Raw genomic sequence first — 54,982 nt, forward strand, 5'->3', positions numbered from 1 at the left:
CTCCGGGTCGAGGCCGAAGTTGCGCACCACGTTCGGATGCACCTGGCCCGAGCCGGCCACTTCCAGCCACTTGCCCTTCAGCGGGCCGCTGGCGAAAGCGATGTCGATTTCGGCGCTCGGTTCGGTGAACGGGAAGAACGACGGACGGAAGCGCAGTTCGAGCTCGTCGGTCTCGAAGAAGCGGTGGCAAAAATCGGTGAAGACGACCTTCAGGTCCTTGAAGCTGACGTTCTCGCCGATCCACAGGCCTTCGCACTGGTGGAACATCGGCGAGTGCGTCGCGTCGCTGTCGACGCGGTAGGTGCGGCCCGGCGCGATGACGCGGATCTCGGGCATGTGCTCCTTGCCGGCGTGCAGCTTCGCGTGGCGGCGCGCATAGCGCACCTGCATCGGCGAGGTGTGCGTGCGCAGGTTCAGCCAGCGGCCCTCGGCATCCTTCATGTCGACGTAGAAGGTGTCCTGCATCGAGCGCGCCGGGTGGTTCTCCGGGCTGTTCAGCGCGGTGAAGTTGTACCAGTCGGTCTCGATCTCGGGGCCGTCGGCGACGTCGAAGCCCATCGAGCCGAAGATCGCCTCGATGCGCTCGATCGTGCGCGTGACCGGGTGCAGGCCGCCGATGCCACGCTGGCGGCCCGGCAGCGTGACGTCGAGCGCCTCGGCCTTGAGCTGCGCCTCGAGCTCCGCCTGGCCGAGCGCGTCGCGCCGCGCTTGCAGCAGCGCCTCGACCTGCTGCTTGGCCGAGTTGATCTGCGCACCGCGCGCCTTCTTCTCCTCGACCGACAGCGCACCCAGCGCCTTGAGCTGCTCGGTGATGCGGCCGGACTTGCCGAGGTAGCGCGCCTTGGCGTTCTCGAGTTCGGCGGGCGTCGTCGCTGTCGCGAAGTCGGCCTTCGCATCGTCGACGAGGGGAGCGAGATCGTTCATCGCGTCGGGACCTGGAGATCTTTCAACACAAGAAAAAAGGCCGCACCAGAGGTCGGCCTTCGAAGCTGAACCCGCCACCGGAGCACCTGGGCGCTCCGGCAGCGCAGCGGATCAAGCGAGCTGGGCCTTCACCTTCTCGACGATGCTGCCGAAACCGGCAGGATCGTTGACGGCCATGTCGGCAAGGACCTTGCGGTCGATGTCGATGTTGGCCTTCTTCAGGCCGGCCACGAACTTGCTGTAGGTGAGTCCCAGGCCCCGGCTCGCCGCGTTGATACGGGCGATCCAGAGCTGGCGGAAGACACGCTTCTTGGTACGGCGGTCACGGTAGGCGTATTGCCCAGCCCGCATCACCGCTTCCTTGGCGATGCGGAACACGTTCTTGCGGCGGCCGCGGAAACCCTTGGCCAGTACCAGAATCTTCTTGTGACGTGCGCGGGCGGTGACACCACGTTTGACGCGAGGCATTTCTCTTCTCCTTCAGCAGTGGGTCAGAGACCGGCGAATGGCAGCATCTGCGCCATGTGGCCCATGTTGGTCTCGTGCACGGTCACGGCGCCACGCAGGTGGCGCTTGTTCTTCGTGGACTTCTTGGTGAGGATGTGGCGCTTGAACGCCTGGCCCCGCTTGACGGTGCCACCCGGGCGCACGCGGAATCGCTTCTTCGCGCTGCTCTTGGTCTTCATCTTGGGCATGACTGCTCCTTGTGTGTTGCTGCTGACAGGCGCCGGTGAAAACTCCACCGTCTTGTTGGCCTGCAGCCGCTTCTGACAGCACCCCGGCGACCAGACCGAGGCACTGAACTCTTCAAATCTTCACTTCCGCTTCGGCGCCAGCACCATGATCATCTGGCGACCTTCGAGCTTGGGCATGTGCTCGACGACCGAGACATCCGCCAGTTCGTCGCGGATGCGCTCGAGCAGCCGCATGCCGATGTCCTGGTGGGTGATCTCGCGGCCGCGGTAGCGCAGCGTGACCTTGCCCTTGTCGCCGTCTTCCTCGATGAAGCGGCGCAGGTTGCGCATCTTGATCTGGTAATCGCCCTCGTCCGTTCCCGGACGGAACTTCACTTCCTTGACTTCGACGATCTTCTGCTTCGACTTGGCTTCCGCCGCGCGCTTCTGCTCCTGGTACTTGAACTTGCCGTAGTCCATCAGGCGGCACACCGGCGGGTCTGCCTGGGCAACGATCTCCACCAGATCGACGTCCATCTCGCCGGCCATGCGCAGCGCTTCCTGGATGGCAACGATGCCCAGCGGTTCGTTCTCCGGGCCGTTCAGACGGACTTCGGGAGCCATGATCTCGCGGTTGAGCCGGTGCTTGCGCTCGGCGTTCGGAGTACGGCGGTCAGCAAAAGTAGCGATGGTTGGTACCTTTCGGCGGACTCCAAGGCAGAGAAGCCCAATAAAACAAACAGCGCGCCCGGCTCACCGGCGCAGCGCCACCGTGGTGGTCACTGCTTTCGGGTGATGTCTCCGACGATCCTCTCGATGAAGTCGCCTAGGGGCATCACGCCGAGATCCTGGTTGCCTCGTGCGCGCACCGCAACGGCCCCGTTTGCCTTCTCCTTGTCACCAACGACGAGGATGTACGGGACCTTCTGCATGGAATGCTCGCGGATTTTATAGGTTATTTTCTCGTTCCGCAAATCGCTGCCAACTCTAAGTCCTTGTTTTTGCAGCGTTTTGACCACCTCCAGCGCGTAGTCGCTCTGGGCGTCGGTGATGTTGAGCACGCTGACCTGCCGCGGCGCCAGCCAGGCCGGCAGCGCGCCGGCGTGCTGCTCGATGAGGATTCCGATGAAACGCTCCAGGCTGCCGACGATCGCCCGGTGCAGCATCACCGGATGACGGCGCGAGCCATCTTCGGCGACGTACTCCGCGCCCAGCCGCTCGGCCATCGAGAAATCGACCTGCATCGTGCCGCACTGCCACTGCCGGCCGATCGCGTCCTTCAGCGTGTACTCGATCTTCGGCCCGTAGAAGGCACCGTCGCCCGGGGCGATGACGAACTCGACGCCCGAGCGGCGCAGGCTTTCCATCAGCGCGTACTCCGCCTTGTCCCAGACCTCGTCCGAGCCGATGCGTGCCGCCGGCCGCGTGGCGACCTTGTAGATGATCTCGGTGAAGCCGAAGTCGGCATAGACCTTCTGCAGCAGCGCCGTGTAGGCCACGCACTCTTCGAGGATCATGTCCTCGGTGCAGAAGATGTGGCCGTCGTCCTGCGTGAATCCGCGCACGCGCATGATGCCGTGCAGGCCGCCGGTCGGCTCGTTGCGGTGGCACTGGCCGAACTCGCCGTAGCGCAGCGGCAGGTCGCGGTAGCTCTTGATGCCCTGCTTGAAGATCAGGATGTGGCCGGGGCAGTTCATCGGCTTGAGCGCGTAGTCGCGCTTCTCCGACTCGGTCGTGAACATGTTCTCGCGGTATTTGTCCCAGTGGCCGGTCTTCTCCCACAGCGCCTTGTCGAGCAGTTGCGGGCCCTTGACCTCCTGGTAGCCGTTGTCGCGGTAGACGCGGCGCATGTACTGCTCGACCTCCTGCCACAGCGCCCAGCCCTTGGGGTGCCAGAACACCGTGCCGGGCGAATGCTCGTCGAGGTGGAACAGGTCGAGTTCGCGGCCGAGCTTGCGGTGGTCGCGCTTCTCGGCCTCCTCGAGCATCGTCAGGTGCTTCTGCAGGTCGTCCTTGCTCGCCCACGCCGTGCCGTAGATGCGCTGCAGCATCTCGTTGCGGTGGTCGCCGCGCCAGTAGGCACCGGCCACCTTCATCAGCTTGAAGTGCTTCAGGCGCCCCGTCGACGGCACGTGCGGGCCGCGGCACAGGTCCTCGAAGGCGCCTTCGCGGTACAGCGACACGTCCTCGCCCTGCGGGATGCTCGAGATGATCTCGGCCTTGTAGTGCTCGCCCAGCGCCTTGAAGTAGGCCACCGCCTCGTCGCGCGGCAGCACGCGGCGCTCGACCTTCTCGTCCTTCTTCGCCAGTTCGGTCATCTTGGCTTCGATGGCCGCCAGGTCCTCCGGCGTGAAGGGGCGCTTGTAGGCGAAGTCGTAGAAGAAGCCGTTCTCGATCACCGGGCCGATCGTCACCTGCGCCTCGGGGAACAGCTCCTTCACGGCGTAGGCGAGCAGGTGAGCCGTCGAGTGGCGGATCACCTCGAGGCCGTCGGCATCCTTGTCGGTCAGGATGGCCAGCGGCGCATCCGCGTCGATGCGGAAGCTGGTGTCGACCACACGGGCGGCATCGCCCTGCCCCACACGGCCGGCGAGCGCCGCCTTGGCCAGGCCGGGGCCGATGGACGCGGCCACCTCGGCAACCGTCACCGGGCCGGGAAACTCGCGACGCGAACCGTCGGGCAACTGAATCGAGACCATCACTGACTCCAAAAGCAAAAAGGCGCGGACCGTGCCGCGCCTCGAATCAACAGGGAAGAGAAGGAAGGGTCGACGCGCGCAGCTTCGCTAGACCCGAAAGGTCCAGCTCGTAGTCCGCGGTGTCATAACCGTCATGCCTTTCTCGCCCTTGCTGGTTGGAGCCGTGATTGTATTTCAGTAGCGGTGGAGCTGATTGTTCTCGATGCGCACCCGGTCGCCGATCCGCAGGTCGCCCGGCTGGGCGTAGTCGAAGGTTCGCATCTGCCCGCTCTGGGTGAGGATGGCGATGCGATAGAAACTTTGCGCGCCACGCTGGTTCTTCTCGATCTGGTTGCCGATGATCGCGCCGCCCACCGCACCCACCGCGGTGCCGGCATCGCGGCCCGAGCCGCTGCCGATCTGCCGGCCGACGACGGCGCCGATCACGCCGCCGAGCAGGGCACCGCCGCCGGACGTCTGGCTCTCGGCGCGCACCAGGTCGACGCTTTGCACTTGACCGTATTCGACGCGGTAGCCGGAGGCGGACGGGGTGGGCGGCGCAGGCTGCGTGGCGGGGTGAACGGCGCAGCCGGTGGCGACCAGCGTCGCGAGCAGCGCGGCACCCAGTGTGACGGCTCGTTGCATGTGCTTCTCCAGGGGTTGGCAGTCCCTCCTCAACGCCGCAGCACGCGGCGGGAAGCACAACGGGCGAGCAAAGAAGTGTTGCTCGCCCGTCAGGCCGTGCCGGCCCGCCTCACTGCACCGGATCGGGCTCCGTGTCGTCCGGCCCCGGCGGGGCGAAGCTCGCCGCGTCCAGCGGCTCGCGATCCTCTGGCGCAGTGGCCGTGAGCAGCGCCAGCCAGCGCTTCATGCCGCCGACACTGGCGCTGGCGCTGTCGGGCACCGACTCGGTCGCCTCCAGCGCGTCGCCGCCGCCACCTCCACCGCAGGCGCCCAGCACCAGCACCGCGGCAGCACATCCCATCAGGGTGCGAATGTTCATCGTGTGCTCCTTACTGCGCGCCGGGCATCGGCGTGTTGAGGTACGGGAAGCCCGCGAGCAGCGGCACCACCGCCTGGTCGACGGCATCGTGCAGCTTGAACGCGGTCTCCTTCAGCGGCACGGCCGAGGGCTTGCACGCGGCGCCGAAGCCGAAGGCGTTGGTGTCGCCGTTGGCCATGCAAAGCCCGCCCATCACCGCCACCAGCGAGATGTCGACGATGTCGTCCTTCGGCCGGCGGCCATTCGGGAAGCCGGCGAAGTCGTTGCCGCCCGACAGCACGCTGCCGACGATGCCCAGCCGGTTCTGCTGCGCGAAGGGCACTGGCGCGATGCCGGTGTTCAGCCGCAGTTGCTCGGAGGCGACCACGCCGGCCGGCTGATTCACGCCGGGAATGCCGGTGAGAAAGGTGGTGACCAGGTCGGTGCGCGGGAAGTTGGTCGGCGCGGTGTTTGGCAGCGCGAGCGCGATCTCCAACAGCGCCGGCAGCGTCGGGTTGGTCACGTAGTCGGCGAACTGGCCGTCGTCCTTCGGCTTGGAGCCGTTGAAGCGGTCCTTGTCGGGCAGGCCGATGACCACTTCGTTGACCAGCGGCATGCCCAGGCGCGAGACCTGCGTCCAGGCGCCGCCGCTGATCGCGGTGGTCTGGTGGCCGGCCTTGGGCGTCGGGTCAAGCAGCGAGCCCTGGCGCAGGCTGGCGGTGGTCCACGCGCCGATCACCGGTTCGCTGGCCTGGGTCAGGCAGCTCTTGTGCACTTCCAGCGCCAGCGAGGTCACGTTGGCATCGTCAATCGTGTTCGGCGCGGCGTTGATCAGCGTCGGGTCGGTGATCACCGCCACCGGCGCATTGACCAGGTCAAAGATCGTGCCGAGGTTGACCGCGAAGGCCTCCTTGCGCTGACCGACGAACATCTTCGCCGGCATGCTGCAGCCGGGGATGTTGACGTTGTAGATGTGCTTGGCCGCATAGCCGGCGTAGTCCGGAATCGTCTTGGTGCCGATGTTGTCGACCGGCTTGTCGAAGGTCTTGCCGCCGCCGCTGGCGTTGCTGATCGCCGAGCGCGAGCCCGTGCGGCGGTCGCCGCGCACGACGTCGACGCTGTAGGTTTCGGTGACGTTCAGCGCTGCCGAGCGCAGGCCGCTGACCTGCCCGGCCTGCGTCAGCGGGATCGCGACGTTCTTGCCGCCCACCGGCAGCGCGATCGAGTTCAGCTTGTTCTGGAAGCGGAACTGGAAGCTGATGTCCTCCTTCGCATCGCCGTTGTTGTCGACGTGGATCTCGTACAGCGCGTTCGGGTCCATCTTGAAGTAGTTGGGCCCGCCGTACGGCGCCTGCAGCGGCTGGTAGTTGGCGATCAGCGTGACGTAGCCGTCGCGGCCCGCCTCGTAGCTCATGAACATGTAGAGGTCGGTGCCGTCCACCTTGGGCGCCGTCGTGATGAACGGCGCTTCGCGGTGGCTGGACGCCAGTGCCGTGGCGGAGATGCCGGCGGCAACGAACGCGGCGGCCAGCGGCAGCGCGCGCAGGGAGAAGTGCTTCGCAGAGGTCATGGTCTCTTCCTTGGGGTCGTGGATGCTCCGGCCCCATTGATCGGGACCGATCTCTCGACGCCACACGTGCGGCCGCTTGCGGTGTCTGGCGGGCTTTACGCGGGCGGGGAAGAAACGGATGCAGCGTCCGCTGCTTCAGGCGCCCTGACGCGTCGCGCGGATGCGCGCGGCGAACTCCTCGCGCAGCTGGCGGCGCACCTTGGCCGCCTCGCTGCGGCGCTGTTGGTCGGGCGTGACGGGCACCAGCGGCGGCACGACGGCCGGCTGGCGCGCGTCGTCCAGCGCCACCATGGTGAAGAAGCAGCTGTTGGCGTGGCGAACGGTCTGGCGCCGTATGTCTTCGGTCACCACCTTGATGCCCACCTCCATCGAGGTGCGGCCTGTGTAGTTCACGCTGGCCAGGAAGCTGACCAGTTCCCCGACGTGGATCGGCTCGCGGAACATCACCTGGTCGACCGACAGCGTCACCACGTAGCGCCCGGCGTAGCGGCTGGCGCAGGCATAGGCCACCTGGTCGAGCAGCTTGAGGATGGTGCCGCCGTGCACGTTGCCGCTGAAGTTCGCCATGTCGGGCGTCATCAGCACGGTCATCATCAGTTCGTGGTTGGGCAGGTTCATGACAGGCTCCAGGGTCTAGACAAGCGGCTGCACTTCGATGCGCGACGGATCCTCGAGCCAGCGGGCAAACTCCTCGGCCAGGCGCTCGCTTTCCTGCACCGCACGCGTCCACGCCCGCACGCGTGCTGCGAGATCGTCGCCGTAGCGCTTGAAGTCGTTGCGGTCGGGCAGCTTCGCGTCGGGCAGCGTGGCGACCCATTCGGCGCGCGGCGACAGCACGATCACGTTGTCGAGGTGCGCCGTCGCGCGGTGGCGGTGGCGCAGCGCCTTGTCGAGCCAGCCGGGGATCACGGTCTTCTGGAAGTGGGGGTAGAGCACCAGGCCTTCGCCCATCGAGGCGTAGTCCAGGTGCAGGTGGTAGTCGGTGATACCGCCGTCCCAGTAGGCGCCTTTCGGGCCACCGGGGACGTCATGCACCGCCTGCAGCCAGAACGGGATCGAACAGCTCGCCAGGATGCTCGGCTGCAGGTTGCGCGCCTCCAGCGGCACGACGTGGGTGCGGAAGTCGCGCAGGTGCAGCGGCAGCGGCTCGCGCGGGTCGGAGAAGATCACCCGCTCCAGCCAGCCGCCCATGGCCTTGCGGCTCACCGCGTTGGTGGCGAACGCGCCGAGGTAACCCAGCGGCGTGCGCAGCCGGCCCTCGCGGCCGAGCAGGTGGCGGCCGCGGCTGGTGAACACGTGCAGGCGAAAGCGCGGGTGACCGAGCACCTCGGCCTCGCGCGTGCCGAAGCGCTCGGTCAGTTTGGCGCCGAACACCTGGCTGACATGCGCGGCCTTCGGCGCCTTGCCCGGCGCGTGCTCGTAGGTCTGGGCGATGTAGTCCTCGGCCATCTGCGCGAAGGCCTGCCGCGGCTGCGGCAGGCAGGCGGTGGCCATGCGCCAGGCGCCGATCGAGGCGCCGAGCAGGTGCACCGCCGGGCCGGGGCCGGCGAGCCAGTCACCGAACAGGAAGCGGTCGAGCGGGCTCAGCACCAGGCCCTTGGGGCCGCCGGCCGCGGCGGGGATCGCGCGCACGTCACCCGGCCGCAGACCGTGGTCGCGAAGGTGGCGCAGCGCGCGCGGGCCGGCGTGGATCTGCAGGGCTTGCATGGGCTCGCACTGTAGCGAAGCGGCCGCTACGATCGCTGCCATGGCACACGAGCACCACGATCACGATCATCAGCACGGACACGATCACGAACACAGCGAACTCGGCGAGATGGACCTGCGCGTACGGGCGCTGGAGACGGTGCTCGCCGCCAAGGGCTACATCGATCCGGCCGCGCTCGATGTGTTGATCGACACCTACCAGACGAAGATCGGCCCGCGCAACGGTGCGCGCGTCGTCGCCCGTGCCTGGGCCGATCCGGCCTTCCGCGACTGGCTGCAGCGCGACGCCAACGCAGCGATCGCATCGCTCGGCTACACCGGCCGCCAGGGCGAGCACATGGTGGCGGTGATGAACACACCCGAGGAGCACCACATGGTCGTCTGCACCCTGTGCAGTTGCTACCCCTGGCCGGTGCTCGGCCTGCCGCCCACCTGGTACAAGAGCGCGCCCTACCGCTCGCGCGCGGTGAAGGATCCGCGCGGTGTGCTGGCCGACTTCGGCGTCACGCTGCCCGAGGCCACGGGCATCCGCGTCTGGGATTCGACCGCCGAGGTGCGCTACCTGGTCATCCCGATGCGCCCGCCCGGCAGCGACGGCCTGACGGAGGAACAGCTCGCCGCGCTGGTGACACGCGACTCGATGATCGGCACCGGCCTGGCCAGGTCGCCCGCGGAGGCAGCATGAGCTACACCACGCACGCCGACCTCGGCGGCCGCGACGGCTTCGGCCCCGTCACGCCCGAGCCCGAAGGCGAGCTCTGGCACGAAGCCTGGGAGCCGCGCGCACTGGCATTGACGCTGGCGATGGGCGCCACCGGTTCGTGGAACATCGACCAGAGCCGCAGTGCCCGCGAGACGCTGCCCGACTATCCGCAACTCAGCTACTACCGCATCTGGCTGGCCGCGCTGCAGCGGCTGATGGTGGAGCGCGGCATGGTCACCGACCACGAGATTGCCGAGGCTCGTGCTCAGGTGGAGCCGAAGCGGCTCACCCGCGTGCTGTGGGCGGACATCGTCCCCACCGTGCTCGCCAAGGGCTCGGCCACCGAGCGCCCTGCGCTCACGCCGGCGCGCTTCACGATCGGCGACCGCGTGCGCACGCGCAGCGGACATGTCGAGCACCACACCCGCCTGCCCGGCTATGCACGAGGCCGCGTCGGCACGGTCGAGCGCGTGCACGGCACGCATGTCTTCGCCGACGCAAATGCGCAGGGCCTGGGCGAGCAGCCGCAATGGCTCTACACCGTGGCCTTCGATGGCCGCGAGCTGTGGGGCGATGACGCGCAAGACGGCCTCGTCGTCTCGGTCGATGCCTGGGACAGTTACCTGGAACCCGCATGACGAACCCAGCCTTCCTGCCCGGCCAGCCGCTGGCCGGCGACGAACCGGTGTTCCGCGAACCCTGGGAAGCGCATGCCTTCGCGATGGCGGTGAGCCTGCACCAGCGCGGCCTGTTCACCTGGGCGGAGTGGGCGGCTGCGCTGGCCGCGCAGATCGAGCGCGCGCAGGCCGGCGGTGATGCCGATCTCGGCGACACCTACTACCACCATTGGCTGGCCACGCTGGAGGCGCTGGTCGCCGAGAAGGGCGCCAGCAGCGCCGACGAGCTCACCCGCTATCGCGACGCCTGGGACCACGCCGCCGACCGCACGCCGCACGGCCAGCCGATCGAACTGCAGCCGCGCGACTTCGGCGCCGCCTGAGAACTCCCAGGGCCGGGCTGCGCCCAGCCCGCCCCCCGCGGGGGTCAAGGAAACTTGGGGCGGCCCGGCGTTTCCTTGAGAGCGCGCCCTACTTCGGCGACTGCAGCTTCGCGAACGCCGCCGCCATCGCCGACGGGCCAGCCGCTGCCGATGCACCTCCGCGCGGCGCCCCCGGCCGCTCGCCGCGCCCGGCCGGGCGGAAAGCGTTGTCTCCGCGTTCGCCCTTGGCTACCGGCTTCGCGTCGAGCTTCATCGTCAGCGAGATGCGCTTGCGTGCCAGGTCCACCTCCAGCACCTTGACCTTGACGATGTCGCCGGTCTTGACGACCTCGCGCGCATCGTTGACGAACTTGTTGGCCAGCTGGCTGACGTGCACGAGCCCGTCCTGGTGCACGCCCAGATCCACGAACGCGCCGAACTGCGCCACGTTGCTGACCGTGCCCTCCAGCGTCATGCCGGGCTGCAGGTCCTTGATGTCTTCCACGCCGTCGTTGAAGCGCGCCACCTTGAAGTCGGGGCGCGGGTCGCGGCCGGGCTTCTCGAGCTCGGCGAGGATGTCCTTGATCGTGATGGCGCCGAACCTGTCGTCGGCAAAGGCCTCGGGCTTGAGCGTGCGGATCACGTCGCTGCGGCCCATCACCTCGGCGATCGGCTTGGCCACCTGGGCCAGCAAACGTTCGACCACCGGGTAGGTCTCGGGGTGCACGCTCGACTGGTCGAGCGGGTTGTCGCCGTCGCGGATGCGCAGGAAGCCGGCGCACTGCTCGAAGGTCTTGGCGCCGAGGCCGCTGACGTCGAGCAGTTGCTGGCGGTTGCGGAAGGCGCCGTTCGCGTCACGCCAGCGCACGATGCTTGAGGCCACCGCACCGCTCAGACCCGACACACGCGACAGCAGCGGCGCCGACGCGGTGTTCAAGTCCACGCCCACCGAGTTCACACAGTCCTCGACCACCGCGTCCAGGCTCTTCGCCAGCTCGCTCTGGTTGACGTCGTGCTGGTACTGGCCGACGCCGATGCTCTTCGGGTCGATCTTCACCAGCTCGGCCAGCGGATCCTGCAGCCGCCGCGCGATGCTCACCGCGCCGCGCAGGCTGACGTCGAGCTCCGGCAGTTCCTTGCTGGCGAACTCGCTGGCCGAGTAGACCGAGGCGCCGGCTTCGCTGACGACGATCTTCTCGAGCTTCATGTCCGGCGCCATGGACTGGATGCGCTTGATCAGGTCGGCGGCCAGCTTGTCGGTCTCGCGGCTGGCGGTGCCGTTGCCGATGGCGATCAGGTTCACGCCGTGCGTGGCGACCAGGCGGCCGAGCGTGTGCAGCGAACCTTCCCAGTCCTTGCGTGGCTCATGCGGGTAGACGGTGTTGGTGTCGAGCACCTTGCCGGTGGCGTCGACGATGGCCACCTTGCAGCCGGTGCGGATGCCGGGGTCCAGGCCCATCACCACACGCTGGCCGGCCGGCGCGGCGAGCAGCAGGTCGCGCAGGTTCTCGGCGAAGACCTTGATCGCAACCTTCTCGGCCTCTTCGCGCAGGCGCGAGAACAGGTCGCGCTCCAGGCTCAGGCTGAGCTTGACCTTCCAGGTCCAGGCGATGGTCTTGCGGATCAGCTCGTCGCCCGGCCGCTTGCCGTGGCGCCAGCCGAGGTGCACGGCGATGCGGCCTTCGGCCAGCGTCGGCTGTCCGGGCACGACCTCTTCTTCGAGCACCAGCTTGGCGTCGAGGAACTCCTGCGTGCGGCCGCGGAACACCGCCAGCGCGCGGTGCGAGGGCACGGTGCGGATGGTCTCGGCGTAGTCGAAGTAGTCGCGAAACTTGGCCACGTCGGCGTTGTTCGGATCCTTGCCGTCCATCAGCTTGCTCTGGAACAGGCCCTCGGCCCACAACCACTCGCGCAGCTTGCCGACCAGCACCGCGTCTTCCGCCCAGCGCTCGGAGAGCAGGTCGCGGACGCCGTCGAGCACCGCATGCACATCGGCAAAGCCGCCGTCGACATTGATGAAGGCCGCCGCCTCGGCCAGCGGCTCCAGCGACGGGTCGGCGAACAGTTTGTCGGCCAGCGGCTCCAGGCCTGCCTCGCGGGCGATCATGCCCTTGGTGCGGCGCTTCGGCTTGTACGGCAGGTAGAGGTCTTCCAGCTCCTGCTTGGTCGGCGCCGCGTCGATGGCAGCGCGCAGCTCGGGCGTCAGCTTGCCCTGCTCGTCGATGCTCTTGAGCACCGCCGTGCGGCGCTCTTCCAGCTCGCGCAGGTAACCGAGGCGCGACTCCAGCTCGCGCAGCTGGATGTCGTCCAGGCCGTCGGTGGCCTCCTTGCGGTAGCGGGCGATGAAGGGCACCGTGGCGCCGCCGTCGAGCAGTTCGACGGCCGTGTTCACCTGGGCCGGCCGAACCTTCAGCTCGGCCGCGATCTGCAGAAGAATCTTGTCCAAATCCGGGGGGCCCGCAGGGGGCGGTTTCGCGAAGCGGCGCAGTGTGCCACAGGGGTGTTTGCGACTCGTTACCCCGGCGCTGTGCTAGCGAGCCGAGCCGCCGCGCCCTGCCCGGCGATTCGTCCACTGGCCAGGCTGGCGGTGAGCAGGTAGCCGCCGGTGGGCGCTTCCCAGTCGAGCATCTCGCCGGCGCAGAAGACGCCGGGCAGCGCCTTCAGCATCAGATGCGCGTCGAGCGCATCGAGGCGCACGCCGCCGGCCGTGCTGATCGCCTCGTCGATCGGGCGCGCGGCCACCAGCGGGATCGGCAGCGCCTTGATCGCCGCGGCCAGTGCGGCCGCATCGGCGAACACCTCGCGCGGCAACAGTTCGTGCAGCAGCGCGGCCTTGGCGCCGTCGATGCCGAGCCGGCTCTTCAGGTGGGTGGACATCGAGCGCGAACCGCGCGGCCGTGCGACCTCGGCATGCACGAACTCGGCGGGGCGCTCGGGCAGCAGGTCGACTTCCGCGATGGCGCGGCCCGTCGCTGCGATCGTTTCGCGCAGAAACGGCGAGGCCGCGTAGACGAGGCTGCCCTCGATGCCGCTTTCGGTGAGCACGAACTCGCCACGCTGCTCGAAGCGCCGGCCGTCAGGCGCGGCACAGCGCAGCGCCACGTTCTTCAGCGGCGCGCCGGCAAAGCGCTCGCGCAAATGTTCGCTCCAGCCCGCCACGTCGAAGCCGCAGTTCGACGCCCGCAATGGCGCGAGGTCGATGCCGCGCTCGGCCAGCAGCGGCACCCAGGCACCGTCGGAGCCGAGCCGCGACCAGCTCGCACCGCCGAGGGCGAGCACGACGCAGCGGGCGTGCACGAGCCGTTCGCCCGCGGGCGTGGCGAAACGCAGGGCATGTACACCGCTGCGCGACTCGCCCCAGCCGAGCCAGCGATGCCGCATGTGCAAGCGCACGCCACTGGCGCGCAAACGGTGCAGCCAGGCACGCAGCAGCGGCGCAGCCTTCATGTCGGTCGGGAAGACACGCCCGGAGCTGCCGACGAAGGTGTCGACGCCGAGCGCCTTCGCCCAGTCGCGCAAGGCCTGCGGGCCGAACTCATGCAGCCAGGGGGCAAGCTGCTCGGATGCCTGCCCGTAGCGGCCGAGAAAGGGCTCGATCGGCTCGCTGTGCGTCAGGTTCAGCCCGCCCTTGCCGGCCAGCAGGAACTTGCGGCCGACCGAGGGCATGCCGTCGAAGAGGTCGACCTGCACACCGGCGCCGGCCAGCACCTCGGCCGCCATCAGGCCGGCCGGACCGCCGCCGATGATGGCGACGGCAAGTGCTTCGGTGGTCGGCGAATCGGTCATCGGGTGGTGGCGTCTCAGGGCGGCGCAGTGTGACACAGCGCCTGCTGTCAGATGCCCGCCGTGCCGGCGACCAAGCCGCATGACGATCCGCCTGCGCTTCCTCCTGCCTGCCCTCCTGCTCGCCGCCCTGCCGGCTGCCTTTGCCCAGGCACAGAGCTGCACGGCGCGCAGCGGCGACAGCATTGCGCCGGTGATCGAGCTCTATACCTCGGAGGGCTGCAGTTCCTGCCCGCCGGCGGACCGCTGGCTGTCGTCGCTGCCGCTCGAGTCGGCGATGGTGCCGCTGGCCTTCCATGTCGACTACTGGGATTCGCTCGGCTGGCCGGACCGCTTCGCCTCGCCGGCGTTCACGCGCCGCCAGAACGAACAGCGCGCGGTCAACGGCGCGCGGGTCAACTACACGCCGCAGGTGGTGGTGCAAGGCCGCGACCGGCCCGACTGGCCACGCCTCGCGCTGCCGCTGGCCATCGGCACGGCGCCGCTGGTCGACATCACGCTGCAGGGCGACGGACGGGGCTTCGAGGCCACCGTGCGGCCGCGCCCAGGCGCACCCGAGCGCCTCGCCGCCTTCTGGGCGGTCACCGAGAGTGGCCACCGCAGCCGCGTGACGGCGGGCGAGAACGCCGGCGAGAAGCTGGCGCACGACCATGTGGTGCGCCAGCTGCACCGTGTGCCGCCGTGGACCGGCGCCGAGATCCGCCTGAGCTTCGCGCCGTCGCTGCCCGCCGATGCGGCGCATCCGCGCGCCCTGAGCCTGGTCGTGCTCGACGCGGCCAGCGGCCGGCCGCTGCAGGCGCTACGGCTGCGCTGCTGAATCGGCCGGCTGCTCCGGCCGAGGCCAGACGAGCTCGAAGAACTCGAGCACCAGTTCGCTCGTCTCGCCGATCTCGAAGCCCTCGCGCTCGGCCTGTTCCGACCATTGCTGGCGGTGCGCCACCAGCCACCAGCGCAGCGTCAGGTCACCCTCGCCGGCGTTGAAGGCGAACTCGTCGTCGATCTGATTGAAGTGGCGCAGCTCGACGTGGGTGTTGCGAACGATCGCCCGCGGGTGGCCGGCGCCGTCGAGCACCACGACATGCTCGCCCGGTGCGGGCAGCGCCTCGAGATCCTTCTCGAACTCTCGCCTGAGCGTGGCGTGGGCGCGCTTGACGCCGTTGCCCACCAGCAGCGCGAGCTCGTCGGCCAGGGCGCGCGTCGGGCCGAGGGCCGTGGCCGAGAAGCCCTCGACCTTCACGCCGCACTCGCGCTGGTAGGCCAGCCAGAAGGCTTCGATCTCGTCGCTGCGGCCGGGCGCGGGGGGGTCGTCCGGTCGTGCCATCAGTCGCTCTCGCGCAGCGCCTTGCGCAGGCCTTCGGCGATCTCGGGCTTGAGCGCGAACGGGTCGGTCGGGTTGCGGCCGAGCATGACGTCCTCCAGCCGCACCTGCACGCTGGCCAGCGACTTCGGGTGGCTGTAGATGTAGAAACGGCCCTCCTTGACCGCGTCCATCACGAACTGCGCCACCTGCGCCGCCGTGACCTTGCCGCTGGTCACCGCCTTGTCGCTCATCGCCTGCGCGATCAGCTGGCTCTTCGTCGGCCTGCCCAGCGACGCCTTCATGTCGGCGGGCCGGTTGCGTTCGCTCTGGTGGATGCCGGTGGGCACGAAGAACGGGCACAGCACCGAGGCGCCGATCTGGTCGGTGACCAGCCGCAGGTCCTGGTAGAGCGTTTCGCTCATCGCCACCACCGCATGCTTGGTGACGTTGTAGACGCCCATGTTGGGCGCGTTGAGCAGCCCGGCCATCGACGCGGTGTTGACGATGTGGCCCTCATAGGCCGGATCGGCCTTCGCCGCCTCGAGCATCATCGGCGTGAACACGCGCACGCCGTGCGCCACGCCCATCAGGTTGACGCCGACGACCCACTCCCAGTCCTTCAGCGTGTGCTCCCAGATCAGCCCGCCGGCGCCCACGCCGGCGTTGTTGAAGACCAGATGCGGCGCACCGAAGCGCCCGCGCACCGCCTCGCCCATGGATTCCACCTCGGCCGCCTTGGCCACGTCGAGCCGGAAGCCGAGCACCTGCGCGCCCGACGTGACGATCGCGCGGATCTCCTCCACCGCGCGGTCCAGCGCGTCCTGCTGCACGTCGGCCATGACGAGGTTCATGCCCTCGCGCGCGGCGATGCGCGACAGCTCGAGGCCGAAACCGGAGCCCGCACCGGTGATGACCGCGGTGCGGCCCTGGATGGTCTTCATGTCTTCGCTTCCTTTCGAATCTGGAACCCGAGGCGCGGGAAATGCACGTGCAGCGTGCCGGCGCGCTCATCGCGCCGCTCGATCACCACCTCGTCGTCGCTCAGGCCGACCAGCACGCCGACCACCGGGTCACGGCCGTAGTCGGTGGGTGTCACGGTGACCGACTCGCCGACCTCGAAGCCGAGGCCGGGCTCGACCTGCACGGGCTCGTGCGTGCTCGTCGAGGCGGCCCGTGCGATCGCATCGGCGCTCTTCATGATCGTCGGCGTGCCGTGGCCGACCGCGATCACCCGTTCATACCAGGCACGCAGCCGCTCGCAAGGCTGCAGGATGCCCAGCATCGGCGGCGCGAGGTGGATGAACCACAGGCAATGCGCCACCGAGAAGTCGGCGATGCTGGGCTGCGCGCCGCAGAGGAAGGCGCGGCCGTCGGCGAGCTGATCCTCGAGCCGGCCGAGGTAGGCCTTCAGCGCCACCGTCGCATCGGCGGCGGTCTGCCTCGTCATGCCGGCGGTGAACGGCGCACGGTCGGCCGCGAAGGCCTTCAGCCCTTCGGGCGGCACGCCGGCCATCACGTGCGTCAGCCCCTGCGGCTGCAGCGTGTAGGGAATGACCGCCCAGAACAGCGTGAAGTCGGCCCACTGCGCGAGCGTCTGCGTGATGCCGGCGACGCCTGCCGGGTACAAGGGCGGCTGCGGCTGCGCACGATCGAGCACGCGGGCGATCAGTGACGTGTCGCACCAGATGTCGGCGCCGCGCTGCATGAAGGGCGTGCGCCGGTAGCCACCGGTCAGCGCCAGCACGTCGGGCTTGGGCATCACGCTCGGGACGTGCACCGAATGCCAGGCCATGCCTTTGGCGCCGAGGATCAGGCGCACCTTCTCGGAGAACGGCGAGTTGGCGTAGTGGTGCAGGATGAAGGGTTTCATGAAGCTCGCTCGTTGGTTCAGGTCGGCATGGCCCGCGCGATCAGCGCATCGAAGGCCACGGTACCGGGCAGCGTTCCGAAGGCCTGGCCCCCCTCGCCGCCCAGGCGCGAGCGGCAGAAGGCCTCGAAAACGAAGTCCGGCGCGTGGCGGCGCAGCAGCGAGGCCTGCACGGCCAGCGCCACGTCCTGCGCCAGGCGGCGCGCCTCGATCTCGTCGCTGGCGCCGTCGATGCGCGTGGGCAGCGCGTCGGCGAAGCGGTCGAAGGCGGCGTGGGCGCCGCGCGCCGGCGCCAGTTCGGCGGCCAGCGCCTCGGCGACCGAGCCCGCCTTGCCGCCACCACGCAGCGCGCGCAGCAGGTCCAGCGCCATGATGTTGCCGGCGCCCTCCCAGATCGAGTTCAGCGGCATCTCGCGGTAGATGCGTGCCATCACGCCCTCGCCCGCTTCCTCGACGTAGCCGTTGCCGCCGAGGCACTCCATCGCCTCCTGCGCCAGCATGCTGCCGCGCTTGCAGATCCAGAACTTGGCCACCGGTGTCAGCACGCGGCGCATCAGCGCCTCGAAGGGATCGTCCTGGCGGTCGATGGCACGCGCCAGGCGCAAGGCCAGCGCGGTGGCGGCTTCGGACTCGAGCGCCATGTCGGCCAGCACGTTCTTCATCAGCGGCTGCTCGATCAGGCGCTTGCCGAAGGCCGAACGCTGAGCCGTGTGGTTGAGCGCGAGGGACAGCGCCTGGCGCATCAACCCTGCTGTGCCGAGCGCGCAATCCAGCCGCGTCAGCGTGCCCATCTCGAGGATCTGCGCGACGCCACGCCCCACGTCACCGACACGCCAGGCGCTGGCGGCGTGGAACTCGACCTCCGAGCTGGCGTTGGCGTGGTTGCCCAGCTTGTCCTTCAGCCGCTGGATGCGGATAGCGTTGAGCGAGCCGTCCGGCAGCACCCGCGGCAGGAAGAAGCACGACAGGCCACCCTCCTCCTGCGCGAGCACGAGGAAGGCGTCGCACATCGGTGCCGAGAAGAACCACTTGTGGCCGGTCAGCTCGGCGCGCACGCCCCAGGGCGTGTTCTCCGCGATCACGGCGCGTGTCGTGTTGGCACGCACGTCCGAGCCGCCCTGCTTCTCGGTCATGCCCATGCCCATGGTCAGGCCGGGCTTGTCGGCAAACGGCACGAGGCGCGGGTCGTAGGCGGTGCTGGCCAGCTTGCCGAACCAGTCGCCGAACACGGCGGCGTTGCTGCGCAGCGCCGGCGTGACCGCATAGGTCATCGAGATCGGGCAGAGGATCGACGGCTCGAGTTCGGTGAACTGCATGAAGGCCGCCGCGCGCTCGATGTGCGCGCCGGCGCCGAGCGACCAGGGCGTGCCGTGCAGGCCGGCGCCGACCGCCTCGCTCATCAACGCGTGGTAGCTGGGGTGGAACTCGACCTGGTCGATGCGCCTGCCGAAGCGGTCGTGGCTGAGCAGGCGCGGCGGGTGGGTGTTGGCGAGACGCGCATGGGTCTGCCACTCCTGGCTGCCCCAGCGCTGGCCTTGTTCGATGCTCCTGGCTTCGTCTCGTCCGGGGAGGTGGAAGGCGAGTGCGTCGCGCAACGGGCGATTGTTCGTGTAGAGGTTGTAGTCGGCCAGCGGGCTGGGCTGGTTGAAGACGTCGTGGGTGCTCGTCATGTCTCCTCCCTCCAGGTTCGGAGCGTCGCGGCGAGTGGGGTTCGGCTGGGGCTCATGCGGTGGCGGTCGGCGCTGCGCGCCGACTTCACTGCGATGCTCGGACCAAAGGGCGGGCCGCCCAACTCACTGCGTTCGCTGCGCTCACTCCGTTCAGACAAGCGGCGGCCAGTCAGTTCACGAAGCGCGCTGCGCGCGCCGCCCCCTGACCCTGCGCTTCTCGTCGCCACCCAAATCGCCCCACCCGAACCCCACTCGCCGCGAAGACCACCACCGGTTCCTGCAAAGGCGCGTGCGGGCAGGCTGGAGCGCGCCTCTGCGGCGCTGAGCAGCGCAGGGGGTGTGGCCCGCGCGCGCCGCGCGCTTCGTGAACTGACTGGCCGCCGTCTGTCTGAGCGCAGCGAACGCAGTGAGCGAAGCGAGTTGGGCGGCAGGGCCATGGCCCCGAGCAGCGCAAGGGAGTCGGCCCATCGGGCCGACCGCCGAAGCGAAGCGCGGAAGCCTGCCCGCACGCGCCTTTGCCGCTCGATCGCACGCACGATGAGACTCAGATCAACTTCACCAACTGCTTGCCGAAGTTCTTCCCCTTCAACAGTCCGAGGAACGCCTCCGGTGCCTCCTCGATGCGAGCAGCAACCGACTCCCGATACTTCAGCTTGCCGGTGGCCACCAGCCCACCCAGCTCCTTCAGCGCCTCCGGCCACACCTCCATGTGCTCGCTGACGATGAAGCCCTCCAGCCGTAGCCGCTGCGTGAGGATCAGCGAAGGATTGGACAGCGGCACCGCCCCGCCGTCGTAGCCGCTGATCATTCCGCACAGCGCCATGCGACCGAAGGCGTTCATGCGGCGCAGCACCGCGTCGAGAATCACGCCGCCGACGTTCTCGAAGTTGCCATCGATGCCGTTCGGCGCCGCCTCGGCCAGCGCCGCATCGAGCGACTTCGCATCGCGGTGCTGCTTGTAGTCGACGCAGGCGTCGAAGCCCAGTTCTTCGACCACGTAGCGGCACTTGTCGGCGCCGCCGGCAATGCCCACGGCGCGGCAGCCGCGCACCTTGGCGAGCTGGCCCACCGCGCTGCCCACCGCACCGCTGGCCGCGCTGACGACGATGGTCTCGCCGGGCTTCGGCATGCACAACTTGACGAGGCCATACCACGCCGTCACGCCCGGCATGCCGACCGCGCCGAGATAGGCCGACAGCGGCACATGCGTGGTGTCGACCTTGCGCATCACGCCGGGCAGGTTGCCATCGACCACGCTGTACTGCTGCCAGCCGCCCATGCCGACGACCTTGTCGCCGACGGCGAACTTCGCATTCTTCGAGTCGACCACCTCGCCCACCGTGCCGCCGATCATCACCGTGTCCAGCGCCTGCGGCGCGGCGTAGCTCTTCGCGTCGTTCATGCGCATGCGCATGTAGGGGTCGAGCGAGAGGTAGTGGTTGCGCACCAGCACCTGACCCTCGGCCAGCGCCGGAAGCGGTGTCTCGACGAGGCGGAAGTTGTCGACCGTCGCCTCCACCGTCGGCCGCGAGGCCAGCAGCACCTGCTTGTTGATCATTGCCATCGTGTGCTCCTTCAGTCGGAGGCGTTGAGCCTCTGGATGCGGCGCCCGCCGGCCGGCAGGCCCTTCATGTACTTGAACGTGCCGCTGGCATGCGCGAGCAGTTCGCCCTTGTCGTCGACCACCGTGCCCTCGGTGAAGGCCAGCGACGCGGTGCGGTGCAGCAGCTTGCCGCGCGCGGTGAGGCGGCCGAGGCCGGCGCGCAGAAAGCTGGTCTTCATCTCGATCGTCACCACGCCGGGCGATTCGGGGTGGCCCGGCTGGTTGGGGCTGCGCGCGGCATGCGCCATCACCACGTCGAGCAGCGTCATCGTCACGCCGCCGTGCGCCACGCTCCATGAGTTCGTCAGCTCCTCGCGCAGCGTCAGCGCGATCTCGGCCTGCCCGGCCTCGCAGGCGACCAGCTCCATGCCGAGCAGGTCGACGAAGGGGATGGTGGCGAGGAACTGCATCCGCGACTCAACCGCCGTGGTGGACCGCGCTCACACCGCCGTCCACCGCCAGGATCTGCCCGGTGATGTGCTTGCCGGCGGCAGACGCGAACAGCAGCGCCGCGCCCTTGAGGTCGTCGTCGTCGCCGATGCGGCGCAGCGGCGCGGCCTTGGCCAGCCGGTCGCTGCCGATGCGCTCCAGCGTGCCCTTGGTCATCTTGCTCGGGAAGAAGCCCGGCGCCAGCGCATTGACGGTGATGCCGTGCTCGCCCCACTCGCCGGCCAGCGTACGCGTGAAGTTGACCACCGCGCCCTTGCTGGTGCCGTAGGCGATGAACTCGACGTCGCCCGATCCGCTCAGGCCGGCAATCGACGCGACGTTGATGATGCGGCCGCGCTTCCTCGGGATCATGCTGCGGCGGCCGATCTGCTGGCTCATCAGGAAGATGCTGCGGATGTTCAGGTTCATCACCTTGTCCCAGGCATCGAGCGGATAGTCCTCGGCCGGTGCGCCCCAGGTGGCACCGGCGTTGTTGACGAGGATGTCGATGTCGCCCAGGCGCTGCAGCGCCTCGCCGGCCACCCGCTCGATGTCGGCCGGCTGGCTCATGTCGGCCGCCACCCAGCGGGCGTCGATGCCGCGCGCCTGCAGGTGCGCCGTCGCCTCCTCCAGGTCGGCGGCCTTGCGCGAGGTCAGGAAGATCTTCGCGCCGGCCTCGCCCAGCGCCTCGGCGATCTGCAGCCCCAGGCCGCGCGAGCCGCCGGTGACCAGCGCGGTCTGGCCGCTGAGGTCGAAGAGTTTCTGGATCGGTGTGCTCATGATCGGTCTCCGGATGTCGTTCGGTTCATTCTTTGTTCAGGCTGCGGAAGAAGGCCTCGCGATTGCCCGGCCGGCCCAGGAAGCGCTGCACCAGCTCTTCCGGTGCCACCTGTCCGCCGTTGGCCAGCACGCTGTCGCGGTAGCGCCGGCCGGTTGAGGCGTCGAGCCGGTCGGCCGCGAACGGCGTGCGCAGGTCCTCGGCCACCACCATGCTCAACATGTAGGCGTAGTAGCCGGCCGAGTAACCGCTGGCCACGTGGCTGAAGCCGGCGGGGAACATCGTGCCCCTGACGTGCCCCAGCGGCGTGGCGCGCTCCATGCGCTCCCACAGCCGCATCGGGTCTTCGCTGCGGCGCCCGTACAGCGCGAGGTCGTAGTTGGCGAAGATCAGCTGCCGCGTCGTCGCGATGCCCTTGGCGAAGTGGCGCGCGCGCTCGGCACGCTCGATCATCTCGCGCGGCACCGGCGGGCAGTCGCCGCAGACCTGCTGGAACAGCGCCAGCACGGCCGGGTCGTAGACCCAGTCCTCGAGCATCTGCGACGGCGCCTCGGCGAAGTCGAGCTGCACGTTGGTACCGCCGTTGAGCGTGTAGCGCGTGCTCGACAGCAGCGCATGCAGCGCATGGCCGAACTCGTGTAGCAGCGTCTCCAGTTCGGACAGCGTCAGGCCCTTGTCGTTGAAGTTGACGACCAGCGCCGCCGCCGGCAGCCGCCCGCTCTTCGTCGAGACATTGCGGAACGACCAGACCGCTGCGTGGTTGTACTTGTCTGGCCGCGGAAACAGATCGACGAACAGCGTGCCCAGCAGCGTGCCGTTCTGGTCGCGTGCGGCGTAGGCGCGCGCCTGCGGGTGCCACAGCGTCTGCTGCAGCGGCTCGAAGTGCACGCCGAACAGGCGCTGCGCCAGCGTGAAGACGAACTCGAGGCTGCGCTGCGGGGGGAAGTACGGGCGGAAGGCTTCCTCGTCGACCGCGTAGCGCTGCGAGCGCAGGCGCTCGCTCAGGAAGGGAACGTCCCAGCGCCGCACCACCGTGGTCTCGGGCGCGGTGCCGGCGAGGCCGGCCTTCTCGGCGCGCAGCATCGCGAGGTCGGCCCGTTCGCGCTGCGCGACGGCCTCGCCCACGTCGGCCAGGAAGCGCGACGCCTGCGCCTCGCTCTTCACCATGCGCCGGCGCAGCGCGAAATCGGCGTACGAGTCGAAACCGAACAGGCGCGCGTACTCGCGGCGCAGCGCCGCGAGCCGGGCCAGCGTCCGCAGGTTCGTTTCGCCGCCCTGGCGCATGGTCGCGCGCCACAGGCGCTCGCGCGTCGACTCCTGCCGTGCATGCTGCAGCACCGGGTCGGCGGTGGGGTAGTCCAGGCCGAGCAGGTAGCGGCCGCGCCGGTCCCGCGGCGCGTTCTTCCACACGTCATCGGGAACGCCTTCGAGTTCGGCGGCCGTGAAGGCCACGCGGTCGCGGCTCTCGCGGATGCGGCGATCGAAGTCCTGCGCCAGCCGTGTCAGTTCCCGGTTGATGCGCCGCACACGCTGCTGCGCTGCCGGCCGCAGCGCGACGCCGGAGTCCTCGAAGGCATCGAGCTGCTCGCGCTGCAGGCGGCGGTCGATGTCGTCGGCCACCGGCGCGCTCTTCAGCCGCGCGTAGATGCGTGCGTTCTGCAGGAAAGCGCTGCTGAAGCCCTGGAAAGCGAGGTCGCAGGCATCGGCGGCGTCGCGCACCGCCTTGGCCGGATGCACCGCCGGCAGCAGCCACAGCGGGCCGAGCGTGTCCTCGATGCGCTGCATCTGCGCGTCGATCGCGCCGAGCACGTCGGCGCCTTCGGGCAAGACCTCGATCGCACGTTCGCGCTGCTTCAGGTCGACCAGCATGCGATCGCACTCGGCACGCACCTGCGCGGCGTTGTCGAAGCGCGGGAACTCATAGACCTGCGCCATGGCCGCCGACGACCACATCGCCAGCAGCAGGCCGATGCAGCGGCGCATCATCGATCGTCCTTCCGGCGCGAACGCACCCAGATCAGCACCACGCCCACCGCCGCGACGATGCCGCCGACGGCCACGAGCACCTGCCCCAGCACACGCGCACCCTGCTGCTGCATCGCCAGCCCGAGGCCGATGCCGATCAGCCCGCCGTAGATCAGCACCCAGATCCAGGTCTCGATCGTCGCGTTCTTCATCTCAGAACCAATGGTCCTCCATCGTGCGGCAGGTGTCGTCGCGCGAGGCCACCACCTGCAGCCAGGCCGCGACCTTGGGCAGGTCGTGGCGGAAGAAGAAGCGGCACGCGGCGAGCTTGCCCTGCACCAGCGCGTCGTCAAGCGTGGCACGTTTGGCCAACGCACACGCCGCCACGTCCAGCCAGATCCAAGCGATCACCGTATGGCCGAAGGCCTGCAGGTAAGGCACGGCATTGCCCAGCGCTTCTTCCGGGTTGCCGGTCGCCCACGCCGCCTTGGTGGCGCGGCCGACCTCGGCCAGCGCGGCGGCCAGCGCATTGGCCATCTCGGCGAGTTCGGGCACGGCCAGCGCGCGCTCGATCGTCGTGTTGATGCGTGCAGCGAGCAGTTGCAGCCCCTTGCCGCCGTCCATCACCACCTTGCGCCCGAGCAGGTCCAGCGCCTGGATGCCGTGCGTGCCCTCGTGGATCATGTTCAGGCGGTTGTCGCGCCAGTACTGCTCGACCGGGAAGTCGCGCGTGTAGCCGTAGCCGCCGTGCACCTGGATGGCCAGGCTGTTCGCCTCCAGGCACCACTCGCTGGGCCAGCTCTTCGCGATCGGCGTGAGCATCTCCAGCAGCAGCGCGGCCTGCGCGGCATCGTCCGGCGCACCGGTGTGCTGCTCGTCGACCAGGCGCGCGCAGTACAGCTCGAGCGCCAGCGCGCCCTCGCACCAGCTCTTCTGCGCCAGCAGCATGCGCTTGACATCGGCGTGCTGGATGATCGGGATCTGCGGCTGAGTGGCGTCCTTGCCCGTGGGGCCCATGGCCCGGCCCTGCGGCCGGTTGCGCGCGTAGTCGAGGCTGGCCTCGTAGCCGGCGTAGCCGAGCATGGTGGCGCCCAGGCCGACGGCGATGCGTGCCTCGTTCATCATGTGGAACATGCAGCGCAAGCCCTCGCCCGGCTTGCCGACCAGGTAGCCGATCGCGCCACTGCTGCCGCGCACCGGGTACCTGCCCTCGCCGAAGTTCAGCAGCGTGTTCGGAATGCCGCGGTAGCCGAGCTTGTGGTTGAGGCCGGCGAGTGCCACGTCGTTGCGCTCGCCAGTGAGCCGGCCCTCGGTGTCGACCAGCTTCTTCGGCACGATGAACAGCGAGATGCCGCGCGTGCCAGGCACCAGCTTGCCGTCCGGCCCGGGGATCTTGGCCAGCACGAGGTGGACGATGTTCTCGGCCATCTCGTGCTCACCGTTGCTGATCCACATCTTGTTGCCGCGCAGGCGGTAGCGCGGGCCGAGCGGATCGCGCTCGAAGCCCTCGCCGTCGGGCGTGGCGCGGGTGACGATGTCCGACAGGCTGGAGCCCGCCTGCGGCTCGGACAGGCACATGGTGCCGAAGAAGCGCCCGGCGAATTCGTTCTTCGCGAACACCTCCTGCTGCGCCGGCGTGCCATGCGCCATCAGCAGGTTGGCGTTGCCGCTGGTCAGCATGCCGGCGCCGCCGACGCCGATGCCGGCCTTGGAGAAGAAGGCATGCGCGGCCATCTCGACCACGCAGGGCAACTGCATGCCGCCGAGTTCGTAGTCCTGCGCGGCGGCGAGCATGCCGGACTCGGCATAGGCGCGTGCCGCGGCGCGTGACGCCTCCGGCACGTGCACCTTCTCACCGTCGAACCAGGGCTCCTCGGTGTCGACGAGCCGGTTGATCGATGCGAACTTGTCGGCGGCGAGCTTCTCGCACATGTCGAGCACGGCGTCGAAGGTCTCGCGGTTGTGCTCGGCGAAGCGCGCACGCTGCTGCAGCGATTCGACGTTCAGCCAATCGTGGAGCAGGAAGTCGGTGGTCTGGCGGTAGCTCATGGTCACATCGATTTCTGTTCGGGCGCGGCGACGATGGTGCCCTGCGCCAGCGCGCAGAGCTTCTCGCCGGTCGGGCTGACGGCATAGACCTCGCAACGGCACACCGCCTGTGACTTGCCGATGTGCACGGCCTCGGCACGGGCAAGGAGCCGGTCGCCGACCGCCGGGCGCACGTAGTTGATCTTGAACTCGCCGGTGAGCACCGGCACGCGCAGCGCGGTGCCGCCGGCGTAGGTGAGCGCGTTGTCGGCCAGATAGGCAAGCACGCCGCCGTGCACGAAGCCATGCTGCTGCTTGAGGTGCTCGGCGATGCTCACCTGCAGCTCGCAGCGGCCCGGTTCGAGCGCATTGAGCTGCGCGCCGAGCAGGATGCTGAACGGCTGCCTGGCGAGGATGTCCCGGCCCATGGCCAGGAAGGCTTCCGGCGACACCGTCACCGGGGACGGGCCACCGGAGTCCGCCATCAGAGCACCTCGAAGACCCCGGCTGCGCCCATGCCGCCGCCGATGCACATCGTCACCACCACGCGCTTGGCTCCACGCCGCTTGCCTTCGATGAGCGCGTGGCCGGTCAGGCGCTGGCCGCTCACGCCATAGGGGTGGCCGACGGCGATCGCGCCGCCGTTGACGTTCAAGCGGTCCATCGGGATGCCCAGCGTGTCGGCGCAGTACAACACCTGCACGGCGAAGGCCTCGTTGAGTTCCCACAGGTCGATGTCGGCCACCGTCAGGCCCAGGCGCTTGAGCACCTTGGGCACGGCAAACACCGGGCCGATGCCCATCTCGTCGGGCTCGCAGCCGGCGACCGCGAAGCCGAGGAAGCGGCCCAGCGGCTTCAGGCCCTTCTTCTCGGCCAGCGTCTCGTTCATGACGATGCAGGCGCCGCCGCCGTCGCTGAACTGGCTGGCGTTGCCCGCGGCGATCACGCCGCCGGGCATCGCCGGCTTGATGCCAGCCACGGCTTCGTAGGTGGTGCCGGGGCGCAGGCCTTCGTCGGCGCTGCAGGTCACTTCCTTGCTGCGCAGGCCGAGCTGTGCATCGGCCACGCCGGCCATCACGGTGATCGGTGCGATCTCGTCCTTGAACTTGCCGGCTTCCTGCGCGGCGCAGGCCTTCTGCTGGCTGGCCGCGCCGTACTGGTCCATGCGTTCGCGGGCGATGCCGTAGCGCTTGGCCACCTGCTCGGCGGTCTGCAGCATGCTCCAGTAAATCTCCGGCTTGTGCTGCACCAGCCAGGGGTCGGCCAGCATGTGCTTGTTCATCTCGTTCTGCACGCAGGAAATGCTCTCCACGCCGCCGGCGGCGTAGACGTCGCCCTCGCCGGCGATGATGCGCTGCGCCGCCATCGCGATGGTCTGCAGGCCGCTGGAACAGAAGCGGTTGACGGTCATGCCGCCGGTGGTGATCGGCAGCCCGGCGCGCAGCGCGATCTGGCGCGCGATGTTGGCGCCGGTGGCGCCCTCGGGGTTGGCGCAGCCCATGATGACGTCGTCGACCTCGGCGGCCTCGATGCCGGCGCGCTGCACGGCGGCGGCCACGGCGTGGCCGCCCAGCGTGGCGCCGTGGGTCATGTTGAAGGCGCCCTTCCAGCTCTTGGCCAGGGGCGTGCGGGCGGTCGAAACGATGACGGCGTTGGTCATGGAGGACTCCTGTTGTCAGGCGGCGGCGGGCATCGCCGCCTTGTAGATGCTGTTGCGGGGCTGCGCGAAGACGCGGCGCAGCATCGGCGTGAACTCTTCGATCGGCAGCGTTTCGGCCTTCGCGTCGAACGCCGGGTTGTCGTACAGCGCGCAGAACTCCTCGGTGCGCGCGTAGTGCGGATGGCCGGCGAACTGGTCGCGCAGATTGCGGTCCAGCCCGAGGTGGTGGAAAAAGTAGTAGCCCTGGAAGATGCCGTGGTTCTGCACCATCCAGAGGTTCTCCTCGCTGACCACCGGCTTCAGGATCGCCGCGGCGATGTCGAAGTGGTTGAAACTGCCCAGCGTGTCGCCGATGTCGTGCAGCAACGCGCAGACCACGTACTCCTCGTCGCGGCCGTCGCGCAGCGCGCGCGTGGCGGTCTGCAGCGAGTGCGTGTAGCGGTCGACCGGGAAGCCGCCGTAGTCGCCTTCGAGCAGCTTCAGGTGGGCGATCAGCCGGTCGGGCAGCGTCTTGACGAAGGGCGCGTACTCGCCGGCGATCTTGCGCCAGTCGTCCGCAGTGCTCTCTTCCATGCGGGTGAACGTGGCGCGTTCGCTCATGGCTGGGCTCCGGTGGGGTGGACGACGTTCAGCTGAAGGTCTTGCCTTCGGCCGCCAGCTTCGCGAGCAGCGGTGCCGGCTCCCAGAACTTGGCGTCGTCGTTCGGGTTCTTGGCAAATCGCTTCATCGCCTGCACGACGTTGAACAGGCCCACCGTGTCGGCATAGTTCATCGGTCCGCCGCGGAACAGCGGGAAGCCATAGCCGGTGAGGTAGACCATGTCGATGTCCGAGGCGCGCAGCGCGATGCCCTCCTCGACGATGCGCGCACCCTCGTTGACCAGCGCGAACACCAGGCGCTGCACGATCTCCTCGTCGGAGATCTTGCGCGGCGTGATGCCCAGCTCCGTGCGGTGCTTGGCGATCATCTCCTCGACCAGCTTGGACGGGATCGCGTCGCGCTTGCCCGCCACGTAGTCGTACCAGCCGGCGCCGGTCTTCTGGCCGAAGCGGCCGAGCTCGCACAGCAGGTCGGCCGTCTTGCTGTAGCGCAGGTTCGGCTTCTCCTGGTAGCGGCGCTTGCGGATGTACCAGCCCACGTCGTTGCCCGCGAGGTCGCCCATGCGGAACGGCCCCATCGCGAAGCCGAACTTCTCGGCCGCCTTGTCCACCTGTGCTGGCGTGCAGCCCTCCTCCAGCAGGAAGCCGGCCTGGCGCGAGTACTGCTCGATCATGCGGTTGCCGATGAAGCCGTCGCAGACACCCGAGACCACGCAGGTCTTCCTGATCTTCTTGCCGAGCTGCATCACGGTGGCGAGCACGTCCTTGGCGGTCTTCTCGCCACGTACCACCTCAAGCAGCTTCATCACGTTGGCCGGGCTGAAGAAGTGCGTGCCGATCACGTCCTGCGGGCGCTTGGTGAAGCTGGCGATCTTGTTGACGTCCAGCGTCGAGGTGTTGGAGGCCAGGATCGCGCCGGGCTTCATCACCTCGTCCAGCGTCTTGAAGACCTGCTCCTTGACGCCCATGTCCTCGAACACGGCCTCGATGACCATGTCGGCATCCTTCAGGTCGTCGTACTGGAGCGTCGTGCTCAGCAGGCTCATGCGCTGCTCGTACTTGTCCTGCTTCAGCTTGCCCTTCTTGACCTGCGCCTCGTAGTTCTTGCGGATGGTGGCGACGCCGCGGTCCAGCGCGTCCTGCTTCATCTCCAGCATCACCACCGGAATGCCGGCGTTGAGGAAGTTCATCGTGATGCCGCCGCCCATGGTGCCGGCGCCGATCACGGCGAGCTTCTTCACCGCGCGCACGGGCGTGTCGGCCGGCACGTCCGGGATCTTGGTCGTCGCGCGCTCGGCCATGAAGGCGTGGCGCAGCGCCTTGCACTCCGGCGTGATCATCAGGCCCATGAAGAGCTCGCGCTCGTACTTCATGCCCTCGTCGAACTTCATCGTCGTCGACGCGGCGACAGCATCGACGCACTTCGGCGGCGCCGGGAAGTTGCGCGCCATCGCGCCCACCGTGTTGCGCGCGAACTGCAGGTAGGCCGGCGCGTTGGTGTGCTCGACCTTCAGGTTGCGCACCAGCGGCAGCGGACGTTTGTCGACGATTTCGTGCGCGAAGGCGATGGCGCCCTCGAGCAGGTCGCCCTCGATCACGCGGTCGAACAGCTTCTGGCCCGGCGCCTTGGCCAGCAGTTCACTGGCCACCGGCTCGCCGCTGACGATCATGTTCAGCGCGTTCTCCAGGCCCAGCACCCGCGGCAGGCGTTGCGTGCCGCCGGCGCCGGGGATCAGGCCGATCTTCACTTCCGGCAGCGCGATCTGCGCGCCCGGCGCCGTCACGCGGTAGTGGCAGCCCAGCGCCAGCTCCAGGCCGCCGCCCATCGCGACGCTGTGCACCGCGGCGACGAGCGGCTTGCTGGAAGCCTCCAGCGCCAGGATCACCGACAGCAGGTTGGGCTCGGCGATTGCCTTGGGCGAGCCGAACTCGCGGATGTCGGCGCCGCCCGAGAAGGCCTTGCCGGCGCCGGTAAGCACGATCGCCTTGATGGCAGCGTCACCGAGCGCCTTGTCGAGGCCGTTGACGATGCCCAGGCGAGTTTCATAACCGAGGCCGTTGACCGGCGGGTTGTCGAGCGTGATGACGGCGACGTCGCCGCGGGTCTGGTAGGTGGCGGTCATGCGGTGTTCCTCTCGGTCGGGAGGCGGGGGATGGAGCAGAAAAGAACGATCGTTCGATTCTAGGGCGCTCGAATGCCGGGGCCATGTCGCTGCCGTGACAGCGCCGCGGCCGTCAGACCTCGAGCCACTCCTTGCGAATATAGGCGTTGGCGCGCAGCTCGGCCGGGGTGCCCTCGAAGACGATGCTGCCATGCCCCATCACGTAGCAGCGCTGCGAGATCTCCAGCGCGATCGTCAGCTTCTGCTCGACCAGCAGCACCGAGACGCCTCGGTTCTTCAGCTCCTTCAGGTACTCGGCGACCAGCTCGACGATCATCGGCGCCAGGCCCTCGGTGGGCTCGTCGATCATGATCAGGTCAGGGTCGCCCATCAGCGTGCGGCACAGCGTCAGCATCTGCTGCTCGCCGCCGGACATCACGCCGGCCTGCGTGTGCTGCCGCTCCTTCAGGCGCGGGAACAGCCGGTACATGTCGTCGAAGCTCCAGCGCGGCTGCTTCTTGCCGCGCTTCTCGCCGAGCATCAGGTTCTGGTGCACCGTGAGCTTGGGGAAGATGTCGCGGTTCTCCGGCACGTAGCCCAGGCCCAGGTGGGCGATCTCGAAGGGCTTGCGGCCGAGCACCTCCTGGTCGCGGTACTTCACCGAGCCGCTGCCGTCGACCAGGCCCATGATGGCCTTCACCGTGGTCGAGCGGCCCGAACCGTTGCGGCCGAGCAGCGCGACGATCTCGCCCGGCTGCACGTTCATGTGCACGCCGTGCAGCACATGGCTCTTGCCGTAGTAGGCGTGCAGGTTGTCGACCTTCAACAGGCTCATACCTGGGCCCCCGACGCCTGCGCCTCGGCCAGCACCGAGCCGAGGTAGGCCTCCTGCACGCGCGGGTTGGCGCGCACGGCTTCCGGCGTGTCGAAGGCGATCACCTCGCCGTAGACCAGCACGGCGATGCGGTCGGCCAGACCGAACACCACGCCCATGTCGTGCTCCACCGTCAGCAGCGTCTTGCCCTCGGTGACCTCACGGATCAGCTGCACGAAGCGCGTGGTCTCGCTGCGGCTCATGCCGGCGGTCGGTTCGTCGAGCAGGATCACGTCGGCGCCGCCGGCGATGGTGATGCCGATCTCCAGCGCACGCTGTTCGGCGTAGGTCAGGTTCATCGCCAGCACGTCGCGCCGCTTGTCGAGCTTGATCATCTTCAGCACCTCGTCGGTGCGGTCGTTGGCGTCCTTCGCGTCGGCGAGGAAGCGCCAGAACGAGTAGCGATAGCCCCGCGACCACAGCACGGCGCAGCGGATGTTCTCGAACACCGACAGGCGCACGAACAGGTTGCTGACCTGGAAGCTGCGCGCCAGCCCCATGCGGTTGATCTCGAAGGGCTTGCGTCCGAGGATGGACTTCCCATTGACGAGGATGTCGCCGGTGCTGGCGTGGAAGCGGCCGCTGATCAGGTTGAACAGCGTCGACTTGCCGGCGCCGTTCGGCCCGATGATGGCCACCCGCTCGCCCTGCTTCACCGACAGGCTGGCGCCACGGATGATCTCGGTCTTGCCGAAGCTCTTGCGGACGTCTTTCAACTCAACGGCGAAGCTCACAGTGCTTCCCTCCGCTTGATTTCCTTCTCGATCTCGCCCTGCGTCTCGCCCCACTCCTGCGCGAAGCGGCGCCGCGCCACCTCGAACAGGCCGGCGCCGGTGATCACGACGAACAGCGCGCCGAACCAGGTGTCGGCGCTGCCGGTGTTCAGCGGCGCACCGAGGAACTTCATCGTCGGGCCGAGCGCCGAATTGAGCTGCACGTGATAGACCATCTCGATCATCGCCGCCACGCCGAGCAGCAGCGTCGCGCCAGCGCCGCCGAGCGCGAGGTAGGCGGTCCACAGCCGGCGCAGCTTGCCGAAGGCGGCGACGCGCAGGTTCATCATGATCAGGCTGGCCACGCCGCCGGGCGCGTACATCACCATGAACAGGAAGATCAGGCCGAGGTAGAACAGCCAGGCCTTGGTCCACTCCGACAGCAGCACGATGCCGATGACCATCAGCACCGCGCCGATGATCGGGCCGAAGAAGAAGGTCGCGCCGCCGAGGAAGACGAACAGCAGGTAGGCGCCCGAGCGCGCCGCGCCGACCACCTCGGCCGTGACGATCTCGAAGTTCAGCGCCGCCAGGCCACCCGAGATGCCGGCGAAGAAGCCGGCGATCATGAAGGCGCGCCAGCGCACCTGCTGGGTGTCGTAGCCGACGAACTCGACACGCTCGGGGTTGTCGCGCACGGCGTTGAGCATGCGGCCCAGCGGCGTGCGCGTCAGCGCGAACATCGCCGCGGTGCAGACGAAGGCATACAGCGCGATCAGGTAGTAGACCTGGACCTGCGGCCCGAAGCTGATGCCCGCGAGCGGCTTGCCGACCACCCGGTTGCCCGAGATGCCGCCCTCGCCGCCGAAGAACTCCGGCAGCATCAGCGACATCGACCAGACCAGTTCGCCCACGCCCAGCGTGATCATCGCGAAGGTGGTGCCGGACTTCTTGGTCGTCACGAAGCCGAGCAGCGCGGCGAAGGCGAAGCCGGCCAGGCCGCCGACGATCGGGATCAGGCTGACCGGAATCGGGAACGTGCCGGCCGTCGCCGCGTTGAGCGTGTGGATGGCCAGGAAGGAGCCCAGGCCGGTGTAGACCGCATGGCCGAAACTGAGCATGCCGCCCTGCCCCAGCAGCACGTTGTAGGACAGGCAGGCGATGATCGCGATGCCCATCTGCGACAGCATGGTCAACCCCAGGCTGCTCGTCCAGGCCATCGGCGCGACGATCAGCAACAAGGCGAAGACGCCCCAGATCAGCCAGCGGCCGACGTTCCAGGGCTTGAATCGATAGACGTTGTTGGCCATCGCATCAGTCCTCGCGTTGGCCAAGGAGTCCGCGCGGTCGCAGGATCAGGATCAGCACGAGCAGCAGGTAGGGAAGGATGGGCGCGGTCTGCGCCAGGGTGATCTTGGCGATCGGGTAGATCGGGCTGTCCGGCCCGATCGCCCAGCCGAGGCGCTGGCCGAGGTCGATCAGCGACTTGTCCACCGTCAGCGGCATGGTCTGCAGCAGGCCGATCAGCAGCGAGCCGACGAAGGCGCCGGGCAGCGAGCCCATGCCGCCGACCACGATCACCGCGAAGATGATCGGGCCGATGTTCGACATGTTCGGCTCGGTGACGAAGGTGATGCCGCCGGTCACGCCGGCCAGGCCCGCCATCGCGCATCCGGCGCCGAACACCAGCATGAACACACGCGGCACGTTGTGGCCGAGCGACTCGGCCATCTCCGGGTGGGTCAGCGCGGCCTGGATGACCAGGCCGATGCGCGTGCGCGTCAGCAGCAGCCACAGGCCGAGCAGCATGAACAGCGCCACCGCGGCGAGGAAGGCGCGGTTCAGCGGAAAGCGCGAGCACTGCACGATCACCTCGCCGGCGCCCTTGCACATGGCCTCGGGCGCGACGCCGGCCACCAGGCGCATGCTGTCGGCCGAGGACTGCACGATGGTGAACGCCGTGCCCTGCAGCGCCTGCGGCGGCGTGAACGGCACCGAGGTGCGGCCCCAGATCAGCTGCACCAGTTCGTAGAGCACGTAGGACAGGCCGAAGGTGACCAGCAGCTCGGCCACATGGCCGAACTTGTGCACCTTGCGCAGGATGCCGCGCTCGAACAGCGCACCCGACAGGCCGACCAGCAGCGGCGCCAGCACCAGCGCCGCCCAGAAGCCGATCACGCCGGTCAGCGTGTAGGCGAAGTAGGCACCCAGCATGTAGAAGCTGGCGTGCGCGAAGTTCAGCACGCCCATCATGCTGAAGATCAGCGTCAGGCCCGAGCTGAGCATGAACAGCAGCAGCCCGGAGCTGATGCCGTTGAGCAGGTTGATGAGAAGTTGGTCCAAGTCCGCCCCGAAACGCTGGCCAGGAAAGACAAGGCCCGCGGGAGACGGCTCCGGCGGGCCTGTCGGGGATCAGGCGATCAGGCGCCCGGACGCTTCATCTGGCACGAGGTCGGCGTGCTCGACACGTAGGGTTCGAACACCTTGTCCTGCACCCAGGTGAAGCCGGTGCCCTCGGCGTTCCACTGCTTCTTCGGGTCGGTGATCTTCTTCCAGGTGGCGATGTACAGCGGCTGCTGCAGCTGGTGGTCGGCCGCGCGCACCTGCACGTCACCGGAGAAGCTCTTCACGGTCAGGCCTTCCATCGCGCTGGCCACCTTGACGGGGTCGGTCGACTTGGCCTTGGCGATGCCGGCGGCCAGCGTCGGGAGCACGTGCAGCGTCGACAGCAGCGACAGATCCTCCTTGAACTTGCCGTGGAACTCCTGCGTCCACTTGGCCAGCTCCGGGATGTTGGCGTGGCCGATGTAGACGAACTTGATCTTGCCGTCCATCGTCGGGCCGATCGCCGAGGGCGAGCCGTTCGCACCCGCGTAGTAGGTGTAGAAGTTCGCGTCGAGCCCGGCGTCCTTGGCGGCCTTGATGAGCAGCGACATGTCGGTGCCCCAGTTGCCGGTGACCACGCTGTCGGCGCCCGAGGCCTTGATCTTGGCGATGTAGGGCGCGAAGTCCTTCACCTGGCCGATCGGGTGCAGGTCATCGCCGACGATCTGCACGTCCGGGCGCTTGCGCGCCAGCGCTTCCTTGAAGAACTTGGCGACCTGGTGGCCGTGCGCATAGTTCTGGCCGATGATGTAGACCTTCTTGACGTTCTTCTCGTCCTTCATGTACGTCGTCAGGGCCTCCATCTTCATGGAGGTGTCGGCGTCGAAGCGGAAGTGCCAGAAGCTGCACTTGCTGTTGGTCAGGTCGGGGTCGACGGCGGCGTTGTTGAAGAACACCACCTCCTTGCCGGGGTTGCGCTCGTTGTGCTTGTTGATCGCGTCGAGGATGGCGCCGGCCGCGCCCGAACCGTTGCCCTGCGTGACGTAGCGGATGCCCTGGTCGATGGCAGCCTTGAGCACCGTCAGGCTCTCCTGCGGCGAGGCCTTGTTGTCGAACGAGACGACTTCGAACTTCACGCCGGCGGGGTTGCTGGCGCTGACCTTCTCGGCCACGAACTGGAAGGTCTTCAGGCTGTTCTGGCCGATGTTGGCGAACGGGCCCGACAGCGGGTCGATCCAGGCGATCTTGACGGTCTCGCCCTTCTGCGCCCAGGCGCCGGTCATGACCATCGCACCGCACAGCGTGCCGAGGACGTGTTTCGTGAAGTTCATCGAGAGCTCTCCGGAAGTGAGTTCTGTCTCTGCTGGACAGGGCGTTCGGACGGTAGCGGATCGGCCCGGTGTCGGGTTTTAGGGACTACCCCGAACGCCCTTGTCACTGTCGGGACAAGGGGAGGCTCAGGCGCTCGGCAATGCGTGGTCCTTGAACAGCTCGCGCAGCTTGAGCTTCTGGATCTTGCCGGTCGCGGTGTGCGGGATCTCGGCGACGAAGGCGACGTCGTCGGGGATCTGCCACTTGGCGATCTTGCCGTCGAAGAAGGCCAGCATCTGCTCGCGTGACAGCTCGGCGCCGGGCTTCTTCACCACCACCAGCAGCGGGCGCTCGTCCCACTTCGGGTGGCGGCAGGCGATCGCCGCCGCTTCCAGCACCGCCGGGTGGCCCATGGCGATGTTCTCCAGGTCGATCGAGCTGATCCACTCGCCGCCGGACTTGATGACGTCCTTGCTGCGGTCGGTGATCTGCATGTAGGCGTCGCCATCGATGGCCGCCACGTCGCCGGTGGGGAACCAGTCGCGGCCGCCGATCTTGACCATCGGCGACTCCGGGCGCTGGAAGTAGCTCTGGATGATCCACGGCCCACGCACCACCAGGTTGCCCGAGGCCTTGCCGTCCCAGGGCAGCGCGGCGCCGTCGTCGTCGATGATCTCCATGTCGACGCCGAAGATCACCTTGCCCTGCTTCTCGAGGATGCGCCGCTGCGACTCGACGTCGAGATCGGCGTGCTTGGCCTTCAGCCTGGACAAGGTGCCCAGCGGCGACATCTCGGTCATGCCCCAGGCGTGGATGACCTCGATGCCGAACTCGTCTTCCAGCGTGCGCATCATCGCCGGCGGGCAGGCCGAGCCGCCGATCACCGTGCGCCGCAGGGTGCTGAACTTCAGCTTGCCGGCCTGCGCGAAGTTGATCAGCCCCAGCCAGACGGTCGGCACGCCGGCGCTGAAGCTCACCTTCTCGGACTCGAGCAGCTCGTAGAGCGACTTGCCGTCCAGGTGCGGCCCGGGGAACACCAGCTTGGCGCCGATCATCGGCGCGGCATAGGGCGTGCCCCAGGCGTTGACGTGGAACATCGGCACCACGGGCAGGATCACGTCCTTCGCGCCGACGCCCATGCCGTCGGGCAAGGCCAGGCCGTAGCTGTGCAGCAGCGTCGAGCGGTGGCTGTACACGGCGCCCTTGGGGTTGCCGGTGGTGCCCGAGGTGTAGCAGATGCTCGAGGCGGTGTTCTCGTCGAACTCCGGCCAGCGGTAGACGCCGTCCTCGGCGTCGACCAGGTCCTCGTAGGCGAGCAGGTTCGGGATGCTGGTCTGCGCCGGCATGTGGCTGCGCCCGACCATCGCGACATAGTGCTTGACGGTACTCAGCTGCGGCGCGAGCTTCTCGACCAGCGGCAGGAAGTTCAGGTCGAAGCACAGCACCGTGTCGGCCGCGTCGTTGGCGATCCAGGCGATCTGCTCGGGGAACAGGCGCGGGTTGATGGTGTGGCAGACCAGCTCCGAGCCCGAGGCGCCGTAGTAGATCTCGAAGTGGCGATAGCCGTTCCAGGCCAGCGTGGCGATCCGGTCGCCGGCCTTGCAGCCCAGCCGCGCGAAGGCCTGGGCCAGCTTGCGGGCGCGCAGCTCGGCGTCCTTGTAGGTGTAGCGGTGCACGTCGCCCTCGACGCGCTTGGAGACGATCTCGACGTCGCCGTGGTGGCGCGCCGCGTGCACCAGCAGCGAAGAGATCATCAGCGGCATCTGCATCATCTGGCCCATCAGGCGTGCCATGGTCTAGCTCCTTGTTGCAATGCAGCGATGATAGGAACTGTGCCGCCGCCCTCCTGCCTGCGGTTTACCCGTAACGGGCGCGCGGGCACGGCGGCTGGCTACACTGGCTGCCATGAGCGAATACAAGGTCAAGAAGACGGACGCCGAGTGGCGCGAGCAACTCGACCCGACCCAGTACCAGGTGGCGCGCCAGGCGGCCACCGAGCGCCCCTTCACCGGCAAGTACTGGGACCACTGGGAGCAGGGGCAGTACAAGTGCGTCGGCTGCGGCACGCCGCTGTTCGAGTCGGGCACCAAGTTCGACGCCGGCTGCGGCTGGCCGAGCTACTGGCAGCCGGTCAACAGCGAGGTGATCGAGCGCGTGGTCGACAAGAGCCACGGCATGGTGCGCATCGAGGTGCGCTGCAACCACTGCGGCTCGCACCTCGGCCACGTTTTCGAGGACGGCCCGCAGCCCACCGGTGAGCGCTATTGCATCAATTCCGCTGCGATAGACTTCGCCGCGAAATGAAGCTGCTGCTCGACTTCCTGCCGATCATCCTGTTCTTCGCCACCTTCAAGGTCGCCGAGGGGCGCAAGGACTGGGCGGCACAGTTCGCCTCCGATCACCTCGGCTTCGTCGTCAACGGCGGCGTGGTCGGCCCCAACGAGGCGCCGGTGCTGCTGGCCACCGTGGTGGTGATCCTGGCCACGCTGGCGCAGGTCGCCTTCCTGATGCTGCGCGGCAAGAAGGTCGACACCATGCTGTGGGTCAGTCTCGGCCTGGTCACCGTGCTCGGCGGTGCGACGATCTGGTTCCACAACGAGACCTTCATCAAGTGGAAGCCCAGCGTGCTGTACTGGGTGATGGGCCTGACCTTCTGGCTCAGCCAGCTGATCTTCCGCAAGAACCTGCTGCGGGCGCTGATCGGCGATCAGCTGCAGCTGCCAGCGGGCGTCTGGCAGCGGCTGAACTTCGCCTGGGTGGCCTTCTTCGCCTTCATGGGCCTGGCGAACATCTACGTGGCCTACAGCTTCAGCACCGACGCCTGGGTCAACTTCAAGCTGTTCGGCGGCGTCGGTCTGATGCTGCTGTTCACCGTCGCGCAGGGCTTCTACATCAGCCGGCACGTCGAGCCCGACAGCACCGAAGCCGGCGAAGTGCCGCGCGCCTGAACCCCGCATGACGGTCAGCGCGGCGGACATCGAAGCGGCATTGCGCGCCGCACTGCAGCCGCAGTCGCTGCAGGTCGGCGACGACAGCCACCTGCACGCCGGCCACGCCGGGGCGCGCGAAGGGCGCCATTTCAGCGTGCGCGTGGTCAGCCCGCGCTTCAACGGTTTGTCACGGGTGGCCCGGCACCGCCTCGTTTATGATGCCCTGCGCAACCTCATACCCCAGGGCATCCACGCCCTGGCCATCGACGCCCGGGACCCGGGCGAACTCTGATCTCCCCCTCGCCATGAAGACCACTTCCTCGCTTCGTCTCACCACGCTCGCGCTCGCCGCGCTGCTCGCCGCGCCGCTGGCCGCACAGGCGCAGAACATCGCCATCGTCAACGGCAAGGCGGTGCCGAAGTCGCGCGCCGAGGCGCTGATGAACCAGGCCACCAAGCAAGGCGGCCAGCAGCGCACGCCCGAGCTCGAGCAGCAGGTGCGCGACGAAGTCGTGCTGCGCGAGATCTTCATGCAGGAGGCCGAGAAGCGCGGCCTGGCCGCCACTGCGGACTACAAGCAGCAGATGGAGTTCGCGCGGCAGACGCTGCTGATCCGCGAACTGTTCGCCGACTTCCAGAAGAAGAACCCGGTCACCGACGCCGAAGTCCAGGCCGAGTACGACAAGTTCAAGGCGCAGTCCGGCGGCACCGAGTACCGCGCCCGCCACATCCTGGTCGAGAAGGAAGACGAGGCCACCGCGCTGATCGCCCAGATCAAGGGCGGCGCCAAGTTCGAGGACCTGGCGAAGAAGAACTCGAAGGACCCCGGCTCCGGCGAGAACGGCGGCGACCTCGACTTCGCCGCGCCGGGCGCCTACGTGCCCGAATTCTCGCAGGCCATGGTCAAGCTCAAGAAGGGCGAGATGACCGAGACGCCGGTGAAGACGCAGTTCGGCTGGCACATCATCAAGCTCGAGGACTCGCGCGAGGCCAAGTTCCCGCCGCTCGAGGAAGTGAAGGCACAGATCCAGCAGCGCATCGGCCAGCAGAAGCTCGCCGAGTTCCGCGACGGCATCCGCGCCAAGGCGAAGACGGACTACAAGTTCACGAACTGAGCCACGCCGCCCGGCGGCTTCACATCGCCATCGCGCCGAGGTCGACCCGTCCGGCCTCGATGCGCAACTGCCGGTCGCAGCGCGCGGCGATGCCGCGGTCGTGCGTGACGAGCACCAGCGTCGTGCCGGCCTCCCGGTTGAGTTCGAACATCAGCTCCATCACGCGCTCGCCGGTGGCGAAGTCCAGGCTGCCGGTGGGCTCGTCGGCCAGCAGCACCGCCGGCTTGACGACGAAGGCGCGCGCCAGCGCCACACGCTGCTGCTCGCCGCCGGACAGCACCTTCGGGTAGTGACCGAGCCGCTGCGACAGTCCGACGCGGCCGAGCATCTCGGTGGCCAGCAGCCGTGCATCGTGGCGACCCTGCAGTTCCAGCGGCAGCATCACGTTCTCGAGTGCGGTCAGGTTGGCCAGCAGCTGGAAGCTCTGGAACACGAAGCCGACCTTCTGCGCGCGCAGTTCGGCGCGTCGATCCTCGTCGAGCGCGAACATGTCGACGCCGGCCAGCTTCACCGTGCCGGAGCTCGGCGTGTCCAGTCCGGCGATGATGGACAGCAGCGTGCTCTTGCCCGAGCCCGAGGCGCCGACGATGGCCGCCGACTGCTGCGGCTGCAGGGAGAAATCGATCTCGTGGAGAATGATCAGCGTGCCGGTGGAGTCCTGCACCTGCTTGGTGACACGCTCGACGGCAATGATGGGTTCGGACATGGACGGCATTCGGAATTCACACACGGCGACGCGCCGCGCTTGGCTGGCGCACTGTAGCCTGCTCGCGCTCGGCCTCGCGGCCGCGGGGTCTCGGGCGGCCACGGGGGGGCGGACCTTGCTCGTCGTCGGCGACAGCCTGTCGGCCGAGTACGGGCTCGCACGCGGCAGTGGCTGGGTGACGCTGCTCGAACAGCGACTGGCCGAAGAGCGCATCGCGGCCACCGTGGTCAACGCCAGCATCAGCGGCGACACCACCTCCGGCGGCCGCTCGCGCCTGCCGGCGCTGCTCAAGCAGCACCGGCCGACCCATGTGCTGATCGAACTCGGCGGCAACGACGCGCTGCGCGGCCTGCCGCTGACGATGACGCGGGACAACCTGGCTGCGATGGTCAAGCTGTCGCGCGAGGCCGGCGCCAAGGTGCTGCTGCTGGGCATGCAGGTGCCGCCGAACTACGGCCGCAAGTACGGGGACGATTTCGCGGCATTGTTCGCGACCGTCGCCAAGCAGGGCGGCGCCGCGCTGGTGCCCTTCTTCCTCGAGGGCGTGGCCAACGCGGCGAACGCCGAGGCCATGTTCCAGGGCGACCGCATCCACCCGGTCGCGGCGGCGCACCCGGTGATGCTCGGCAACGTCTGGCCGGTGCTGGCGCCGCTGCTGCGCTGAGGCGCTTCAGCGCTCCTGCAGCGCGCGCCCGTTGCCTCGCGGCATGCGCTCGTCGAGCCGCTGGTCGGCCTGCGGTGGCCGCTGCCGCGCCTCGGGCCGGTCGTCGCGCCCGCCACCGTTGCCGCGGGTCTGCGCCGGGGTGGGCTGAATGCGCTCGATCCGCGGTGCCGGCGCGGGCTGCTGTGCCGGCTGCAGGCGCTGCACAGGCTGCTCCGGCCGCACGCGATCGAAGTTCTGGGCGGGCTGCACCGGGCGAACCGGCACGGGCCGCACCCCCGGGTTCGTCGAGACACCCGGCGCGGGGCGGGTCTGCGGGAGCGGTTTGGAGGCCTCGCGCAACGCGGGCCGAGCTGGCTCGCGCACGGCGGGGCCGTTGCCGGGCTCGTGGGGCACCACGGGTGCGGCGCGCACGCCCTCCGGCTGATCGCGGCGCAGGCCCGGGCTGCGCTGCTCGCGCACGGCGGGTGCCGGTGCAAGGCCGGGCGGGCGGATCACCGGCCCCTCGCGGCGCGGCGAGGGCGCTGCCACCGGCGGCGCAGCCACCACCGTGTCGCGCGACGGCCGGCTGGTGATCTCGCGCACCGCCGACGAGTCGCGCAGCGACGCCGCCGCCACCGGCTGGCGAGAGCTGAAGGTGCTGGTCGGCACCACCGTCACCGCGTGTGGGAACTTGCGGTTGCGGTAGTCGCGCTCGACCACCGCCTGCTGCGGGTTGTTGATGATCGTCGTGATGTTGGTGATGTTGGTGACGTGCGTGACGTTGACGTTGCGCACGTAGCCCGGGCTGACGCGGTAGGTCGGCACATAGACCTCGCGCGGCGCCAGCGGCACCCAGCCCACCGCCGAGCCGCCGCCCACGCTGATGCCGACCTGCAGCCGCGGCCCACCGATCCAGGCAACCAGCGCCGGCGCGTAGACCGGGCGGCGCACATAGGTGCCTGGCGACCAGCACCAGCTGCTGCCGACGTAGACCCAGCGGCCGTAGTGGAACGGCGCAAAGCCCCAGGGCGCGTCGTCGACCCAGGTCCAGCCCCAGGGCGCCACCCAGGCCCAGCGGCCGGTGGTGTACGGCGCCCAGCCCGGCGCGACCGCCCGCGGCACCCACAGCGCGCCGTACTCGGGGTTCTGCTGCCAGTGGCCGTGGCGGTCGAGGTCCTCGATGCCCGTCATCTCCGGTGACACATAGCGGCTGGAAATGCTGCGGTCGTCGGCGCGGTCGCGCTCGGCCACCCAGGCCGCGAAGCCGTCGCGCACCGGCTCGACGATGCTGTACTGCGGCACGTTGGCGCCATCCATCCAGAACTCCGCACGCTGGCCGGCATTGACCGACAGCGCGCTGCCCTGCGCCTCGTAGTAGGCCTGGCCGGTCTCGACGGTGACGAAGCTGGTCTCGTCCCGGCGGTCGAAGCGGTAGCGTCCGGTGCGCTGCACGGTGAAGCGGCCTTCGCCGGTGTGCAGTTCGAAGCCGCGCGCCTGTTCACTGCTGCGCAGGCGCGCCGCCACACTGCCGCCATGCAACTGCAGCGACAGGTTGTCGTCGTCCAGGCGCAGCACCTCGATCTCGCTGCCGCCGTCCAGGCGCAGCGTCGTCGAGCCCAGATGCACCTCGGTGCGGCCGTTGCCATCGGTGGCGAGGCGGTCGCCGCTGGTCAGCGGCCGGTTGCGCTCGGCGGCGATCCACTCGCCCTCTTCCGGGTGGAACAGCCAGACGGTGCCCTGCACCTCGGCGATGCGGCCGGCCCGGCCGGGCGGATCGACCGCCTCGTCCTGACGCTGCGAGGGCACGGGCGCGGCCACGGCGGACGCAGCGTGCAGCAACGGGAAGGCACAGGCAATGGCCAGCGCCATCGTGCCGAGCAGTTGGATTCGGGGGCTTTGCATGGTGTTGCCTCTTGTGGTCTTGACCCCGGCAGGCCGCGAAAGTTGCGAGCCGCCGGTACCTCAGCAACGCGCCCGGCAGGCCGACCGACGACGGCGGCGCCGGGGGCGACACACAGCTTTACAAAGCCGCAGCCTTCAGTCGTCTTCCGCGCCGCCGAGGTCCGGGAACAGCACGCTGGTGTAGCCGAATCGGCTGAAGTCGCGCACCCGCATCGGGTAGAGCTTGCCGATCAGGTGATCGCACTCATGCTGCACGACGCGGGCGTGGAAACCGTCGGCCTCACGCTCGATCGGCTTGCCGAAGGGGTCGACCCCGCGGTAGCGGATCTTCGCAAAGCGCGGCACCACACCACGCAGGCCGGGCACCGACAGGCAGCCCTCCCAGTCCTCGACCTCGTCGTCCGACAGCGGCTCGATCGACGGGTTGAGCAGCACCGTCTCGGGCACCGGCTCGCGGCCGGGGTAGCGGCGGTTGGTGCTGAAGCCGAAGATCACCACGGCCAGGTCGACGCCGATCTGCGGCGCCGCCAGCCCGGCGCCCTCGACGGCGCGCATGGTCTCGAACATGTCGGCAATCAGCGCGTGCAGCTCGGGTGTGTCGAACTGCTGAACCGGTCTGGCGACGCGCAGCAGCCGCGCATCACCCATCTTCAGACTGTCGCGAACGCTCATGCCGCCATCGTAGCGAAGGCCGCGATGACCTCCGGCGGCGCCTGCACCAGCTCGATCAGCACCCCCTCCCCGCCGACCGGGAACTCCTCGTTGCCCCTGGGATGCAGGAAGCAGATGTCGTGGCCGGACGCGCCGCGGCGGATGCCACCCGGCGCGAAACGCACGCCGTTGGCGCTCAACCACTCCACCGCCTTCGGCAGGTCGTCGATCCACAGGCCGACGTGGTTCAGTGGCGTGGCGTGCACGGCCGGCTTCTTGTCCGGATCCATCGGCTGCATCAGGTCGATCTCGACCGCCAGGGGCCCGGTGCCCAGGGTGCAGATGTCTTCGTCGACGTTCTCGCGCTCGGAACGGAAAGTGCCGGTCACCTCCAGCCCGAGCTTGTCGACCCACAGCGTTTTCAGGCGGTTCTTGTCGGCGCCGCCGATGGCGACCTGCTGGATGCCGAGTACCTTGAAAGGCCGATTCATCACTGGAACTCCATGATGATCTGGTCGACCGCCAGGCTCTCGCCCTTGCTCGCCGACACCTTGGCGACCACGCCGTCCTGCTGCGCGACGAGGATGTTCTCCATCTTCATCGCCTCGATGACGGCGAGCTTCTCGCCGGCCAGCACCTTCTGGCCCGGCTGCACCGCGACATCGACCAGCAGGCCCGGCATCGGCGAGAGCAGGAACTTCGACAGGTCCGGTGGCGCCTTGAACGGCATCAGCGCGTAGAGCTCGGCGGCGCGCGGCGACATCACCCGGGTGCGCACGCTGCGACCGTTGTGGCTGATGCGGAAGTCCAGTCCGCTGCGTTCGACCTGCGCGCAGAACGGCTCGCCGTCGCACTCGCCGTGCATCGCCACGTCGCGCAGCGAACCGTGCAGCGTGATCGCATGCGTGCGGCCGCCGATCTCGACCTGGCTGCACGCCCCGTCGGCGCGCAGCCGCACCGGCGTCGCGCTGCGCTGGCCGTCCTCGCCGATCGCGACGACGACGAAGTCCTCGCCGATCGCCATCTCGTGGCCGCGCAACTGGCCGGTCAGGCCCGAGGCGCGCTGCAGCGACAGTCGCTTGACGGCGGTGGCCAGCGCGAGCAGGAAGTCCGGGCTGTCGTGCGGCACCGCATCGGCCGAGAAGCCCTTCGGGTACTGCTCGGCGATGAAGCCGGTGTTGAAGTCGCCGGAGACGAAGCGCGGATGCGCCAGCAGCGCCGACTGGAACGGGATGTTGCTCGAGATGCCGCGGATCACGAAGGCGTTGAGCGCCTCGCGCATCTTGCGGATCGCGTCGTCACGGTCGAGGCCGTGCACGATCAGCTTGGCGATCATCGAGTCGTAGTACATCGGGATCTCGCCGCCCTCGTAGACGCCGGTGTCGACGCGCACGCCGCCGCCCTCCGGCACCGGCATCGCTGATTCCATCGTCTGCGCGGGCGGCTGGTAGCGCACCAGCCGGCCGGTCGAGGGCAGGAAGTTGCGGAACGGATCCTCGGCGTTGATGCGGCACTCCATCGCCCAGCCGCGGCGCGGGATCTGCGCCTGCGTGAAGCCGAGCTTCTCGCCGGCGGCAACGCGGATCATCTGCTCGACCAGGTCGAGCCCCGTGATGCATTCGGTGACCGGGTGCTCCACCTGCAGCCGGGTGTTCATCTCGAGGAAGTAGAAGCTCTGATCCTTGCCGACCACGAACTCCACCGTGCCGGCGCTCTGGTACTTCACCGCCTTGGCCAGCGCCACGGCCTGCTCGCCCATCGCCTTGCGCGTCGCCTCGCTGATGAAGGGCGACGGCGCCTCCTCGATCACCTTCTGGTGGCGGCGCTGGATCGAGCACTCGCGCTCGTGCAGGTAGACCACGTTGCCATGCGCGTCGCCGAGCACCTGGATCTCGATGTGGCGCGGCTGCTCGACGAACTTCTCGATGAACACGCGGTCGTCGCCGAAGCTGTTCTTCGCCTCGTTGCGGCAGGAGCTGAAGCCCTCGAAGGCCTCCTTGTCGTTGAAGGCCACGCGCAGGCCCTTGCCGCCGCCGCCGGCGCTGGCCTTGATCATCACCGGGTAGCCGATGTCGCGGGCGATCTTCACCGCCGACTCGGGCGACTCGATCACGTCGTTGTAGCCCGGGATGGTGTTGACCTTCGCCTCGTTGGCCAGCTTCTTCGAGGCGATCTTGTCGCCCATCGCGGCAATGCTGTAGTGCTTCGGGCCGATGAAGACCAGGCCCTCTTCCTCGACGCGGCGCGCGAAGTCCTCGTTCTCGGACAGGAAGCCGTAGCCGGGGTGGATGGCCTGCGCGCCGGTCTGCTTCGCGGCGGCGATGATCTTGTCGGCGACCAGGTAGCTCTCGCGGCTGGGTGCCGGGCCGAGGAACACCGCTTCGTCGGCGATCTCGACATGGCGCGCGTCGCGGTCAGCCTCGGAGTAGACGGCGACGGTGGCGATGCCCATCTTGCGCGCCGTCTTGATGACGCGGCAGGCGATCTCGCCGCGGTTGGCAATCAGGATCTTCTTGAACATGGTGTGCGTCTCCTCCACGCTCAAAGGGGAATGTTGCCGTGCTTGCGCCACGGGTTGTCGAGCTTCTTGTCGCGCAGCATCACCAGGCTGCGGCAGATGCGCTTGCGCGTCTCGTGCGGCTGGATCACGTCGTCGATGTAGCCGCGTGCACCGGCCACGAAGGGGTTGGCGAAGCGGGCCTTGTACTCGGCCTCCTTGGCGGCCAGCTTGGCCGGGTCGCCCTTGTCCTCGCGGAAGATGATCTCCACCGCGCCCTTGGCGCCCATCACCGCGATCTCGGCGTTCGGCCAGGCGAAGTTGACGTCGCCGCGCAGGTGCTTGGAGCTCATCACGTCGTAGGCGCCGCCGTAGGCCTTGCGCGTGATCACGGTGATCTTCGGCACCGTGCACTCGGCATAGGCATAGAGCAGCTTGGCGCCGTGCTTGATGATGCCGCCGTACTCCTGGCTGGTGCCGGGCATGAAGCCGGGCACGTCGACGAAGGTGAGCACCGGGATGCCGAAGGCGTCGCAGAAGCGCACGAAGCGGGCTGCCTTGATCGAGCTCTTGATGTCCAGGCAGCCGGCCAGCACCAGCGGCTGGTTGGCGACGATGCCCACCGGCTGGCCGTCCATGCGTGCGAAGCCGATGACGATGTTCTTCGCATAGTCGGGCTGCAGCTCGAAGAAGTCGCCGTCGTCGACCGTCTTGACGATCAGCTCCTTCATGTCGTACGGCTTGTTCGGGTTGTCGGGCACCAGCGTGTCCAGCGACAGGTCGATGCGCTCGGCGGCGTCGCCGCCGCGGCGGATCGGCGGCTTCTCGCGGTTGTTCAGCGGCAGGTAGTTGAAGAAGCGGCGCAGCATCAGCAGCGCGTCGACGTCGTTGTCGAAGGCCAGGTCGGCCACGCCGCTGCGGCCGGTGTGCGTGCCGGCGCCGCCGAGCTCCTCGGCGCTGACCTCCTCGTGCGTCACCGTCTTCACCACCTCGGGGCCGGTGACGAACATGTAGCTGCTGTCCTTCACCATGAAGATGAAGTCGGTCATCGCCGGCGAGTAGACCGCGCCGCCGGCACAAGGCCCCATGATCATGCTGATCTGCGGCACCACGCCGCTGGCCATCACGTTGCGCTGGAACACCTCGGCATAGCCGCCGAGCGAGGCCACGCCCTCCTGGATGCGGGCGCCGCCCGAGTCGTTCAGGCCGATCACCGGCGCGCCGACCTTCATCGCCTGGTCCATCACCTTGCAGATCTTCTCGGCGTGCGCCTCGGAGAGTGCGCCGCCGAAGACGGTGAAGTCCTGGCTGAAGACGAACACCAGGCGGCCGTTGATCATGCCGTAGCCGGTGACCACGCCGTCTCCCGGCACCTTCTGCTCCTGCATGCCGAAGTCGTGGCAGCGGTGCTCGACGAACATGTCCCACTCTTCGAAGGTGCCCTCGTCGAGCAGCAGCTCGAGGCGTTCTCGCGCCGTGAGCTTGCCCTTGCCGTGCTGCGCGGCGATGCGTTTCTCGCCGCCGCCCAGGCGCGCCTTGGCGCGTTTGTCCTCGAGCTGCTGGATGATGTCGTGCATGGTGTGGTGCCTCCTCAGGGCTTCGGATTCTCGAAAAGCTGCAGCAGCGCGCGCGCGGCGGCCGATGGCGCGATGCGTGCGTCGCTCACCTCGCGCAGCGTGCCGGGCAGCGCGGCGCGCACCGCAGGGTGGTGTTCGAAATCGGCGCGCAGCCGGGCGTGGACGATGTCCCACATCCAGGCCAGCGACTGCTGGCGGCGCCGCACATCGAACTCGCCGCTGGCGCGGCGCCGTTCATGGAAGGTGGTGACGGCGGCCCAGAAGGCATCGACACCCAGCGCCTTCAGCGCGCTGAGCTGCATCACCTGGGGCTGCCAGCGCTGCCCGGCATGGGCCGGGTTGCCGTGGAAGTTGAAGACCCGCAGTGCCGAGGTGATCTGCGCCTGGGCGCGGGTGGCGGCGGCGGCGTCGAGGTCGGCCTTGTTGATGACGACCAGATCCGCCAGCTCCATCACGCCCTTCTTGATCGCCTGCAGGTCGTCGCCGGCATTGGGCAGTTGCAGCAGCACGAACATGTCGGTCATGCTGGCCACTGCGGTCTCGCTCTGGCCCACGCCGACGGTCTCGACGATCACCACGTCGTAGCCGGCCGCTTCGCAGACCAGCATGGCCTCGCGCGTCTTCTCGGCCACGCCGCCGAGCGTGCCGCTGGCCGGGCTGGGGCGGATGTAGGCAGCGTCGTTGACCGAGAGCTGCTCCATGCGCGTCTTGTCGCCGAGGATGGAACCGCCGGAGACGGACGAGGACGGGTCGATCGCCAGCACGGCGACGCGGTGGCCCTTGGCGATCAGGAACAGGCCGAGCGCCTCGATGAAGGTCGACTTGCCGACGCCGGGCACACCCGAGATGCCCAGGCGGATCGCCTGCCCGGTGCGCGGCAGCAGCGCATTGAGCAGCGCATCGGCGCGCGCGCGGTGGTCGGCGCGCGTCGATTCGAGCAGCGTGATGGCCTTGGCGAGCGCACGCCGCTCGCTGCGGCACACGCCGTCCATCAGGGCCTGATCGGTGGCCAGCAGGCTCACGAGTCTCAGGCCTTCTTCGCGGTGTTGGCCTTGATCTGCTCGAGCACGTCCTTCGCGCTCGCCGGGATCGGCGTGCCCGGGCCATAGATGCCCTTCACGCCGGCCTCGTAGAGGAAGTCGTAGTCCTGGCGCGGGATCACGCCGCCGACGAAGACGATGATGTCGTCGGCGCCCTGATTCCTGAGGCTGTCGATGATCGCCGGCACCAGTGTCTTGTGGCCGGCGGCGAGCGTCGAGACGCCGACCGCGTGCACGTCGTTCTCGATCGCCTGGCGCGCGCATTCCTCGGCGGTCTGGAACAACGGCCCCATGTCGACGTCGAAGCCGAGGTCGGCGAAAGCGGTGGCGACCACCTTGGCGCCGCGGTCGTGGCCGTCCTGGCCGAGCTTGGCGATCATCACGCGCGGGCGGCGGCCCTGTGCTTCGGCGAAAGCGGCGATCTCGGCCTTCAGCTGGTCCCAGCCCTCGGCACTGTCGTAGGCAGTTGCGTACACACCGGTCACCTTCTGCGTATCGGCGCGGTGGCGCCCCCAGGCCTTTTCCAAGGCGTCCGACACCTCGCCCACCGTCGCCCGCAGGCGCACCGCCTGGATGCTCAGGTCGAGCAAGTTTCCTTGTCCAGTCTCGGCACAGGCGGTCAGCGCGTCAAGCGCTGCCGCCACCTTCTTGCCGTCCCGCTTCGCACGCAGGGCGTTCAGGCGCTGGACCTGGTTCTCGCGCACCGCGTGGTTGTCTACCTCCAGGATCTCGATCGGATCTTCCTTGGCCAGCTTGTACTTGTTGACGCCGACGATCACGTCGCGACCCGAGTCGATGCGCGCCTGCTTCTCGGCCGCGCTGGCCTCGATCTTCAGCTTGGCCCAGCCGGAATCGACCGCCTTGACCATGCCGCCCATCGCATCGACTTCCTCGATGATCGTCCAGGCGGCGTCGGCCATGTCCTGCGTCAGCTTCTCCATCATGTAGCTGCCGGCCCAGGGGTCGACGACGTTGGTGATGTGCGTCTCTTCCTGGATGATCAGCTGCGTGTTTCGGGCGATGCGGGCGCTGAACTCGGTGGGCAGCGCGATCGCTTCGTCCAGCGCATTGGTGTGCAGGCTCTGCGTGCCGCCGAACACTGCGGCCATCGCCTCGATGGTGGTGCGAACGACGTTGTTGTACGGGTCCTGCTCGGTCAGGCTCCAGCCCGAGGTCTGGCAGTGCGTGCGCAGCATCAGGCTCTTCGGGTTCTTCGGATTGAACTCCTTCATGATCTTCCACCACAGCAGCCGCGCGGCGCGCATCTTGGCCACTTCCAGATAGAAGTTCATGCCGATGGCCCAGAAAAAGGAGAGGCGCCCGGCGAACTCGTCGACGTCCAGCCCCTTGGCCAGCGCCGTCTTCACGTACTCCTTGCCGTCGGCCAGCGTGAAGGCGAGCTCCAGCGCCTGGTTCGCGCCCGCCTCCTGCATGTGGTAGCCGGAGATCGAGATCGAGTTGAACTTCGGCATCTTCTTCGCCGTGTACTCGATGATGTCGCCGATGATCCGCATGCTCGGCTCGGGCGGGTAGATGTAGGTGTTGCGGACCATGAACTCCTTGAGGATGTCGTTCTGGATGGTCCCGCTCAGCTTCTCCTGCGCGACGCCCTGCTCCTCCGCCGCCACCACGTAGCCGGCCAGCACCGGCAGCACCGCGCCGTTCATCGTCATCGACACGCTGACCTTGTCGAGCGGAATGCCGTCGAACAGGATCTTCATGTCTTCCACCGAATCGATCGCCACGCCGGCCTTGCCGACATCGCCGGTCACGCGCGGGTGGTCGCTGTCGTAGCCGCGGTGGGTGGCCAGGTCGAAGGCGACGCTGACGCCCTGCCCGCCGGCGGCCAGCGCCTTGCGGTAGAAGTCGTTGGAGGCTTCCGCGGTGGAGAAGCCGGCGTACTGGCGGATGGTCCACGGCCGCACGGCGTACATCGTCGCCTGCGGGCCGCGCACGAAGGGTGCGAAACCGGGCAGCGTGTCGGCATGCGGCAGGCCCTGCACATCGGCCGCGGTGTAGACCGGCTTGACCGTGATGCCCTCGGGCGTGACCCAGTTCAGCGCCTCGACGTTGCCGCCCGGGGCCGACTTGGCGGCAGCCTTCAGCCATTGCGCCATGCCGTCGGACGCGCGTACGGGATCGTTGGACATGCTGTTCTCCTCTTCGGGCTCACCGCCCGTCACACCCGGCGCAAAACGTGGGGTGGACGGCCGCAGCGCTTGTAGCCATAATTCAAAATTGAATTATATCTTCGCCGGTTTCGCTTTCACGCAACTTTCACGATGGCTGCACCGCGCAACGAGAGCCTCGCTCCGCCCAAGCCCCGTGCCGGCCGGCTGGGCGAGCGTGCGCTCTACGAGCAGGTGGCCGAGCAGTTGCGCTCGCGCATCCTCGCCCATTCGCTGGCGCCGGGCAGCTGGATCGACGAGCAGGCGCTGACCGCCGAGTACGGCATCAGCCGCACGCCGCTGCGCGAGGCGCTCAAGGTGCTCGCCGCCGAGGGCCTGGTGACGATGAAGCTGCGCCGCGGCGCCTACGTCACCGAGGTGTCGGCGCGTGACCTCGCCGAGGTCTTCCACCTGCTCGCGCTGCTGGAGAGCGATGCCGCACGGGTCGCCGCGCAGAAAGCCACGCCGGTGGAACTGGCGGAGTTGCTGGCCATCCACGACGAGCTGGAGAACGCACTCGACGACCGCGAGCGCTTCTTCGCCGCCAACGAGCGCTTCCATATGCGGCTGCTGGAGATCGCCGACAACCGCTGGCGCATCCAGATGGTGGCCGACCTGCGCAAGGTGATGAAGCTCAACCGAGCGCAGTCGCTGCTCAAGCAGGGCCGGCTGGAGGCGTCGCTGAAGGAACATCGCCAGATCATGGCGGCGCTGAAGGCGCGCAACGCCGAGCGCGTGCAGGCGCTGATGCAGCACCACCTCGAGGCCGGGCGCGAGGCGGCGACGCTGGCCTGAGCGGCCCGATTGACCCGACCGACCCGACAATGGCCGCATGTCGTCCTCCTGCCCCACCCTCGCCCTGATCGCCGCCGTCGCCCGCAACCTGGCCATCGGCAGGCATGGCGAACTGCTCTGGCACGAAAGCGAAGACCAGAAGCACTTCCGCCGCGTGACCATGGGCTGCCCGGTGATCATGGGCCGCAAGACCTGGGACTCGCTGCCCGCGCGCTTCCGCCCGCTGCCGGGCCGGCGCAACGTCGTCGTCACGCGCAATGCGGGCTGGCAGGCCGAGGGCGCGGAGCGCGCCGGCTCGCTCGATGAAGCGCTCGCACTGTGCACCGGCACCGCCAAGGTGTTCGTCATCGGCGGCGCCGAACTCTACGCGCTGGCCCTGCCGCACGCCGATCAGCTCGAACTCACCGAGATCGATGCCACGTTCGACGGCGACGTCTTCTTCCCCGACTGGCCGCGCGCGCAGTTCCGCCTGGCCTCGTCCGAAGCGCGCACCAGCGCCGACGGCCTCGGCTACCGCTTCAATCGCTACGAGCGCATCGGCGACCCTCGCCGATAACCACGGCACCGCGTGCGGTATCGCGCCTGCTCGTGCGCCGCGGCAGCGGCCCCGCCATCATGCGCAGCCGTCGCATCCGTCCGTCCCCGGGAGAGTCGTCATGCTCCAACGCCGCCTGCTGCTCGGTGCAGCCCTCGCCTCGCCCTGGGCCCGTGCCGCGGGCGAGGACGCCGAGGCCTTGCTGCGCCGCGGCGGCGTGGTGATCGCCTTCCGCCACGCGCTCGCGCCCGGCACCTTCGACCCGCCGGGCTTTCGCGTCGGCGACTGCAGCACGCAGCGCAACCTCAACGACGAAGGCCGCGCACAGGCACGGCGTATCGGCGAGTGGTTCGCCCAGCGTTCGCTGAAGCCCGAGCGTGTGCTGTCCAGCCCCTGGTGCCGCTGCGTCGACACCGCCACGCTGGCCTTCGGCGCGCCGCAGGTCGATGCCACGCTCGGCTCGCCGCGCGGCTACTCGGAAGCCACCAGCGCCGAGTCGCTGCGCGCGCTGCGCCGCTCGCTGGCGGCCGCGTCGTCGCGCAGCGGCCGCTTCGAGGTCTGGGTGACGCACATGTTCGTGCTCTCGGCGCTGGTCGGGCAAGGCAGCAGTTCGGGCGAAGGGCTGGTGCTGCGAGCCCGTACCACAGGCGCGGCCAAGGGCGAGATCGAGGTGCTGGCGCGGTTGGCGATTGCTTGAAGGAGAGCCAGGCGCGCGCGCCGGGGGCCTAGAATCCGCGCCCTCTGCATGACCGAACCCATCCCGCTCGCCACCGCCCCGCACAAGGCCACCCTCTCGGCCATGCTGCGCGCGCTGGCCGACGACGACGGCCGCGATCGCATTGCCGTGGCCGACCTGCTCGAGGCGCTGGGCGACCGCGCCATCGCCGCACTGCTGTTCGTCTTTGCCTTGCCCAACGTGCTGCCGGTGCCGCCCGGCACCTCGGCCGTGCTCGGTGCGCCACTGCTCTTCCTGGCCGCCCAGATGGCCTTCAACATGAAGGCCTGGCTGCCCAAGGTGATTGCCGGCCGCTCGGTGGCGCGCACCGACTTCGCCAACATGATCGAGCGCGTCGCGCCGTGGCTGGAGCGCGCCGAGAAGCTGATGAAGCCACGCCTCACGCCGCTGGCCATCGGTGCGATGGAGTCGGTGGTGGGCGCGGTGTGCCTGCTGATGTCGCTGGTGCTGTTCCTGCCGATCCCGCTGGGCAACATGCTGCCGGCGCTGGCGATCTGCCTGCTGGCCATGGGCATCCTCGAGCGCGACGGTCTCTGGGTGCTGGCCGGCCTGGCTGCCGCCGTTGCGGCCGGCGCGCTCGTCTCGGGCGTGGTGTGGGCCGCAGTGAAGGCGGCGATCTACTTCGTCACCCAGGTGCTGCAGTGAGCGTCACGCGCCGCGCCGGTGCCGGCGCGTGAACACGAGCACCAGCAGCACGACGGCGATGGCGCTGTAGTTCGCCAACTGGAACCCGGGCGTGTTCCAGGCCAGGCCGTCGAATCCGCGCTGCGTGAGCGGGTACAGCACCGGCACGGGATAGAAGTCCGCCGAGTGGGTGAAGACGTCGATCACGATGTGCGACCACCAGCCCAGCAGCGGCACCAGCAGCCAGCGCCCCCAGCGCAGCACCAGCAGCGTGGCCACGCCGGCGATCACGGCGCTGTGCAGGATGCAGTGCAGGTGGTGCGCCAGCAGCGCCACCCAGGGCGCGAGAACCGGTTCGGTCCCCGGCGTGGCGAACGTGTAGTCGAGCAGCGTCTGCAAGCCGCCTCCACCGGCCACCAGCGGCAGCAGGTGCGCCAGGTCGGGCAGCACCGCCATGCCCAGCGTGGCCAGCGCGACGCCTCGCGGGATCGGCATGCGGCGGCGCGCCGCGGTGAGGCCGATGCCTGCCCAGAGTGCGTGCGCAAAGGTGTCCATCGCAGCTGTGGGCGCGCTGCCCGGGTCAGGGCGTTCCCTGGATCTCGGTGACGACGTAGCTGCCGCCGTCCTTGACGGCCTTGAACTTCACCTTGTCGCCGGCTTTCAGCTTGTCGAGCATCGCCCTGTCCCTGACCACGAAGACCATGGTCATCGGCGGCATGTCCAGGTTCTTGATCTCGCCGTGCTTGAGCGTGAGCTTGCCGGCGTCCTTGTCGACCTTGCGCACCTCGGCGTCGGTCATGTCTTCGGCACGCACGGCGCCGGTGGCGACGGCGAGGCTGATCGCGAACAGGGAAAGGGTCTTCTTCATCGTCGTCCTTCGGGTCTTCAACGGTAGGAACTGAACACGCGGGTGCTGCCATCCATGGCGATCAGCAGCACGTCGTAGGGATCCTTGCGGGCGCCGTACTCGGGGCCGTCCATGCCCGGCGAGCCGACCGGCATGCCCGGCACCGTCAGGCCGATCGCATCGGGCTTCTCCTTGAGCAGGCGCTGCACGTCCTTCGCCGGCACATGGCCTTCGATGGCATAGCGGCCGACCAGCGCGGTGTGGCAGGAGCCGAGCGCCATCGGCACCTTCAACCGCTGGCGCATCGCGGTGTTGCCGACCTCGTGCACGGTGAAGCGGAAGCCGCTCTTTTCCATGTGCGCGATCCAGTCCTTGCAGCAGCCGCAGGTCGGGCTCTTCCAGACCTCGGCGTGGATCGCCGGGGCCTGCGCGGCGGCCCAGGCCGGTGCGGCCAGTGCGGCTAGGCCGGCCATCGTGAAGCGGCGGCGTGGGTTGGGGTTCTTCATGTCATTGGCTCCGGTGGGTGGCGGGCGCCACGACGATCGTGCCCACCATGCCGGCCTGGTAGTGGCCGGCGATCAGGCAGGCGAAGTCGAACTCGCCTGCGCGGTTGAAAGTCCAGACGATCTCGCCGGTCTGGCCCGGCGGAACGTGGGCCATGTAGGGCTCGTCGTGCTCCATGTCCGGGAACTTCGCCATCAGCGCGGCGTGCTCGTCGAGTTCCTGTTTCGTGCCGATGACGAACTCGTGCATCACCTGGCCGCGGTTGCGGATCACGAAGCGCAGCGTCTCACCCTGCCGCACCTCGATGCGCGCCGGCGTGAAGCGCATGTTGTCGCCCATGCCGACCTCGACGCTGCGCCGCGCCGCCCGGCGATCACCGGCGATGCCCCATGGCTTCTGCTCCTTGACCACCGCGGCCGGCTTCTTTGCATGGTCCTGTTCGCCGTGCGCCCGCGCGGACGTCGATGTGGCTGCGATCAGCAGCAGCG

General features: G+C 68.6%; 57 protein-coding genes (1 of these 57 cut by a window edge). 13 read left to right on the forward strand and 44 right to left on the reverse strand.

Annotated elements, in window-relative coordinates; translation table 11 throughout:
* The 10 genes from pheS to AAG801_RS07970 form a co-directional block, all read right to left on the reverse strand.
* Positions 1–924, reverse strand: a 924-nt coding sequence (gene pheS / locus AAG801_RS07925; protein WP_341887905.1) for a phenylalanine--tRNA ligase subunit alpha, incomplete at its 3' end; no start/stop codon positions are given.
* A gap of 111 nt (positions 925–1,035) precedes the next feature.
* The gene (rplT, locus tag AAG801_RS07930; RefSeq protein WP_341887906.1) at positions 1,036–1,392 is read right to left on the reverse strand and encodes a 50S ribosomal protein L20; all 357 of its coding nucleotides are present in this window, start codon (positions 1,390–1,392) and stop codon (positions 1,036–1,038) included.
* A 23-nt stretch (positions 1,393–1,415) separates the two neighbouring features.
* On the reverse strand, positions 1,416–1,619 hold the full coding sequence (gene rpmI, locus AAG801_RS07935; protein WP_225862464.1) for a 50S ribosomal protein L35: 204 nt from the start codon (positions 1,617–1,619) through the stop codon (positions 1,416–1,418).
* 120 nt (positions 1,620–1,739) lie between these two features.
* Entirely contained in the window at positions 1,740–2,288 is a 549-nt protein-coding gene (gene infC / locus AAG801_RS07940) for a translation initiation factor IF-3 (protein WP_341887964.1), read from the reverse strand.
* A gap of 89 nt (positions 2,289–2,377) precedes the next feature.
* A complete protein-coding gene (thrS, locus tag AAG801_RS07945) occupies positions 2,378–4,297 on the reverse strand; it encodes a threonine--tRNA ligase (RefSeq protein WP_341887907.1) in 1,920 nt (639 codons plus the stop codon).
* Positions 4,298–4,471: 174 nt separating this feature from the next.
* Positions 4,472–4,921 (reverse strand): glycine zipper 2TM domain-containing protein, encoded by a 450-nt coding sequence (locus AAG801_RS07950; protein WP_341887908.1) that lies wholly within the window; start codon positions 4,919–4,921, stop codon positions 4,472–4,474.
* Positions 4,922–5,030: 109 nt separating this feature from the next.
* Complete coding sequence (locus AAG801_RS07955) at positions 5,031–5,279, reverse strand: hypothetical protein (RefSeq protein WP_341887909.1); 249 nt, start codon at positions 5,277–5,279, stop codon at positions 5,031–5,033.
* A gap of 10 nt (positions 5,280–5,289) precedes the next feature.
* Positions 5,290–6,828, reverse strand: a complete 1,539-nt coding sequence (locus AAG801_RS07960; RefSeq protein ID WP_341887910.1) for a DUF4331 domain-containing protein — start codon at positions 6,826–6,828, stop codon at positions 5,290–5,292.
* Between the two features lie 135 nt (positions 6,829–6,963).
* Positions 6,964–7,446, reverse strand: coding sequence for an acyl-CoA thioesterase (locus AAG801_RS07965; protein WP_341887911.1), 483 nt, complete (start codon positions 7,444–7,446; stop codon positions 6,964–6,966).
* 15 nt (positions 7,447–7,461) lie between these two features.
* A complete protein-coding gene (locus AAG801_RS07970; protein WP_341887912.1) occupies positions 7,462–8,535 on the reverse strand; it encodes a phospholipase in 1,074 nt (357 codons plus the stop codon).
* A gap of 40 nt (positions 8,536–8,575) precedes the next feature.
* Between AAG801_RS07970 and nthA the strand changes: the two genes are divergently transcribed.
* From nthA to AAG801_RS07985, 3 genes are read left to right on the forward strand one after another with little or no spacing between them, the layout of a single operon-like run.
* A complete protein-coding gene (gene nthA / locus AAG801_RS07975; protein WP_341887913.1) occupies positions 8,576–9,220 on the forward strand; it encodes a nitrile hydratase subunit alpha in 645 nt (214 codons plus the stop codon).
* Positions 9,217–9,876, forward strand: coding sequence for a nitrile hydratase subunit beta (nthB, locus tag AAG801_RS07980; RefSeq protein ID WP_341887914.1), 660 nt, complete (start codon positions 9,217–9,219; stop codon positions 9,874–9,876). The genes nthA and nthB overlap by 4 nt, the downstream gene beginning before the upstream one ends.
* On the forward strand, positions 9,873–10,238 hold the full coding sequence (locus AAG801_RS07985; protein WP_341887915.1) for a nitrile hydratase accessory protein: 366 nt from the start codon (positions 9,873–9,875) through the stop codon (positions 10,236–10,238). The genes nthB and AAG801_RS07985 overlap by 4 nt, the downstream gene beginning before the upstream one ends.
* A gap of 88 nt (positions 10,239–10,326) precedes the next feature.
* On the opposite strand, the gene AAG801_RS07990 is transcribed toward AAG801_RS07985, so the two are convergent.
* On the reverse strand, positions 10,327–12,663 hold the full coding sequence (locus tag AAG801_RS07990; RefSeq protein ID WP_341887916.1) for a Tex family protein: 2,337 nt from the start codon (positions 12,661–12,663) through the stop codon (positions 10,327–10,329).
* Positions 12,664–12,731: 68 nt separating this feature from the next.
* Positions 12,732–14,003, reverse strand: coding sequence for a TIGR03862 family flavoprotein (locus AAG801_RS07995; RefSeq protein ID WP_341887917.1), 1,272 nt, complete (start codon positions 14,001–14,003; stop codon positions 12,732–12,734).
* A gap of 79 nt (positions 14,004–14,082) precedes the next feature.
* Here AAG801_RS07995 and AAG801_RS08000 point away from each other — a divergent pair, with 79 nt between their 5' ends.
* Positions 14,083–14,817, forward strand: coding sequence for a DUF1223 domain-containing protein (locus AAG801_RS08000; RefSeq protein ID WP_341887918.1), 735 nt, complete (start codon positions 14,083–14,085; stop codon positions 14,815–14,817).
* Here the strand turns inward: AAG801_RS08000 and AAG801_RS08005 are convergent.
* The 20 genes from AAG801_RS08005 to AAG801_RS08100 form a co-directional block, all read right to left on the reverse strand.
* Positions 14,800–15,321, reverse strand: a complete 522-nt coding sequence (locus AAG801_RS08005) for an ASCH domain-containing protein (protein WP_341887919.1) — start codon at positions 15,319–15,321, stop codon at positions 14,800–14,802. The genes AAG801_RS08000 and AAG801_RS08005 overlap by 18 nt on opposite strands.
* Positions 15,321–16,241 (reverse strand): SDR family oxidoreductase, encoded by a 921-nt coding sequence (locus AAG801_RS08010; RefSeq protein WP_341887920.1) that lies wholly within the window; start codon positions 16,239–16,241, stop codon positions 15,321–15,323. Before AAG801_RS08010 ends, AAG801_RS08005 begins: the two co-directional genes overlap by 1 nt.
* On the reverse strand, positions 16,238–17,170 hold the full coding sequence (locus tag AAG801_RS08015) for a glutathione S-transferase family protein (RefSeq protein WP_341887921.1): 933 nt from the start codon (positions 17,168–17,170) through the stop codon (positions 16,238–16,240). Before AAG801_RS08015 ends, AAG801_RS08010 begins: the two co-directional genes overlap by 4 nt.
* 17 nt (positions 17,171–17,187) lie before the next feature.
* Entirely contained in the window at positions 17,188–18,837 is a 1,650-nt protein-coding gene (locus AAG801_RS08020; protein ID WP_341887922.1) for an isovaleryl-CoA dehydrogenase, read from the reverse strand.
* Between the two features lie 544 nt (positions 18,838–19,381).
* A complete protein-coding gene (locus tag AAG801_RS08025) occupies positions 19,382–20,401 on the reverse strand; it encodes an NADP-dependent oxidoreductase (RefSeq protein WP_341887923.1) in 1,020 nt (339 codons plus the stop codon).
* A gap of 11 nt (positions 20,402–20,412) precedes the next feature.
* Positions 20,413–20,850 (reverse strand): PaaI family thioesterase, encoded by a 438-nt coding sequence (locus AAG801_RS08030; RefSeq protein ID WP_341887924.1) that lies wholly within the window; start codon positions 20,848–20,850, stop codon positions 20,413–20,415.
* Between the two features lie 7 nt (positions 20,851–20,857).
* The gene (locus AAG801_RS08035; protein WP_341887925.1) at positions 20,858–21,649 is read right to left on the reverse strand and encodes an SDR family oxidoreductase; all 792 of its coding nucleotides are present in this window, start codon (positions 21,647–21,649) and stop codon (positions 20,858–20,860) included.
* Between the two features lie 25 nt (positions 21,650–21,674).
* Positions 21,675–23,633 carry a M3 family metallopeptidase gene (locus AAG801_RS08040; protein WP_341887926.1) on the reverse strand — a complete coding sequence of 653 codons (1,959 nt, stop codon included), beginning with the start codon at positions 23,631–23,633 and terminating at the stop codon, positions 21,675–21,677.
* Positions 23,630–23,824, reverse strand: coding sequence for a hypothetical protein (locus AAG801_RS08045; protein WP_341887927.1), 195 nt, complete (start codon positions 23,822–23,824; stop codon positions 23,630–23,632). The genes AAG801_RS08040 and AAG801_RS08045 overlap by 4 nt, the downstream gene beginning before the upstream one ends.
* A 1-nt stretch (position 23,825) precedes the next feature.
* Complete coding sequence (locus AAG801_RS08050) at positions 23,826–25,661, reverse strand: acyl-CoA dehydrogenase (RefSeq protein ID WP_341887928.1); 1,836 nt, start codon at positions 25,659–25,661, stop codon at positions 23,826–23,828.
* Between the two features lie 2 nt (positions 25,662–25,663).
* Positions 25,664–26,125, reverse strand: coding sequence for a PaaI family thioesterase (locus AAG801_RS08055; protein WP_341887929.1), 462 nt, complete (start codon positions 26,123–26,125; stop codon positions 25,664–25,666).
* Positions 26,125–27,300: an acetyl-CoA C-acyltransferase gene (locus tag AAG801_RS08060; protein ID WP_341887930.1), complete on the reverse strand. Its 1,176-nt coding sequence runs from the start codon at positions 27,298–27,300 to the stop codon at positions 26,125–26,127. The genes AAG801_RS08055 and AAG801_RS08060 overlap by 1 nt, the downstream gene beginning before the upstream one ends.
* Before the next feature lie 15 nt (positions 27,301–27,315).
* Positions 27,316–27,900 (reverse strand): HD domain-containing protein, encoded by a 585-nt coding sequence (locus AAG801_RS08065; protein WP_341887931.1) that lies wholly within the window; start codon positions 27,898–27,900, stop codon positions 27,316–27,318.
* Between the two features lie 28 nt (positions 27,901–27,928).
* Positions 27,929–30,022: a 3-hydroxyacyl-CoA dehydrogenase NAD-binding domain-containing protein gene (locus tag AAG801_RS08070; protein ID WP_341887932.1), complete on the reverse strand. Its 2,094-nt coding sequence runs from the start codon at positions 30,020–30,022 to the stop codon at positions 27,929–27,931.
* Positions 30,023–30,134: 112 nt separating this feature from the next.
* Complete coding sequence (locus AAG801_RS08075; protein ID WP_341887965.1) at positions 30,135–30,830, reverse strand: ABC transporter ATP-binding protein; 696 nt, start codon at positions 30,828–30,830, stop codon at positions 30,135–30,137.
* A 2-nt stretch (positions 30,831–30,832) separates the two neighbouring features.
* The gene (locus tag AAG801_RS08080; protein WP_341887933.1) at positions 30,833–31,609 is read right to left on the reverse strand and encodes an ABC transporter ATP-binding protein; all 777 of its coding nucleotides are present in this window, start codon (positions 31,607–31,609) and stop codon (positions 30,833–30,835) included.
* Positions 31,606–32,898, reverse strand: coding sequence for a branched-chain amino acid ABC transporter permease (locus AAG801_RS08085; RefSeq protein WP_341887934.1), 1,293 nt, complete (start codon positions 32,896–32,898; stop codon positions 31,606–31,608). The genes AAG801_RS08080 and AAG801_RS08085 overlap by 4 nt, the downstream gene beginning before the upstream one ends.
* 4 nt (positions 32,899–32,902) lie before the next feature.
* Positions 32,903–33,931 (reverse strand): branched-chain amino acid ABC transporter permease, encoded by a 1,029-nt coding sequence (locus AAG801_RS08090; protein WP_341887935.1) that lies wholly within the window; start codon positions 33,929–33,931, stop codon positions 32,903–32,905.
* A gap of 77 nt (positions 33,932–34,008) precedes the next feature.
* Positions 34,009–35,244 (reverse strand): branched-chain amino acid ABC transporter substrate-binding protein, encoded by a 1,236-nt coding sequence (locus tag AAG801_RS08095; RefSeq protein ID WP_341887936.1) that lies wholly within the window; start codon positions 35,242–35,244, stop codon positions 34,009–34,011.
* A gap of 126 nt (positions 35,245–35,370) precedes the next feature.
* Complete coding sequence (locus AAG801_RS08100; protein ID WP_341887937.1) at positions 35,371–37,017, reverse strand: 3-(methylthio)propionyl-CoA ligase; 1,647 nt, start codon at positions 37,015–37,017, stop codon at positions 35,371–35,373.
* 112 nt (positions 37,018–37,129) lie between these two features.
* Between AAG801_RS08100 and msrB the strand changes: the two genes are divergently transcribed.
* From msrB to AAG801_RS08120, 4 genes are read left to right on the forward strand one after another with little or no spacing between them, the layout of a single operon-like run.
* Positions 37,130–37,528, forward strand: a complete 399-nt coding sequence (msrB, locus tag AAG801_RS08105) for a peptide-methionine (R)-S-oxide reductase MsrB (RefSeq protein WP_341887938.1) — start codon at positions 37,130–37,132, stop codon at positions 37,526–37,528.
* Positions 37,525–38,172, forward strand: coding sequence for a septation protein A (locus AAG801_RS08110; RefSeq protein WP_341887939.1), 648 nt, complete (start codon positions 37,525–37,527; stop codon positions 38,170–38,172). Before msrB ends, AAG801_RS08110 begins: the two co-directional genes overlap by 4 nt.
* A gap of 7 nt (positions 38,173–38,179) precedes the next feature.
* Complete coding sequence (locus AAG801_RS08115; protein ID WP_341887940.1) at positions 38,180–38,446, forward strand: BolA family protein; 267 nt, start codon at positions 38,180–38,182, stop codon at positions 38,444–38,446.
* A gap of 13 nt (positions 38,447–38,459) precedes the next feature.
* Positions 38,460–39,269 (forward strand): peptidylprolyl isomerase, encoded by an 810-nt coding sequence (locus tag AAG801_RS08120; protein WP_341887941.1) that lies wholly within the window; start codon positions 38,460–38,462, stop codon positions 39,267–39,269.
* A gap of 19 nt (positions 39,270–39,288) precedes the next feature.
* On the opposite strand, the gene AAG801_RS08125 is transcribed toward AAG801_RS08120, so the two are convergent.
* Positions 39,289–39,975, reverse strand: a complete 687-nt coding sequence (locus AAG801_RS08125; protein ID WP_341887942.1) for an ABC transporter ATP-binding protein — start codon at positions 39,973–39,975, stop codon at positions 39,289–39,291.
* Here AAG801_RS08125 and AAG801_RS08130 point away from each other — a divergent pair.
* Positions 39,974–40,639 (forward strand): arylesterase, encoded by a 666-nt coding sequence (locus AAG801_RS08130; protein WP_341887943.1) that lies wholly within the window; start codon positions 39,974–39,976, stop codon positions 40,637–40,639. The genes AAG801_RS08125 and AAG801_RS08130 overlap by 2 nt on opposite strands.
* A 6-nt stretch (positions 40,640–40,645) precedes the next feature.
* Here the strand turns inward: AAG801_RS08130 and AAG801_RS08135 are convergent, their stop codons facing one another.
* From AAG801_RS08135 to scpA, 7 genes are all read right to left on the reverse strand, one after another.
* Positions 40,646–42,520 (reverse strand): DUF6600 domain-containing protein, encoded by a 1,875-nt coding sequence (locus AAG801_RS08135; RefSeq protein ID WP_341887944.1) that lies wholly within the window; start codon positions 42,518–42,520, stop codon positions 40,646–40,648.
* A gap of 135 nt (positions 42,521–42,655) precedes the next feature.
* Positions 42,656–43,192 (reverse strand): peptide deformylase, encoded by a 537-nt coding sequence (gene def / locus AAG801_RS08140; RefSeq protein WP_341887945.1) that lies wholly within the window; start codon positions 43,190–43,192, stop codon positions 42,656–42,658.
* Positions 43,189–43,662: a VOC family protein gene (locus AAG801_RS08145; RefSeq protein ID WP_341887946.1), complete on the reverse strand. Its 474-nt coding sequence runs from the start codon at positions 43,660–43,662 to the stop codon at positions 43,189–43,191. The genes def and AAG801_RS08145 overlap by 4 nt, the downstream gene beginning before the upstream one ends.
* The gene (gene accC, locus AAG801_RS08150) at positions 43,662–45,692 is read right to left on the reverse strand and encodes an acetyl-CoA carboxylase biotin carboxylase subunit (RefSeq protein WP_341887947.1); all 2,031 of its coding nucleotides are present in this window, start codon (positions 45,690–45,692) and stop codon (positions 43,662–43,664) included. Before accC ends, AAG801_RS08145 begins: the two co-directional genes overlap by 1 nt.
* 20 nt (positions 45,693–45,712) lie before the next feature.
* Positions 45,713–47,245 carry an acyl-CoA carboxylase subunit beta gene (locus AAG801_RS08155; protein WP_341887948.1) on the reverse strand — a complete coding sequence of 511 codons (1,533 nt, stop codon included), beginning with the start codon at positions 47,243–47,245 and terminating at the stop codon, positions 45,713–45,715.
* 14 nt (positions 47,246–47,259) lie between these two features.
* Positions 47,260–48,258 carry a methylmalonyl Co-A mutase-associated GTPase MeaB gene (gene meaB, locus AAG801_RS08160; protein ID WP_341887966.1) on the reverse strand — a complete coding sequence of 333 codons (999 nt, stop codon included), beginning with the start codon at positions 48,256–48,258 and terminating at the stop codon, positions 47,260–47,262.
* A 14-nt stretch (positions 48,259–48,272) separates the two neighbouring features.
* Entirely contained in the window at positions 48,273–50,435 is a 2,163-nt protein-coding gene (scpA, locus tag AAG801_RS08165) for a methylmalonyl-CoA mutase (protein WP_341887949.1), read from the reverse strand.
* 132 nt (positions 50,436–50,567) lie between these two features.
* Between scpA and AAG801_RS08170 the strand changes: the two genes are divergently transcribed.
* From AAG801_RS08170 to AAG801_RS08185, 4 genes are all read left to right on the forward strand, one after another.
* Complete coding sequence (locus tag AAG801_RS08170) at positions 50,568–51,248, forward strand: GntR family transcriptional regulator (RefSeq protein ID WP_341887950.1); 681 nt, start codon at positions 50,568–50,570, stop codon at positions 51,246–51,248.
* Between the two features lie 37 nt (positions 51,249–51,285).
* Positions 51,286–51,804 (forward strand): dihydrofolate reductase, encoded by a 519-nt coding sequence (locus tag AAG801_RS08175; RefSeq protein WP_341887951.1) that lies wholly within the window; start codon positions 51,286–51,288, stop codon positions 51,802–51,804.
* Between the two features lie 100 nt (positions 51,805–51,904).
* On the forward strand, positions 51,905–52,480 hold the full coding sequence (locus tag AAG801_RS08180) for a histidine phosphatase family protein (protein ID WP_341887952.1): 576 nt from the start codon (positions 51,905–51,907) through the stop codon (positions 52,478–52,480).
* Positions 52,481–52,528: 48 nt separating this feature from the next.
* Entirely contained in the window at positions 52,529–53,164 is a 636-nt protein-coding gene (locus AAG801_RS08185; RefSeq protein WP_341887953.1) for an exopolysaccharide biosynthesis protein, read from the forward strand.
* Between the two features lie 3 nt (positions 53,165–53,167).
* Here the strand turns inward: AAG801_RS08185 and AAG801_RS08190 are convergent, their stop codons facing one another.
* The 4 genes in view from AAG801_RS08190 to AAG801_RS08205 are tightly spaced (at most 25 nt apart) and all read right to left on the reverse strand, a layout consistent with a single transcriptional unit that may run on beyond the window.
* Positions 53,168–53,698, reverse strand: a complete 531-nt coding sequence (locus tag AAG801_RS08190) for a hypothetical protein (RefSeq protein WP_341887954.1) — start codon at positions 53,696–53,698, stop codon at positions 53,168–53,170.
* A 25-nt stretch (positions 53,699–53,723) separates the two neighbouring features.
* Entirely contained in the window at positions 53,724–54,011 is a 288-nt protein-coding gene (locus AAG801_RS08195) for a copper-binding protein (RefSeq protein WP_341887955.1), read from the reverse strand.
* Positions 54,012–54,028: 17 nt separating this feature from the next.
* Positions 54,029–54,496: a DUF411 domain-containing protein gene (locus AAG801_RS08200; RefSeq protein WP_341887956.1), complete on the reverse strand. Its 468-nt coding sequence runs from the start codon at positions 54,494–54,496 to the stop codon at positions 54,029–54,031.
* Position 54,497: 1 nt separating this feature from the next.
* On the reverse strand, positions 54,498–54,982 hold the 3' portion of the coding sequence (locus tag AAG801_RS08205) for a cupredoxin family protein (RefSeq protein ID WP_341887957.1). 22 nt of this gene lie beyond the right edge of the window; 485 of the gene's 507 nt are visible here — the last part of the coding sequence; its start codon lies beyond the right edge, outside the window; its stop codon occupies positions 54,498–54,500.

It is taken from the genome of Variovorax sp. YR752 (genome assembly GCF_943372545.1).

Bases quoted from the DNA above. Each gene is read 5' to 3' on its own strand.
- rplT (WP_341887906.1), bottom strand. From the start codon at position 1,392: ATGCCTCGCGTCAAACGTGGTGTCACCGCCCGCGCACGTCACAAGAAG.
- rpmI (WP_225862464.1), bottom strand. From the start codon at position 1,619: ATGCCCAAGATGAAGACCAAGAGCAGCGCGAAGAAGCGATTCCGCGTG.
- thrS (WP_341887907.1), bottom strand. From the start codon at position 4,297: ATGGTCTCGATTCAGTTGCCCGACGGTTCGCGTCGCGAGTTTCCCGGC.
- AAG801_RS07950 (WP_341887908.1), bottom strand. From the start codon at position 4,921: ATGCAACGAGCCGTCACACTGGGTGCCGCGCTGCTCGCGACGCTGGTC.
- AAG801_RS07955 (WP_341887909.1), bottom strand. From the start codon at position 5,279: ATGAACATTCGCACCCTGATGGGATGTGCTGCCGCGGTGCTGGTGCTG.
- AAG801_RS07960 (WP_341887910.1), bottom strand. From the start codon at position 6,828: ATGACCTCTGCGAAGCACTTCTCCCTGCGCGCGCTGCCGCTGGCCGCC.
- AAG801_RS07965 (WP_341887911.1), bottom strand. From the start codon at position 7,446: ATGAACCTGCCCAACCACGAACTGATGATGACCGTGCTGATGACGCCC.
- AAG801_RS07970 (WP_341887912.1), bottom strand. From the start codon at position 8,535: ATGCAAGCCCTGCAGATCCACGCCGGCCCGCGCGCGCTGCGCCACCTT.
- nthA (WP_341887913.1), top strand. From the start codon at position 8,576: ATGGCACACGAGCACCACGATCACGATCATCAGCACGGACACGATCAC.
- nthB (WP_341887914.1), top strand. From the start codon at position 9,217: ATGAGCTACACCACGCACGCCGACCTCGGCGGCCGCGACGGCTTCGGC.
- AAG801_RS07985 (WP_341887915.1), top strand. From the start codon at position 9,873: ATGACGAACCCAGCCTTCCTGCCCGGCCAGCCGCTGGCCGGCGACGAA.
- AAG801_RS07995 (WP_341887917.1), bottom strand. From the start codon at position 14,003: ATGACCGATTCGCCGACCACCGAAGCACTTGCCGTCGCCATCATCGGC.
- AAG801_RS08000 (WP_341887918.1), top strand. From the start codon at position 14,083: ATGACGATCCGCCTGCGCTTCCTCCTGCCTGCCCTCCTGCTCGCCGCC.
- AAG801_RS08005 (WP_341887919.1), bottom strand. From the start codon at position 15,321: ATGGCACGACCGGACGACCCCCCCGCGCCCGGCCGCAGCGACGAGATC.
- AAG801_RS08010 (WP_341887920.1), bottom strand. From the start codon at position 16,241: ATGAAGACCATCCAGGGCCGCACCGCGGTCATCACCGGTGCGGGCTCC.
- AAG801_RS08015 (WP_341887921.1), bottom strand. From the start codon at position 17,170: ATGAAACCCTTCATCCTGCACCACTACGCCAACTCGCCGTTCTCCGAG.
- AAG801_RS08020 (WP_341887922.1), bottom strand. From the start codon at position 18,837: ATGACGAGCACCCACGACGTCTTCAACCAGCCCAGCCCGCTGGCCGAC.
- AAG801_RS08025 (WP_341887923.1), bottom strand. From the start codon at position 20,401: ATGGCAATGATCAACAAGCAGGTGCTGCTGGCCTCGCGGCCGACGGTG.
- AAG801_RS08030 (WP_341887924.1), bottom strand. From the start codon at position 20,850: ATGCAGTTCCTCGCCACCATCCCCTTCGTCGACCTGCTCGGCATGGAG.
- AAG801_RS08035 (WP_341887925.1), bottom strand. From the start codon at position 21,649: ATGAGCACACCGATCCAGAAACTCTTCGACCTCAGCGGCCAGACCGCG.
- AAG801_RS08040 (WP_341887926.1), bottom strand. From the start codon at position 23,633: ATGATGCGCCGCTGCATCGGCCTGCTGCTGGCGATGTGGTCGTCGGCG.
- AAG801_RS08045 (WP_341887927.1), bottom strand. From the start codon at position 23,824: ATGAAGAACGCGACGATCGAGACCTGGATCTGGGTGCTGATCTACGGC.
- AAG801_RS08050 (WP_341887928.1), bottom strand. From the start codon at position 25,661: ATGAGCTACCGCCAGACCACCGACTTCCTGCTCCACGATTGGCTGAAC.
- AAG801_RS08055 (WP_341887929.1), bottom strand. From the start codon at position 26,125: ATGGCGGACTCCGGTGGCCCGTCCCCGGTGACGGTGTCGCCGGAAGCC.
- AAG801_RS08060 (WP_341887930.1), bottom strand. From the start codon at position 27,300: ATGACCAACGCCGTCATCGTTTCGACCGCCCGCACGCCCCTGGCCAAG.
- AAG801_RS08065 (WP_341887931.1), bottom strand. From the start codon at position 27,900: ATGAGCGAACGCGCCACGTTCACCCGCATGGAAGAGAGCACTGCGGAC.
- AAG801_RS08070 (WP_341887932.1), bottom strand. From the start codon at position 30,022: ATGACCGCCACCTACCAGACCCGCGGCGACGTCGCCGTCATCACGCTC.
- AAG801_RS08085 (WP_341887934.1), bottom strand. From the start codon at position 32,898: ATGGCCAACAACGTCTATCGATTCAAGCCCTGGAACGTCGGCCGCTGG.
- AAG801_RS08095 (WP_341887936.1), bottom strand. From the start codon at position 35,244: ATGAACTTCACGAAACACGTCCTCGGCACGCTGTGCGGTGCGATGGTC.
- AAG801_RS08100 (WP_341887937.1), bottom strand. From the start codon at position 37,017: ATGGCACGCCTGATGGGCCAGATGATGCAGATGCCGCTGATGATCTCT.
- msrB (WP_341887938.1), top strand. From the start codon at position 37,130: ATGAGCGAATACAAGGTCAAGAAGACGGACGCCGAGTGGCGCGAGCAA.
- AAG801_RS08110 (WP_341887939.1), top strand. From the start codon at position 37,525: ATGAAGCTGCTGCTCGACTTCCTGCCGATCATCCTGTTCTTCGCCACC.
- AAG801_RS08115 (WP_341887940.1), top strand. From the start codon at position 38,180: ATGACGGTCAGCGCGGCGGACATCGAAGCGGCATTGCGCGCCGCACTG.
- AAG801_RS08120 (WP_341887941.1), top strand. From the start codon at position 38,460: ATGAAGACCACTTCCTCGCTTCGTCTCACCACGCTCGCGCTCGCCGCG.
- AAG801_RS08130 (WP_341887943.1), top strand. From the start codon at position 39,974: ATGGACGGCATTCGGAATTCACACACGGCGACGCGCCGCGCTTGGCTG.
- AAG801_RS08125 (WP_341887942.1), bottom strand. From the start codon at position 39,975: ATGTCCGAACCCATCATTGCCGTCGAGCGTGTCACCAAGCAGGTGCAG.
- AAG801_RS08135 (WP_341887944.1), bottom strand. From the start codon at position 42,520: ATGCAAAGCCCCCGAATCCAACTGCTCGGCACGATGGCGCTGGCCATT.
- def (WP_341887945.1), bottom strand. From the start codon at position 43,192: ATGAGCGTTCGCGACAGTCTGAAGATGGGTGATGCGCGGCTGCTGCGC.
- AAG801_RS08145 (WP_341887946.1), bottom strand. From the start codon at position 43,662: ATGAATCGGCCTTTCAAGGTACTCGGCATCCAGCAGGTCGCCATCGGC.
- accC (WP_341887947.1), bottom strand. From the start codon at position 45,692: ATGTTCAAGAAGATCCTGATTGCCAACCGCGGCGAGATCGCCTGCCGC.
- AAG801_RS08155 (WP_341887948.1), bottom strand. From the start codon at position 47,245: ATGCACGACATCATCCAGCAGCTCGAGGACAAACGCGCCAAGGCGCGC.
- scpA (WP_341887949.1), bottom strand. From the start codon at position 50,435: ATGTCCAACGATCCCGTACGCGCGTCCGACGGCATGGCGCAATGGCTG.
- AAG801_RS08170 (WP_341887950.1), top strand. From the start codon at position 50,568: ATGGCTGCACCGCGCAACGAGAGCCTCGCTCCGCCCAAGCCCCGTGCC.
- AAG801_RS08175 (WP_341887951.1), top strand. From the start codon at position 51,286: ATGTCGTCCTCCTGCCCCACCCTCGCCCTGATCGCCGCCGTCGCCCGC.
- AAG801_RS08180 (WP_341887952.1), top strand. From the start codon at position 51,905: ATGCTCCAACGCCGCCTGCTGCTCGGTGCAGCCCTCGCCTCGCCCTGG.
- AAG801_RS08185 (WP_341887953.1), top strand. From the start codon at position 52,529: ATGACCGAACCCATCCCGCTCGCCACCGCCCCGCACAAGGCCACCCTC.
- AAG801_RS08190 (WP_341887954.1), bottom strand. From the start codon at position 53,698: ATGGACACCTTTGCGCACGCACTCTGGGCAGGCATCGGCCTCACCGCG.
- AAG801_RS08195 (WP_341887955.1), bottom strand. From the start codon at position 54,011: ATGAAGAAGACCCTTTCCCTGTTCGCGATCAGCCTCGCCGTCGCCACC.
- AAG801_RS08200 (WP_341887956.1), bottom strand. From the start codon at position 54,496: ATGAAGAACCCCAACCCACGCCGCCGCTTCACGATGGCCGGCCTAGCC.